The following is a 54,848-nucleotide window of genomic DNA, read 5'->3' as shown; positions in this document are numbered from 1 at the left end:
CGTCACCCTCTCGGGCGGAGTCTCCGGCGAGATCAGCTAGCTGACGCCGGAGCACCAGGACATGGTCGACACGCGATGCCGGTGATCAGGGACCGCTACCCAGTACTGTTCCGGGTCCTGCCCCGCGTGATCTCAGGGTTCATGGTCGCCGCCGGCATCGGCGGCCTGGCCTACCTCGGGCCCCCCGTGACCTTCCCCGTGCTCCAGCTCGTCCCGTTCGTCGCGGCGTTCGTCGTGTGCCAGGGCCTGCTGGTCCAGCACGACGCCCGCGGCATGCGGATCGCGTTCAACCTCACCGACATCCCGCTGGTCATCGCCCTGTTCTACCTGCCGCCCTTCTGGGTGGTCGCGACCAAGTGCTTCGCCTCCGTGCTGTTCTACGGCTGGCGGTACGTCCGCGAGGACATCGGGCTCCTCAAGCCGCTGTTCAACATCGGCCTCATCACCGCGGGCACCACGGTCACCGTGCTGTACGTGCGGTACCTCGGGGTCGGCGCGGTCTCCGACCCGCGCACCTGGCTGGTGCTGGTCTCGGCGATCGTCATCACCGGCATCGTCACCACGGTCTTCATCTCGATCATGCTGTACGCGCTGTCGGGTTGGGACAGCGTCGTCAAGGCCTGGATCGGGTTCGCGCTCACCCTCGTCGGGCCCGTGCTCGGCGCGTGCGTGGGCGTCATGTTCCTGGTGCTCCTGCACGCCACCATGTGGTCGGGCGTCCTCATCGGGTTCGTGGTCCTCGCGTTCGTGTACCTCGCGCGCTCGTACATGGCGCTGCGCCGCCAGCGCCACGTCCTGCGCGAGCTCAACGACTTCACGCAGCTGGTGGTCGACTCGGTGCGATCCAACCGGCTCATCGACGCGATGCTCGGGCGGCTGCGCGACATCCTCTCGGCCGAGTCGGCGACCGTGTGGGTCCCCGCCTCCGGGCGCTACCCGCCCATCCGGCTCACCTCCGCGCTCGACGACGCCGGGCTCACCGACCTCGACCCGATCCCCGACGACCTCCAGCGCGAGGTCATGGACTCCGGCAAGGGCCTGCTGCTCAGCCCCAAGAACGGCACGCGCGCGCAGCGCGAGGTCCTGGAGGCCGCCGGGCTGCGCGGCGCCATGCTCGTGCCGCTGCGCTCGGGCGACGAGGTCTACGGCTGCCTCTCGGTGGCCGACCGCATCGGCGGCGAGCTCTCGCACTTCGTGCCCGCCGACCTCCAGCTGATGGAGACCATCGCCGCGAACGTCGGCATCGCCGTCCAGAACGAGCGCCTGCTCGACCAGCTGCGCTACGACGCCTACCACGACCCGCTCACCCGGCTCCCCAGCCGCCGCCGGTCGCTCGCCGCGCTCCAGGAGGCGCTGTCGATCACCGTGCCCGGCGAGGTCGTGGCCGTCCTCATGTTCGATGTGGACGGACTCCACGAGATCAACGACGCGCTCGGCCACGAGGCCGGCGACACGGCGCTCGTCGAGTTCGCGCACCGCCTCAAGGCGCACGCGCCCGCCGGGTCGTTCCTCGGCCGCATCGACTCCGACGAGTTCATCCTCCAGACCCGCCTGGCCTCGACCGAGGACGCCGTCGAGTGCGCCCGCCGCCTGCGCGGCGAGATCCAGGGGCCCTTCGAGGTGGGCGGGGTCGCCGTGAGCCTCTCGGCCGCCGTGGGCGTGGTCACGCACCCCGACTTCGCCGCGGACGCCGACGAGCTGCTCAAACGCGCCGACGGCGCCACCCGGCAGGCCAAGGGCGCCGCCGACGGCGTCCGGCTCTACCACGCCGGGCTCGAGTCCGAGAGCCTGCGCCGCATCGGCCTCGCCGCCGACCTGCGCCGGGCCCTCGACCGCCGCGAGCTCGAAGTGCACTTCCAGCCGAAGGTCAAGCTCGACCGCGCCCTCGACAGCCCCGGCGCGATCGTGGGCGCCGAGGCCCTGGTGCGCTGGCCGCACCCCGAGTTCGGGCTCGTCGCCCCCGAGGAGTTCATCCCCATCGCCGGGTCCACCGGGCAGCTGGGGCAGCTCACCGAGACCGTGCTCGACGAGGCGCTGCGCCGCGCCGCCGAGTGGGCCGGCGAGGACGGGCCGCTGCCGATGGCGGTGAACCTGTCGCCGCGCACGCTCACCGACGCGACCTTCCCCGACAAGGTCGCGGCCCTGCTGGAGCGGCACGGGGTCCCCGCCGACCGGCTCACGTTCGAGATCACCGAGGACGACGTCGTCGCGGGGGAGCCGCGGCTCGCGCCCGCGCTCGACCGGCTCCACGAGATGGGCGTGCGGCTGTCGGTGGACGACTTCGGCACCGGGTACTCCTCGCTGGCGTACCTGCGGCGGCTGCCGGTCCAGGAGATCAAGATCGACCTCAGGTTCGTGCAGGGCATGGCCACCGACGCCGACGACCGGGCGATCGTGGAGGCCGTGCTGGGCCTGGCCCGGCACTTCGCGATCGGCGTCGTCGCCGAGGGCATCGAGGCCCACCAGACCGTCGAGCAGCTGCGGGACCTCGAGTGCGAGGTCGGCCAGGGGTACTACTTCTCGCGCCCGCTGCCGCCCGACCGCTTCGCGACCTGGCTCGACAGCCAGGGCGGGGGCCGGGACCGGACGCGCCTGCGGGTGGTCTGAGGAGGGCGCTGTGGCCCGCGCCGCAGGGCGGGGCCCGGTTCGGCGGACCGGCCGCCGTCATGTACTCTTGTCAAGGCCGCGAGGGAAGCCTCGCGAACGCCCCCTTAGCTCAGTCGGCAGAGCGTCTCCATGGTAAGGAGAAGGTCTACGGTTCGATTCCGTAAGGGGGCTCGGAGACACCTCGGAGCGCGAGCGAACAGGTGTCGGACTGCTCACCCAGAGCCAATCTGGCGGCAGTGGGCACACGGCGGTGTAGCTCAGTGGTAGAGCAAACGACTCATAATCGTTGTGTCGGCAGTTCGATCCTGCCCATCGCTACTTTTGGCAAACGGCGACCACTGCGTTACGCTGGTCGCCGTTTTGTTTTGCAGGGAGAACCCGCCCACCGGCGGGTTCCATCAGAGGAAGGCACTCATCGTGGCCAAGGCTACCGACGTCCGCCCCAAGATCACCATGGCGTGCGTGGAGTGCAAGGAGCGCAACTACATCACGAAGAAGAACCGGCGGAACAACCCCGACCGGCTCGAGCTCAAGAAGTACTGCCCGCGCTGCAAGACCTCGCAGGTCCACAAAGAGACCCGCTAGTCTTACCGCCCGGCGCCATGCTCAACACTTCGTATGTGGGCCGGTCCTTGCCGACCACCGAGCCGGTGTCGATCACCGCTGACGCGGTGACGCGTTTCGCGCAGGCCCTGGGCCTGGACGACCACGGGACGGTTCCCCCTACATTCCTCATATCGCTCACGCTGCCCGCGGCGGAGCGGCTCATCGACGACCCCGAGTTCGGGCTCGACTGGAGCCGCGTCCTGCACCGCGAGCAGCGCTTCGCGTACCACCGGGAGCTCCGGGCGGGCGCGGCGGTGTCGTGCGCCGTGGTGATCGAGTCGATCAAGACCGTCGCCGGGAACGACCTCCTGTCGCTGCGCACCGAGGTGACCGACGCCGAAGGGCTCGCAGCCGAGGTGTGGACCACCCTGTTCGTCGCGGCGGCGACCGGGGAAGGAGACCCCGCATGAGCCTCGACGCCCTCGCGGTCGGCGAGACCGTGTTCACGACGGCCTACCCCGTCACCCGGGCGGACCTCGTCGCCTACGCCGACGCCTCCGGGGACCAGAACCCGATCCACCAGGACGAGGCCGCCGCGAAGGCCGCCGGGCTGCCCGACGTCATCGCCCATGGCATGTACACGATGGGCCTGGTCTCCCGCGCCGTGCTCGAATGGGCCGCCGGGGCCGGGGTCGACGCGCGCCTCACCGACTTCTCCGCGCGGTTCGCCAAGCCCGTGGTCGTGCCCGCCGGCGGCACCACCGTCGAGGTCGAGGCGAAGGTGCGCCGGCTCGACGGGCGCTCGGTCGAACTGGCGATGACCGTCACCAGCGAAGGCGAGAAGGTGCTCGCCCCCTCGCGCGCGACCCTCACCGCGAACTAGGACGCATGCGCAACGGCGCGGGCCTCGGCCCGCGCCGTTCCGTCGTCCACAGGCCTGTGGATAACCCTTCGTAGTCGAAGAAGCCCTTGCCGCTCTTGCGGCCGATCTCGCCCGCCGCCACGAGGCGGCGGAGCATCGCGGGCGGGAAGAACTTCGGGTCCGCGGTGTCCTCGTAGATGTTCTCGGTCGCGTGCGTGATCACGTCGATGCCGGTGAGGTCGGCGGTCGCGAGCGGCCCCATCGGGTGCCCGAAGCCGAGGCGGCACGCCGTGTCGAGGTCCTCGGCGGAGATCACGCCGTCCTCCACGAGCCGGGCGGCCTCGTTGACGAACGCGCAGATGAGGCGCGTCGTCGCGAAACCCGCGACGTCCCGGTTGACGACCACGCAGGTCTTCCCGGCGGCCTCGGCGAACGCGCGGGCCTTCGCGAGCGCCTCGTCGCCGGTGTGGAGGCCGCGGACGAGCTCGCAGAGCCGCATCATCGGGACCGGCGAGAAGAAGTGGGTGCCGACCACGCGCTCGGGGTGCGTGGCGGCCGCGGCGATCTCCGTGATCGGGATCGCGGAGGTGTTCGTGGCGAGCACCGTCTCGGGGGCGCAGACCGCCGAGAGCGTCCGGAAGACCTCCTGCTTGACCGGGAGGCGCTCGAAGACCGCCTCGACGGCGATCTCGGCCCCGGCGGCGGCCTCGAGGCCGGTGGCGGTGGTGATCCGCCCCAGCGCGGCCTCCGCGTCCTCGGCGCTCGTCTTCTCCTTGGCGACGAAGCGGTCGAGGGAGGAGCGGATCGCCGCCAGCGCCCGCTCCAGGGCCCCCTCGTCCGTGTCGATCAGCGTGACGTCCGAACCGCCGAGGCTTGTGACCTGTGCGATTCCGGAGCCCATGAGTCCCGAACCGATTACCGCGACTTGTGTCATGGGGGGAGGCTATACGGTCCGGGCTCGGGGGGTCAATCGCATCGGGATCTGCGAGGGACGCGGCGCCCCCGCACCGGTGCGGCCGTCGCTGGCGCGCGCCGCCCCGCGTCCTCGACCGCGCGGGGCGGAGCGGCTAGGGTCGTGGGCATGGCGGTCAATCTCACCAGGATCTACACGAAGACCGGCGACGACGGCACGACCGGCCTCGCCGACTTCACCCGCGTCCCCAAGACCCACCTCCGGCTCGCCGCGTACGGCGACGTGGACGAGGCCAACGCGTGCATCGGCGCGGCCCTCGCGCTGCACGCCGGGGAGATCGGCGAACCGATGCAGGAGGTCCTCCTCGCGGTCCAGAACGACCTGTTCGACGTCGGTGCGGACCTCTCGACGCCGGTCTCGCCGGACCCGAAGTACCCGCCGCTTCGCATCGACGAGTCCTATGTGACCCGCCTGGAGGGGTGGATCGACGAGGCGAACGCGGACCTGGAGCCGCTGCGCTCGTTCATCCTGCGCGGCGGCACGCCCGGCGCGGCGCTGCTCCACCAGGCGTGCACGGTGGCGCGGCGGGCCGAGCGCTCGGTGTGGGCGCTCCTGGAGGCCGAGCCGGACACGACGCACGCGGTGCCGGTCACCTACCTCAACCGACTCTCCGACCTGCTGTTCGTGCTCGCGCGGCGGGCGAACCCGGGCGGGGACGTGCTGTGGCGGCCGAGGGGCTCGGCCGAGTAGCCAGGGAGCCTTTCGGCGCGTTGTGAAATCGTTACGCCTTTACGGCGGCGTTCTCGCTTGACGGGAGCGGTGGCACGGGTGAGGATATGAACGGTAACATGCGTTCACGTAAATATTGAAAACCCTCACAATCCCCACCTTTCTGAAAGGCGAACCCCCCGTGCTCAAGAAAGTTCTCGCCGGCATCGGCGCCGGCGCACTCCTCTTCGGACTCACGGCCTGCGGCGGCGGTGACGGCGAAGGGGGCGCAGACGAAGGCCTCGTCGTCGGCTTCGCCCAGGTCGGCGCCGAGTCCGCTTGGCGCACCGCCAACTCCACCTCCGTGCAGGACGCCGCGGCGGCGGACGACCGCATCGCCGAGCTGAAGTTCGTCGACGCGCAGCAGGAACAGGAGCGGCAGATCTCCGCGATCCGCGACTTCATCACCCAGCAGGTCGACGTCATCGTCCTGGCACCGGTGGTCGAGACCGGCTGGACCGACGTGCTCCAGGAGGCCGAGGACGCCGGCATCCCCGTCATCCTGGCCGACCGCGGGATCGAGGCCGCCGACGAGGACCTGTACACGACCCGGCTGGGCTCGGACTTCGTCGCGGAGGGCCGCAGCGCCGGCGAGTGGGCCGTCCAGACCTTCGCCGACGACGCCGACGGCACGAAGATCCTCGAGCTCCAGGGCACCACCGGCTCGGCCCCGGCCAACGACCGCAACGCCGGCTTCTTCGAGGTCCTCGACGCCGAGGGCCTGAACTACGAGCTGGTCGACTCGCAGTCGGGCAACTTCACCGCCGAAGAGGGCAAGGCGGTCATGGAGACCTTCATCACCACCCACGCCCTCGACGGCATCGACCTGCTGTACGCCCACAACGACGAGATGGGCCTCGGCGCGATCCAGGCGATCGAGGAGGCCGGCTTCAAGCCCGGCGAGGACATCCAGATCATCATCGTCGACGGCTCCAAGGCCGGGTTCCAGGCCGGCGTCGACGGCAAGCTCAACTACATCGTCGAGTGCAACCCCGTCTTCGGCGAGCAGCTGATGGACGTCGTGGTGCAGGTCGCGAACGGCGACGACGTCGAGAAGTTCACGCCCGTCGAGGAGGGCGTCTTCGACGCCACCCAGTTCGAGGCCGAGCTGCCGAACCGGCAGTTCTAGTTCCGTGAAGTGAGCGTCCGGGCGGGCCCAGGCCCGCCCGGACGCCTTCCGACCCCCTGAGCCGCCGCACCGCCCCCGGTGCACCGCAACGAAAGTCGAATCCCATGTCCGACGACCCGATCGTCCAGATGACCGGGATCAGGAAGGACTTCACCGGTGTCCGCGCCCTCGACGGCGTGGACTTCACCCTCAGGCCAGGAGAGATCCACGCCGTCATGGGGGAGAACGGGGCCGGCAAGTCCACACTGATCAAGGTCCTCACGGGCGTCCACGCCCCCGACGCCGGCCGGATCCGCCTCGACGGGAGACCGGTCGGGTTCCACGGCCCCGCCGCGGCCCAGGCCGCCGGCATCTCCACCGTCTACCAGGAGGTCAACCTCACCGACAACCTGTCGGTGGCCGAGAACCTCTTCGCCGGGCGCGAACCGCGCCGCGGCCCGTTCATCGACTTCCGCGCCATGCGCCGCAAGGCGAAGGCGCTCCTGGACGACATCGGGCTCGACCTCAACGTCGCCGCGCCCCTGTCGTCCTACTCGATCGCCATGCAGCAGCTCGTCGCCATCGCCCGCGCGATCGACGTCGAGGCGAAGGTCCTCATCCTCGACGAGCCGACCTCCTCGCTCGACCGCGACGAGGTCGAGGTGCTCCTCGGCGTCATGCGCCGCCTCGCGGCGCAGGGCACCGCGATGGTGTTCATCTCCCACTTCCTCGACCAGGTCTACGAGATCTGCGACCGGATGACGGTGCTGCGCAACGGCCGCCTCGTCGGCGAGTGGGCCACCGCGGACCTGCCGGAGAACGAGCTCATCGGGCACATGCTCGGCCGCGAGGCCGCCGAGCTGGAGCAGATCGAGCGCACCGTCGCCGGCCACCGCGTCGCCGACGAGGCGCCGCTCGCCTCGGCCGCGGGCCTGGGCCGCAAGGGCTCCATCGCCCCCTACGACCTGGACGTCCACCGCGGCGAGGTCGTCGGCCTGGCCGGGCTGCTCGGGTCCGGGCGCACCGAGACCGTCCGGCTCATCGCCGGAGCCGACCGCGCCGACTCCGGCGAGCTGCGCCTCGACGGCGCGAAGGCGAGCGGGCACAACCCGCGCACCGCCGCCGCGCGCGGCATCGCGTTCTGCCCCGAGAACCGCAAGACCGAAGGGCTCGTAGGGGACCTGACGGTGGGCGAGAACATGATCCTCGCGATGCAGGCCGCCCGCGGCTGGGCCCGGTCGGTGCCCGCGGCCCGCCGCGACCGGCTCGTCGCCGAGTTCATCGAGAAGCTCGACATCCGCCCGGCCGACCCGGACATGCCCGTCAAGAACCTCTCCGGCGGCAACCAGCAGAAGGTGCTCCTGGCCCGGTGGATGCTCGTCGAGCCGCGGCTGCTCATCCTCGACGAGCCCACCAGGGGCATCGACGTGGGCGCCAAGGCCGACATCCAGCGGCTCGTCGCCGAGCTCTCGGGCGAGGGCATGGCGGTCCTGTTCGTCTCCGCCGAGCTCGACGAGGTCACCCGCCTCTCGGACCGGATCGCGGTCCTGCGCGACCGCGAGCTCATCGCCGTGCTCGAGTCCGAGTCCGAGCGGACCGTCGAGCACATCGTCGACACCATCGTGGCCGGAGGCCGACATGAGTGAGGCCCCTGCGACGGGCGGGAAGCGGCCGAACCCGTACGCGAAGCGGCTCATGTGGCCGGTGCTGGTCCTGGCCGCCCTCATCGCCGTCAACATCGCCGTCACCGGGTTCGACTTCATCGTCCCGGAGGTCAACGACGGCCGCCTCGGCGGCGCGTTCGTCAACATCCTGCGCCGCTCGGCGCCGCTGCTGCTCATCGCCCTCGGGATGACGCTCGTCATCGCCACCAAGGGCATCGACCTGTCCGTCGGCGCCGTCTACGCCATCGGCGCGGCCATCGCCTGCCAGATGATCATCGGCGCCGAGGACCAGACCGCGACGGGGCTCGTCCTCGGCGCCGTGGCCCTCGCCCTGGCCGTCACCGCCGCCATCGGCGCCTGGAACGGGGTCATGGTGGCGCACTTCGGCGTCCAGCCGATCGTCGCCACGCTCATCCTCATGATCGCCGGGCGCGGCATCGCGCAGCTCGTCACCGGCGGCCAGATCCCCAAGGTCCAGGACGCGAGCCCGTTCACCGAGCTCGGGCGCGGCGAGCTCCTCACCGTCCCGGTCCCGATCTGGATCGCCGCCCTCGTCCTCGCCGCCCTGGCCCTGCTCACCCGCCGGACCGCCCTGGGGATGCTCCTCGAGTCGGTCGGCGGCAACCCCGAGGCGAGCCGCCTCGCGGGCATCCGCGCCAAGGGCATCACCGTCCTGGTGTACCTGGTGTGCGCGCTCTGCGCCGGTCTCGCCGGGCTCATCGGCGCGGCCAACCTCGGCAGCGCCGACGCCAACAACGGCGGCCTGTGGATCGAGCTGGACGCCATCCTCGCCGTCGTCATCGGCGGCACCGCGCTGCTCGGCGGCCGGTTCTTCCTGCTGGGCACCACCATCGGCGTGGTCATCATCGGGACGCTGGAGGACACCATCATCAACGTCGGGCTCTCCAGCCAGTGGCAGTTCACCGCGAAGGCCATCGTGGTCTTCATCGTCGCGCTGCTCCAGAGCCCCGGCTTCCGGGCCTGGGTCCTGAAGCCGTTCAAGCGCAGGCCGGCGCCCGCGCCCGCCGAGGAGGCCATGTCGAAATGAGCACGCACCAGCTGACCGAGCGCCCCTCGCGCTCGATGCTCTTCGACGGGCTCGCCCGCTACATCCCCATCGGCGCCACCGTCGCGCTCCTGCTCGCGCTGTACGGCGGCGGCGTCGCCAACTACCCGAAGTTCGACAGCCCGCAGGTCATCGCGAAGCTGTTCATCGACAACGCCCCGCTGCTGGTCATCGCCGTCGGCATGACCTTCGTGATCCTCTCGGGCGGCATCGACCTCTCGGTGGGCTCGGTGATGGCCTTCGCGACGATGGCCTGCGCCTGGCTCACCGTCGACGCCGGGATCTCGGCGCCGCTGGCGGTCGCCCTGGTGCTCGCCTTCGGCACGGCCTGGGGCCTGCTCATCGGCGCGGTGATCCACTACTTCGACGTGCAGCCGTTCATCGCGACCCTGGTGGGGCTGTTCCTGTTCCGGGGGCTGACGCTCCAGATCTCCGACACCGACGTCTCCATGCGGGACGTCGAGTTCTTCCAGTGGGGCATGGTCCACGCCGTGGACGTCGGCGAGATCCGCGACGGCGGCTTCTGGCTGCCGAACCTGTCGTTCGTGGCGTTCGCGGTCGTCATCGTCGCGTTCACGGTGCTGCACTACACGCGCTTCGGGCGCGGCGTCTACGCCGTGGGCGGCTCGGAGTCCTCCGCGCTGCTCATGGGGCTGCCGGTGGCGCGCACCAAGATCGGCGTCTACGCCGTGAGCGGGTTCTGCGCGGCCCTCGCGGGCGTGCTGGCCGCGTTCGCGACCAAGAGCGCCAACCCGCTCGCCAACGTCGGCGCCGAGCTCGACGCGATCGCGGCGGTCGTCATCGGCGGGACGCTGCTGACCGGCGGGGCCGGGTTCGTCCTCGGCACGGTCGCGGGCGTCATGGTCTGGGGGATGCTCAACACGCTCATCGCCTTCCAGGGGAACCTGTCCTCGTGGTGGGCGCGGATCGCCATGGGCGTGCTCCTGCTCGCGTTCATCCTGCTCCAGCGGGTCCTCGCCCGCTCGGGCGAGAAGCGGCGCACCTAGTCCTCGCTCTTCGCACTGGAAGGGCCGCCCGCGGCGCTGCGGGCGGCCCTTCGCGTTATACGGGTTGGCGGAGTCCTCCGACAAGATGTAGCATGAGTGCTATCAATCAAGGGATCACTACAACGGAGACGATCATGGGACACCCCCCTGGCGGGCCCGCCATCGCCGTATCCGACCTGCGGATGCGCTACGGCGACAAGGACGTGCTCAAGGGCCTCGACCTGGAGATCGAAGCGGGCGGCGTGACCGCCCTGCTCGGACCCAACGGCGCCGGGAAGACCACCACCATCGAGATCCTCGAGGGCTTCCGGGGCCGCTCCGGCGGCGAGGTGAGCGTGCTCGGCACCGACCCGGCCCACGGCAAGGAGGCGTGGCGCGCCCGGCTCGGCGTCGTGCTCCAGGAGTGGCGCGACAACGGCAAGTGGAAGGTCCGCGACATCGTCACCCACTTCGCCGAGTACTACCGGCCCTACGCCGAGCCGTACGGACCGGACGAGCTGCTGGAGCTCGTGGGCCTCGCCGAGCAGTCGGGCCAGCGGGTCCGGACCCTCTCGGGCGGGCAGCGCCGCCGCCTCGACGTCGCCCTCGGCATCATCGGCAAGCCCGAGCTGCTGTTCCTCGACGAGCCGACCACCGGCTTCGACCCGCACGCCCGCCGCGAGTTCCACGAGCTGATCCACCGGCTCACCGACCTCGACGGCACCACGATCCTGCTCACCACCCACGACCTCGACGAGGCCGAGAAGCTCGCCGAGCGCATCCTCATCCTCGCCGGCGGGCGCATCATCGCCGACGGCTCGCCCGACCAGCTCGCCCGCGCCGCCTCCACCACCGCCGAGGTCAAGTGGATCCAGGACGGGGCGCTCCAGGTCCACGCCACCGATGACGCCACCGACTTCGTCCGCAAGCTCCTGGCCACCGACGACGGCGCCGTCTCGGACCTGGAGGTCCACCGCGCCAGCCTCGAGGACGCCTACCTGGGACTGGTGGCCCGCTTCGAGTCCGGCGACGCCGAGACCGCGGTCGACACCTTCAAGGAGGCCACCCGATGAACACCACCGCGCACGAGTACCGCACCGGCTGGAAGCGCGCGCTCATCGAGACGCGCATCTCGCTGACCTCCCCGGGCGACCTCATGGGCTTCATCCTGCCCACCGGCATCGCCGTCGTCGTCCTCCTGTTCATGCAGAACGCCGACTTCGAGGGCGCGCCCGTCTCGCTCGGGTCCATGAACATGCCCAGTCTCATCGGCATGAACATCGTGTTCGGCGGCATCACCGGCATGGTCGGCATCCTCGCCATGGACCGCACCAACGGGACCCTCCTGCGCGCCAAGTCGATGCCCGGCGGCATGACCGGATACCTCGTCGGGCACCTCGTCTCCACCGCCATGTTCATCGCCGTCACCGTGATCGTGCTCCTGGCGGTCGGCCTGCCCCTGTTCGACGGCCTCGAGTTCGGCACCCCCGACCGGTGGCTGATGTTCCTGGCGGTCCTGGCCATGGGCATCGTCGCGGCCCTGCCGATGGGGGCCGTCCTCGGCGCGCTCCTGGACAACCCGCGCAACATGGGCCTGGTCATCTTCCCCATCATGGGCCTGATCGCCGTCTCGGGGATCTTCTACCCGATCACCGCGCTGCCGACCTGGCTCCAGTGGATCGGCCAGGCCTTCCCGATGTACTGGATGGGCCTGGGGATGCGGCACGCGCTGCTGCCCGACGCGATGGCGGCGGTGGAGATCGGCGGCGAGTGGCGGACCCTTACGATGTTCGCCGTGCTCGCGCTGTGGGCCGTCGTGTCGATGGCGCTGGCGCCCAGGCTCCTGCGGCGGATGTCGCGGCGCGAATCGGGTTCGGCCGTGGCGGCTCGCCGCGCCGACATGCAGAGGGATTGGTGACGACGCCGTGGCCGGGGACGAGGTCTACAACAGGATCGCGATGCTGCGCGCCGAGCGGGGCGTCTCGCGCCGCCAGCTCGCGGAGGCCCTCGGCGTGCACTACCAGACCGTCGGCTACCTCGAGCGGGGCGAGTACTCGCCGAGCCTGTACCTGGCGCTGAAGCTCGCCGAGTACTTCGAGGTGCCCGTGGAAGTCGTCTTCTCCACCAAGCCCTTCCCGAGGCTCGGCGCCTGACGGAAGGGCCCGCGCCCCGCGCTCCGGCAACACCACGGCTGCGGCCGCCCGGAGCGCGGGGCCTCTTTGCTCAATGCCATACCGCCATACGTATGGTACGGTCAGGACATGGGGAAATCGACCTACCATCTTCCCGACGACCTCAAAACCGCGATCAAGCGGAGCGCGGCCGAGCACGGGGTATCGGAGTCGGAGTTCGTTCGGCAGGCGCTGTGGGCGAGTGTCGCCCCGAGCGCGCCGAACTGGGACCTGCTGCCGACGATCCACAGCCCAGAACTGGCGGCGTTGGGCGACGAAGAGGATTTCCTGACGGCGAACGGCTTCGACAGGTGATCATCTGCGACACGAACTGCCTGCTCAGTCTCATCAACGCCGAAGACGCCCATCATCGGACGGTTCGTGACCTGGTCTCCTCGCTGTCCACGCCGCTCGTTGTCAGTCCGCTGGTGCTGGCCGAGTTCGATTACCTGGTCCGCAAGGTGGTCAGCGCCGATACCGCACGGGGAACCCTCGCGAACCTTTTGCGCGGCAGACTTATCGAGGTACCGGCGTTGTCGGCCACCGATCTGCTGACCGCGGTCAAGGTCGACGCCAAGTACAGCGGTCTCGATCTCGGCCTCACTGACGCAAGCCTTGTGGTACTGGCCTACCGGTACAAGACGCTCGACCTGCTCACTCGCGACGAGCGCGATTTCCGTCCCATCACTCCGTTGCAGGGCGGTGCCTTCCGCCTACTGCCGAAGGACGGATAGCGGGCGACCGGGCCGGTCGTTGGTAAAGGCCCGCGGGAGTCGCCTCCCGCGGGCCCGGTCTGCTCGTCTCAGCCGAGGCGCGTCGACTCCTGGATCGCCGCGACGGCCGCCGGGAGGTCCTGCGAGCGCAGGGCCGACGCCTCGGGCAGCTCGCCGATGTCGACGCCGCACAGGCCCGCGACGAGCACGCCGCTGACGGCCCAGGACAGCTCCTCGGGGTCGGCCTCGCCGTGCCGGTCGTCGACGTTCCAGGTGACCGTGGTCTGCCGCTCGCCGTCGAGCGAGTGGAACGAGTACGTCTGGTGGCCCAGGCCGCCGCCGGTGTGCCCGATGAAGACCTCGTCCGGGTCGTCGGGGCAGCCCATGGCGAGCCCGGTGAGCCCCAGGCCGTAGCCGTACCCGAAGCCGGTGTCGACGTACTGGCGCATCTCGGCCAGCTGCGACTCGTCCAGGAGGGTGCCGTCGGTCAGCGCGCGGTAGAAGTCGTTGACGTCGTCCATGGGGGCGACGACGCCGCCGGCGGCCCAGAGCTGGTCGTTCGAGAGCCTCGTGGTGTCGAAGTACGGATCGTCCGCGTCGCCGGTGGTCAGGTACGGCGCCGGGTTCGCGCCGCGGATGCCGAAGCTGCCCTCCCGCGGCAGGTACGTGTCGTCCAGGTCCGCCGGGTCGAAGACGCGGTCCTCCAGGACCTCGTCGAGGTCGTCGCCGGTGAGCTCCTCGACGAGCAGCCCGAGCGCGATGTAGCCGGTGTTGGAGTAGGACCAGGCGGTGCCCGGTTCGAACAGCAGCGGGCCCTCGGTGCCCGCGGCGACCAGCTCCTCCGGCTCGTAGTCGGTCCGGTAGCCCGCGTAGAAGTCGCTCAGGTCGTTCTCGATGAGCGAGGGGTAGAGGTGGGCGAAGTAGTCGCTCAGACCCCCGGTGTGCTGCATGACCTGGCGGATCGTCGGCTCGTCCTCGTAGGGGAGGAGCCCGGGGAGGTAGTCGCCGAGGGTCCGGTCGAGGTCGACCTCGCCTTCGGACTGGAGCTGGAGGAGCACGGCGGCGACCATCGACTTGGTGAGGCTGGCGATGCGGACGCGGTCGTCCTCGTCGACCCGCCCGCCGCCGCCGTCGATCCTGCGGGTGCCGTCGGCCTCGGCCCAGGTGTCGCCGCCGAGGCGGACCTCGGCCACCACGGAGTGGTCGGCGACGTCGTAGAGCGCCTCGAGCCTCCGGTCGAGCAGCTGCTCGTCGAGTCCGGCGGAGGCCGGTTGCGCCTGTGCTGCGGTCGGGATCGCGATGAGCGAGAGCGCGAGGGCTCCCGCGACGGTGAGGTGTCTGCCCATGCCCCAACGCTAGGGGGCGAAGCGGGGCGAGGTCACCGCAAATCGAACGAAATGCGTATGCGCCGGAAGGAGGACCGGAGACGGCGGCGCCTCCTCCGAACGTCGGAGGAGGCGCGGCTCGTGGTCATCGGGAACGCTTGCGGCTCAACCGCGTTCACTGTAGAACGCGGCCCCCGGCGGGGCCGCCTCGAGCCAGGAGAGGAACCCGGTGACGGCCGAGGTGGTCATCGCCAGCTCGACTTCGCCCGCGGTGTTCTTGCACCGCAGGATCGCCACTTCGGGGGGGAAGATCTGGGCCTCGGGACCGGCCGGGGTGCGCCGCTCCGAGACCTGGAGGTCGTCGCGCGAGAGCGCGTAGCGCGGCCCGAACGCCAGTGAGAACATGCGGTACCAGCGGAGCGTGCCGCTCTCGTAGACCGCGAAGCCGGGGGCCCAGCCGCGCCCCTCCATGTGCCGCGAGAGCCTGGCGGCCATGGCCACCGAGCCCGAGCGGGACAGGATCGAGCGCCGGACGTAGGTCAGCACCAGGAACACCGCGACGGACGCCGCCAGTGCGGCGACGACGAGCAGTGCCTTCAGCATGGCCTACGCCGAAGCGGGGGCGACCGCCTCGGCGGTCTCGGCGAGGATGGTCACGCCGTCGGTGGTGACCGACAGGAACCCGCCCTCGATCCGCCACGCCAGCTCGCCGCCGTCGACCGGCTGCACCCGCACGGTGCTGTCGACGCGCAGCTCGCCCAGGAGCGGCTGGTGCCCGGGCAGCACGCCCAGTTCGCCCTCCGTGGTGCGGGCGTACACGGCCTTGGCCTCGCCGGTCCACACCTTCGCGTCGACTGCCACTACTTCGACGTTCAATCGCCCTGCCACAACGCTCCTTCAGCAGACTCCGGGATGGTTACCGGAAGTCTAGACGGCACCGGGCGCGAACGTCGAATCGCCCACGGCGCGGGACTGCGAGATCACCCGCACCGGTGGTATGCGAAAAGGCCCCCGGCATCGCCGGGGGCCTCGAGTCGGACGCGTCGGTCACACGCGGGCACGGCGCGCGAGGCGCTCCGGGTCCATGATGATGACGCTCTTGCCGTCCAGGCGCAGCCATCCGCGCCCGGCGAAGTCGGCCAGGGCCTTGTTCACGGTCTCGCGGGAGGCGCCGACCAGCTGGGCGAGCTCCTCCTGCGTGAGGTCGTGGGTGACGCGCAGGACGCCGCCGTCGCGGGTGCCGAAGCGGCTCGCCATGTGCAGCAGGGCCTTCGCGACCCGGCCGGGCACGTCGGTGAAGATGAGGTCTGCCATCGAGTCGTTGGTGCGGCGCAGCCGGCGGGCTATCACCCGCAGGAGCTGCTCGGCGATCTCGGGCCGGTTCGCCAGCCACGGCCGCAGGGCGGTCTTGGACAGGCGGGCCATGCGGGTGTCGGTGAGAGCGGTGGCGGTGGCGGTGCGGGGGCCGGGGTCGAACAGCGCGAGTTCGCCGACCATGTCGGAGGGGCCCATCACCGCGATCAGGTTCTGGCGGCCGTCGGCGGAGCGTCGCCCGAGCTTCACCTTCCCGGACATGACGATGTACAGACTGTCGCCCGGCTCGTTCTCGGTGAAGACGGTCTGGCCCTTGTTGACGTCGACGTACTCCATCTCTTTGATGAGGGACTCGACAGCTTCGGGGTCGACGCCCTTGAACAGGGCGGCCCTGGCCAATACATCTTCCATGTCCGTTCGCACCTTTCTTCAACGCACCGCTAGTGCAAGTACTGAGTCTATGCCTCTTGTCCGCATTGCGGGAGCGAGACCCCCGTAAATCCACATGCGCACCATGTCCGGTATGAGCACTGCCTCATGAGCACCGCTGAGGCCGAAATCGACGTTCGTATCCGCAAGAATGCGCCCCGTCCGTTCCGCGCGTCACCCCGAGAGACTCGCCACGCCGTCCCAGCAGGAGTTTCTTTCCGATGAACGGAATGCGAAGACGGCGACCGGTACAGCCTACCCGCAATGTGACGCCACGCCCAGCACCAGGCAATGGGCGGTTTCCACCGAGAACGCGGCCTCAGGTGCAGGCGCCGGTGTCGACCGCTCCCGAAGCGGTCCGGCCCGCCTCCAGGACCGGCGCGGACTCGTCCATCGTCAGCGCGTACCCGGTCTCCGGGTCGTCGACCGCCGCCGCGAAGATGACGCCGATCACCGCGCCCTCCGGGTCGAGCAGCGGGCCGCCGGAGTTCCCGCCGATGATCGTGGCGTACAGCTGGTACACCTCGCGGGTGACGCTGCCGTCGTCGTAGATGTCGGGGCCGGTGACGATCCGCGCCTCGCGGACGCGCGCGGCCGTCGCCGTGTACGGGCCGCCGCCGGGGTAGCCCAGGACGATCGCGTCCTCGCCGGAGCCGGCGGTGTCCCCCTCCAGCGGCAGCGCGGGGGCGTCCAGGCCCGGGACGTGCAGGACCGCCAGGTCCTTCTCGGGCTCGAACACGATGACCTCGGCGTCCAGGAGCTCCCCGCCGGACTCGACCTGGACGTTGTCGGTCCCGGCGACCACGTGCGCGTTGGTGGCGACGAGCTCGTCGTCGTAGACGAAGCTGGAGCCCTCGATCTGCCGGTCGCAGGAGGGCGCCGAGCCGTGGACCTTGAGGACGGACGCCTCGGCCTCGCGCACCAGGCCCGAGGCGGCGAGCTCGGGGTCGGGCGGCTCGACCGACCGGGCGTCGGTCGGGTCGAGCCCGAAGAACACGTTCGGCATCCCCGAGGTGTTCAGCGACTCCTGGAGCGACTCGTAGACGCCCTTGACCGTCTCGGGCATGTACTCGTCGATGCCGGAGACCAGGCTCGAGTGGCGGACCGCGCCCGCCACCGCGGGCATGGACGAGTTCGCGAGCGGCGCGGCGGCCACCCAGGTCACCAGCAGGACCGCGGCGACCGAGACGATCGGGCCCGCGAACTGGTCGAGACGCCTGGAGCCGTTGGACTTGAGCCGCTTGCGGAGCCGGTAGCCCAGGGAGGTCGCGAGGGCCATGCCGCCCACGGCGAGCGCGAACACCACGATGAGCGCGACGACGAGCTTCGCGAGGGCCTCCCGGTAGAAGTCGGCCGCGAACGGCGCGACCTGGATGCCGATGAGGGCGCCGCCGAGGAAGCCGATGAACGCGGTCGCGGAGGCGAGGAACCCCTCCCGGTAGCCGTTGATCGCGAACAGGAGCGCCAGGAGCACGATGACCACGTCGACCAGGAGTCCCGCGCCGTGCGCGCTCATCGCCCACCTCTTCTTCGTCGCAGAGGGGTTACAGCCCTTCGAGTGTCATGGTCCGGTCGGCGTCCCAGGGCCGGGACCAGCCGCCCAGGTCCAGTAGCCACGACAGTACCCCGGCGGTGAACCCCCAAATCAGGGGTACGCCCGCGACCTCGAAGCACGGGCCGCTGCGCCCCGACGGGTAGCGGACCGTGCCGCGCGAGTCCGGGTCGGCCAGGAGCGGCAGCGGGACCTGGTGCGCGGCGGCCACTTCGGACTCCGCCTGGGGCGCGACCGTGTGGGGCCGGGACCAGAACGCGAGGACCGGCGTCACCGCGAAGCCCGACACGGGGATCCACAGGGGCGGGAGGGTCGCGCCGACCGCCACGGTGCCGGGGTCGACGGCGAGCTCCTCGGCGGCCTCGCGCAGCGCCGTCGCGACCGCGTCGGCGTCGCCGGGGTCGGCCGCGCCGCCGGGGAAGGCGACCTCGCCGGGGTGGTGGCGCAGGGTCGCGGCCCGCTGCTGGAGGAGGACCGAGGGGCCCGGCTCCTCGAGCGCGGCGTCCTCTTTCAACAGGACGAGCACCGAGGCGCTGCGGGCGCTCTCGCGGTCGTGGGGGAGGAGGTGGTCGGCGATGACGCGCTCGGCCGCGGGGCCCTCGGCGGACTCGGCGGCCCGCAGCAGCGGCGCCCACCAGCCGGGGCGCCCGGGGGCCTTCGCGGTCATGCCAGCTCCAGGCCGAACGCGGCCTCGGCGGTCTCGGTGAGGCCCTCGGCGGTGACGCCGGGTTCGACCAGCAGCTCGGCCACGGCGCCGTCGGCGTCGACGAACGCGATGCCCGGCAGGCCCGGGACGCCGAGCCCGATGCGGACCGCCTCGTCCGGGTCGGAGACGGAGGGGTAGGTCATGCCGAACTCCTCGGCGAACCAGCGGGCCGCCTCGCGCGTGTCGGCGGTGTCGACGCCGAGGACGCCGACCTGGTCGCCGTGGGCCTCGTAGAAGGCCTGGACCTCGGGGGCCTCGTCCCGGCACGGCACGCACCAGCTGGCCCACAGGACCACCACGAGGGGCCGGCCGTCCGCGCCGACCGCGGTCGCGGCCCCGTCGCCGAGGCAGTCGAGTTCGAGTTCGCCGACGCCGTCGATCGGCGCGTCGCCGGGCCCGCACGCGACCGACCAGGTCGGCCCGTCCGCGCCGCCGGCGGCCTCGGGCGCGTCGTCGCCGCACGCGGACAGGGACAGAAGGAGCAGTGCCGCGGCGGCGGCCGGGGCGCGCCTCATGCGCCCACCGCGTCCTCGCCGCCTCCGGCGTCGGCCGCCAGTGCGACGAGCTCGTCGACCCGGTTCCCGCGCAGGAGCTTCGCGGCCTCGGCCGGGTCGGTGGGGCCCTCGCCGAACGAGGGGCACTGCGCGGCGAGGGTGCACGCCCCGCACGCGGGCTTGCGGGCGATGCAGACGCGGCGCCCGTGGAAGATGATCCGGTGGGAGAACATGGTCCACTCGCGGTGCTCGATGAGCTTCTGGAGCTGGAACTCGAGTTTCACCGGGTCCTTGCCCTCCACCAGGCCGAGGCGGTTGGTGAGGCGGATCATGTGCGTGTCGACGGTGATGCCGGGGACGCCGAAGGCGTTGCCGAGGATGACGTTGGCGGTCTTGCGGCCGATGCCCGGGAGCTTCACGAGCGCGTCCAGGTCCTGCGGGAGCCTGCCGCCGTGGTGCTCGGCGAGCGCCTTGCCGAGGCCGATGATGGACCGGGCCTTGTTGCGGTAGAAGCCGGTGGGCCTGATGATCGTCTCGACGTCCTCGGGGTCCGCCGCGGCGTAGTCGTCCGCGTCGCGGTACTTCGCGAACAGCGCGGGGGTCGTCAGGTTCACCCGCACGTCCGTGCACTGCGCCGAGAGGATCGTGGCGACGGCCAGTTCGAGCGGGTTGCCGTAGTCGAGCTCGCAGTGCGCGTCGGGGTGGGCCGCGGCGAGGAGGCGGTCGATGACGCGAGCCCGGCGCTTCTTGGCCAGCTCGCTCTCAGTGCCCTTGCGGGCGTCGGCGGCGGTCACCCCGCCATGGTACGCGGGCGGCTAGGCGGTGCTTCCGAACTCCCGGTGTGGCGGTATCCGAGTCCATTGGTTCGCTCGCAAGGCGGAAGGGCCTTGGAATACCGGTGTTGTATTCGACGGCCCTGACAACGCAGCGAGCGGGCCAATGGGCCGGATAACGACCGGCGGGGGTTCGGAAGCACCGCCTGGGGCGCCCCCTCGGTTCCCCGCGGGCGCACGCCGCCCCGCAGGAGCAGCGCCGACAGCCCGAGCAGGCCGCCTCCGGCGGCGGTCGCGGCCAGGCTCCAGGCCTGCGGGACCTCGCGGTCGTCCGCCGCGGGGGGCAGTCCTTCCGCGTCGGCGGCGACGGCCGCGGCCGCGTCGACCACGCCCGCGCCGAGTCCGCCCCCGCCGGGCCGCGCGGTCGCGGTCAGGGCCCGCCGCACCTGCTCGGCGGTCCAGTCCGGGTGCGCCGAGCGGACCAGGGCCGCCGCGCCCGAGACGACCGCTGCGGCGAACGAGGTGCCGGTGACGGTCCGGTGCCCGCCGCCGGACCGCGCGGCGAGCAGCTCCGCGCCGGGCGCGGCCAGGTCGGTCTCGCCGCCGGTGACGGCGGTGCGCCAGCGCTCGCCGGACCGGTCGGTGCCGGTGACGGCGAGGACGTCGGGCAGGCGCGCGGGGAACCACACCGCCTCGTCCGGGCCGTCCTGGTGCTGGTTGCCGGTGCAGGCGACCACGAGCACGTCGTGCCGCTCGGCGTAGGCGAGGGCCTCCGCGAACGGCGCGGAGTCGTAGTGGCCGCCGAGGGAGAGGTTCACGATGTCGGCGCCGTTGTCGACGGCCCACTCGACGGCGGCGCCGACCATCGCCGAGTCGTGGTAGCGGTTCTCGTCGTCGAGGACCCGCACCGGCAGGATCGACGCCTCGGGCGCGACGCCGGGCTCGGGCGAGTCGGCGCGGCCCGCGATGATCCCCGCGACGGCCGTGCCGTGGCCGACCGGGTCGGCCTGGCCGAACGCGCGCTCGTAGACCGGGCCGGGCTCGGCGCCGAGGGCCAGGAGCCGGGGCTCGGCCCCGGGGTCGACGTCGACGTAGCTGCGGCCGGGCAGGACCGCGCCCGCGAGGTCGGGGTGGTCGGCGTCCACACCCGAGTCGACGACGGCGACGACGACGCCCGCGCCCGCGGCTTCGGACCAGGCCGCGGGGGCGCCGACGGCCGACAGGTGCCAGGCGGCGGGGGCGGCGGCGCGGCCCGCCGACGCGGGGGCCAAGAGCGCCAGCAGCATCGCGCAGACGCAGGCCAGAAGGCGGCGAACGGAACGGTCCCACATGAGAACGGGATCGTCACACAGCGACAGGCCCACAGCGTGGGAATGACACGCGTTCGCCTTTATGAATTCGTTATTCTCGGCCTACTGACGGAAACTTGACAACGCCCTCGCGTTACGGTGACCATCGCGAGGGGACGCCGCGTTCGCTCGACACCGCCCCATCCAAGACCGGTAGGGGGGAAGGGCTGAGTGGGATCGATGTGGGAACCGAGTAACGAGATCGAGCGCCACCTCCGAGAGGCGCTCCGAGCCGAGGACCAGGACGGATACTTCCGGATCCTGGCGCAGATCGAACTCGTCCTCCCATTGTCGTACGAGGAGGCCGGCGGCGGCGCGGACACCTGGGCCACTTGGACCACCGACGACCGCACCCATATTCTCGCGTTCACTTCAGAGACCGCTCTCCGGGTATGCCTGCGCGACAACGCCGGCGCCTCCCGCCGCGTCTCCTTCGCGGCCCTGGCCGAGGCCTGGCCCGACGAGGAGTGGTGGCTCGCGGTCAACCCTGGGCTGCCCATCGAGGGCTACCTCCCGGCGTGGTTCGTCTCCCAGGTCGCCCAGGGCATGACCACCGTCCCGGTCGACCCGGCGGCCCCGGCCGAGCCCGCCTACGACGCGCCGCCCCAGCCCGAGCAGTACCGGCGCGCCGAGCGCAGCGACCCGTTCGCCGCGGGCCAGTCGGACCCGTTCGCCAACCCCATGGCCCCCGCTCCCGCGCCGCGCGAGAACAGCTTCATGCCCCCGGCCCCGCCGGTGCCCGAGGTGCCGCCCGCGCCGCGGCGCTCCTCCGACCTCAACGGCTCCGCCGGCCAGGGCGCCTCCACCGTCGGGGGCACCACCTCGGCGGGCCTGCCGCTGCGCCAGCCGCCGCGCGAGGAGGCCCCCGAGCACGAGGCCTTCAACGGCCACTCGTTCGCCTCGCAGCCGCCCGTCCCGCCCGAGCAGCACTACTCCCCGTCGCAGGGCCACCAGCCGCCGCAGGGGCACACGCCCCAGCCGCAGGGCTTCGGGTCGCAGCCGCAAGGCCTCGGCTCGCAGCCGCAGGGCTTCGGGTCCCAGCCGCAGGGCCTCGGCTCGCAGCCGCAGGGCTTCGGGTCCCAGCCGCAGGGCCTCGGCTCGCAGCCGCAGCAGCACGCGTTCCCGCCCGAGCCGCACTGGCCCTCCGAGCAGGACCAGTGGCCCGACGCCCCGGACTGGCTGCGCGACCAGCAGCCCGACCCGATGACGCTGCCGACCCGCGCCCCGGCCGAGCCCGCGGCGGCCCCGCAGCCCTACGCCGCCGAGGACGCCTTCGGCGGCGGCGACGCGTTCGGGAACGGGGGCGCCTTCGGCGAGGAGCCGCCGCGCTCGGCCGAGTCGTTCGCGTCCATGTCCAGCGCTTTCGGCCGCCGCGCGCCCGAGCCGGCGCCCGCCCCGAGCCCCGCCGCCGCCCGGATCACCGAGTTGTCCGGCGAGGACGCCGAGCCGCTCCTGGCCGAGGCCGCCTCCTCCGGCGACACCGCCGCGTTCCTCCAGACCCTCCTGTGCGCCAGCGTGATCCTGCCCGTCGGCGACCCGGCCGCCGCGCACATCCGCGTCGGCGACCCGGCCTTCCGGTGGGCCAGCGACATCGTCGACGGCATCATCGGCATCACCGTCTACACCACGGTCGAGCGGATGGCCGAGCGCGCGGGCGAGGACACCCCGCACACCACCGTCCCGTTCGGCTGGCTCATCCAGCACTGGCCGAGCCGGGACTACGCGCTCTACGTCAACCCCGGCACCGAGGTCGGCGCCAACATGTCCGGCCCCGAGGTCGAACCGCTGCTGAAGTGGGCCGAGGCGAAGGACCTGCTGGCGTTCGCCGCCGAGATGGAGCGCCGCCAGGCCGCCGCCGCGCGGCTCTCGCCCGCCCGCCGGGTCCAGCCGATCCTGTGGCAGAAGACCATCCCGCACCACCAGGTGCCGTTCTACCTCGACCGCGGCTACGACCGCGTCGGCGGCTTCGTGCACCCGGCCGAGGCGGTCGACCACCTGCGCACGCCCGCGCAGCTGTACCTCGCGCTGGGGCTCATCCGCTCCAGCGAGGACTTCAGTCCCACCGACGACTCGGTGCACGTCCTGCGCTGGACCGGGTACCGCACGGACCTGTACCCGGCGGCCGTGGGCGGCAACGACTTCGCGTCCGCCGAGGCCCGCGGCGGGACCGTGGTCGAGCCCGGTCCGTTCCGCGGCGACGGCTTCGCCCCCTCCGAGTCCCCCGAGGACCGGATCCCCGAGCACAAGGTCGACTCGGTGCGGCTGCCGCACGGCGCCAAGATCCTCCGGATCGACTCGCGCGGCGAGGTCGCCGAGGTGGCCCTCTACGACGCCGACACCCGCGAGTGGTCCCCGGTCGACGGGGCCTTCGGCGGACCGGCGGCCATCGAGGCGCCCTCGACCCCGGCCCTGCCCGCCTCGCCGACCCCGCCCGCCGCCGCGCCCGGGGCCGACGCCCCGCCTCCGGCCGGGCCGATGGGCGAGGCCTACGGCTACGGCAACAGCGCCCTGGGCGAGGCCTGGGGCGACGCGCAGGGCCACTACGACCTGGTGCGCCCCGCCCCCGAGGACCGGGCGGCGTCCGTCCTGGACCACCGCGAATGGAAGGACGCCTAGCGATGAGGGACGGCTACATCGCCCGCTGGAAGGGCGCCGAGTACGACTCGAGCCCCGACGGGGCCCACGTGCGCCTGTACTCGCCGACCGGCGGCGACGGCTTCGTCGAGGTCGCCGACGGGCGGTTCCGCCGCGGCGTGCCGATCGGCGAGCTCGAGGACTTCTTCTACGTGCGCACCGTCTGCGTCTGGAGGGGCGAGCCGTTCTTCGTGCTCGGCGCCTCCGGCGACTGGCTGCGCCTGGAGTACCGCGGCGGGCGCAGCGACGTGGCCCGCTCGCTCGGGCTCGAGCCGTACGACAACGGCGTGTACCAGATCTGGGCCCCGGTCGAGGAGGTCGGCGAGATCGCCGAGCAGTACCTCTAGACACTGCTTCGAGCCCCGGCCTCTGCGAGGCCGGGGCTTCGCCGTTCCGGGGGCGGCTGCGGCGCAGCAGGCATAGGTATTCACTGACGTAAATCCGTCTGGAGACCGCTTCCACATCCGCGCGGTTTTGCTGTATGCTTCGGGAAACGTATTGAAAGCGCTTGCCTATCTCGTGGGCGAACGCGCGCGGAGCCGTGCGCCGACCGACACCGGCGAACGCCCACCCGCACACCCACCGGCCTCATAATCGTCTGGAGCAGATCCCTATGGGAGAGAGAATCACCGTCGGCATCGCCCTCAACGGGGTGACCGGGCGCATGGGCTACCGCCAGCACCTCGTGCGCTCGCTCCTGGCCATCCGCGAGCAGGGCGGCGTCGAGCGCGCCGACGGCGGCGTCATCTGGCCCGAGCTCACCCTCGTCGGCCGCAGCGCCGACAAGCTCGCCGCCGTCGCCGAGCGCCACGGCCTCGACAAGTGGACCACCAGCCTCGACGAGGCCCTCGACGACGACGCGATCGGCGTCTACTTCGACGCCCTCACCACCCAGCACCGCCTGGGCGCCGTGGGCGCCGCCATCAAGGCCGGCAAGCACGTGTACACCGAGAAGCCCATCGCCACGAGCCTCGACGACGCCCTCGGCCTGGCCCGGGCCGCCCGCGACGCCGGCGTCAAGAACGGCGCGGTCGCCGACAAGCTGTACCTGCCCGGCCTGCGCAAGCTCAAGCGCCTCGTGGACTCCCGCTTCTTCGGCCGGGTCCTGTCCGTGCGCGGCGAGTTCGGCTACTGGGTCTTCGAGGGCGACTGGCAGGAGGCCCAGCGCCCCTCGTGGAACTACCGCGCCGAGGACGGCGGCGGCATGGTCCTGGACATGTTCCCCCACTGGTCCTACCTCCTCGAGGGCACGTTCGGCTCCCCGATCAAGTCGGTGACCTCCCACGTCACCACCCACATCCCCGAGCGCTTCGACGAGCAGGGCCGGGCGTACGCGGCGACCGCCGACGACGCCGCCTACGCGATCTTCGAGCTCGAGGACGGCACCGTCGTCCAGATGAACTCCTCCTGGGCCACCCGCGTCGACCGCGAGGAGCTCGTCGAGTTCCACGTCGACGGCACCGAGGGCTCCGCGATCGCCGGGCTCCGCAAGGCCCGCGCCCAGCACCGCGCCCACACCCCCAAGCCCGTGTGGAACCCCGACATCGACCAGCCGATCCCCTTCCGGCAGCAGTGGCACGAGGTGCCCGACAACGAGGTCTTCGACAACGGCTTCAAACTCCAGTGGGAGGAGTTCCTCCGCCACGTCGTGGACGACGCCCCGTGGCACCATGACTTCCTGGCCGCCGCCCGCGGCGTCCAGCTGGCCGAGGCCGGGTACCGCTCGGCCCGCGAGGGCCGCCGCATCGAACTCGAGGAGCTGGTCCTGTGACCCGCACGTTCACCTCACGCGTCATCTACTCCGCGGCGCACGTCGTCGCCGACCCGCTGGCCGACAACGGCCCCGGGCGCCCGGCCGCGGTCGACTGGGACGCGACGCTCCGCTTCCGCAGGCACCTGTGGGACCTCGGGCTCGGCGTCGCCGACGCCATGGACACCGCCCAGCGCGGCATGGGCCTGGACTGGGAGGCGACCAAGCAGCTCATCCGCCGCTCGGCCGAGGCCGCGGGCCCGGACGACCTCCTCGCGTGCGGCGTCGGCACCGACCAGCTCGGCGCCCGCCCCGCCGCGATCGAGGAGATCCGCGCGACCTACCTCGAGCAGCTCGCGGTCGTGGAGGACGCGGGGGCGGGCACGATCCTCATGTGCTCGCGCGCCCTGGCCGCCAGCGCCAAGGGCGCCGACGACTACAAGGCCCTCTACGCCGAGCTCCTCGGCGAGGTCAGCGGCAAGGCGATCCTGCACTGGCTCGGCCCGATGTTCGACCCGGCGCTCGAGGGCTACTGGGGCTCGACCGACCTCGAGGCCGCGGCCGACACGTTCGTCGAGATCGTCACCGAGAACGCCGCGAAGGTCGACGGCATCAAGATGAGCCTGCTCGACGCCGAGGCCGAGATCGCCCTGCGCCGCCGGCTCCCCGAAGGGGTCCGCTGCTACACCGGCGACGACTTCAACTACCCGCGCCTCATCGCCGGGGACGAGTTCGGGCACTCCGACGCGCTGCTGGGGATCTTCGACCCGCTCGCGCCGCTCGCGGCGAAGGCCGCGCAGCGCCTCGACGAGAGCGACGTCGCCGGGTTCCACGCCGTTCTGGATCCCACGATCCCGCTGGCGCGCAAGGTGTTCGAAGCACCCACGTTCAACTACAAGACCGGCGTGGTCTTCCTGGCGTGGCTCGCGGGCCACCAGGACCACTTCAAGATGGTCGGCGGCCTGGAGTCGGCCCGCTCGATCGAGCACTTCGGCGAGATCGTCGACCTCGCGCTCGAGGCGGGGCTGTTCTCGGACGAGCACCTCGCGATCGACCGGTTCAACGCCCTGCTCAAGGTCGCCGGCCAGCCGCCCAGGAGCCTCGCGTGAACGCCCTGGAACGCTTCTCCTTCAACCACGCCACGGCCAAGTTCTGGGACCAGCGCGAGGCCGTCGAGGCCTGCGCGCGCACCGGCTCCGGCATCGGCCTGTGGCGCGAACCGGTCCAGGAGATGGGCCTCGACGCCAGTGCGAAGCTCGTCAAGGACGCCGGGGTCGAGGTCACGAGCCTGTGCCGGGGCGGGTTCTTCACCGACCCGGCGGCCCCTGCGATCGACGACAACAAGCGGGCCGTCGACGAGGCGGCCGCGCTCGGCGCCCCGACGCTGGTGCTCGTCTCGGGCGGCGTCCCCGCCGGCGGCACCATCGACGCGGCCCGCGGCGCCGTCGCGGACGCCCTGGAGCAGCTGGCGCCGTACGCGCTCGAACGCGGCGTGACGCTCGCCATCGAGCCGCTGCACCCGATGTTCGCCAGCGACCGGTGCGTCGTCGCGACCCTGAACGAGGCGCTCGACCTGGCCGCGCCGTTCGCGCCCGAGGCCGTCGGCGTCGTGGTCGACACCTACCACATCTGGTGGGACCCCGAGGTGTGGAACGGCATCGCCCGCGCCGGGCGCGAGGGCCGCATCGCCTCGTTCCAGTTCGCCGACTGGGTCACCCCGCTGCCCGCGGGCGTGCTCACCGGCCGGGGCCAGCTCGGCGACGGCTGCGTCGACTTCAAGCGGTACCTCGCCGAGGTCGACGCGACCGGCTTCGACGGCCCGATCGAGGTCGAGCTGTTCAACGACGCCCTCTGGGCCCGCCCGGGCGCCGAGGTCTTCGCCGAGACCCGGGACGCCTTCGCGCGCGTCCTCTCCTGAGCACCGTCTGTTCTGAGCGCCGTCCCTTCTGAACACAGCCGAGAGGCCGCCCCTTTCCGGGGGCGGCCTCTCGGCGTTCCGCCGACGTGCGCGAGACCGCTGCTCAGGCGGTGCTCCGCGCCGGTTCAGTCGCGGTCCTTGAAGTGGGCCCTGCCGTTGAGGGGCCGGTCGCGGTCCTCCTCGGTGGCCTGGCGGTGCCCGGTGTACGCGGCGAAGACCACCAGGTTCTCGGCGTAGTCCCCGCTCGCGCGGTCGAACTCGCCGCCGCAGGTGATGAGGCGCAGCGCCGGGACCGCCTCGACGCCGAAGACGTCCTCGTACGGCAGGCGCTCCTTCGCGTAGGACTCGACCGCGGTGACCTCGTAGGCGACCACGAGGCCGTCCTCGCGGGCCACCTCGATCGCGTCCCCCTCCTCGAGCCGGTCGACGTCGTAGAAGACCGCGGGGCCGCTCCGCTCGGTGTCGACGTGGCCCAGGAGCACGGTGGGGCCGAACTCGCCGGGCGTCGGGCCCGGCTCGAACCAGCCGGCCTCGTGCGGGCGCCACAGCGCGGGGACCTCGAAGTCCCCGCGGTAGTCGAGGTCGAGGGCCGTGAGCGGGGCGTGGACGCCGATCGACGGGATGTCGACCCGGGTCGGCTCGGACCGGTCGAGCCAGTCGCCGCCCGCGGGGTCGGCGACCGCGAACGGGTCGTCCGAGAAGGCGCCGAAGTCGGGCATCCGCCACGACGGCAGCGGGGCCGCGCCGCCGGCCATGAGCCCGAGGCCCCCGGCCAGCAGGATCGAGAGCACCGTGAAGGCCACCGGCCCGAACGCGGACTCGGGCCGGTGGACGCGCGCACGGGCGTCCTTTCGGGCGCTGCTGTGGGCGGCGTCCGCTCCGCCGCCCTTCCTCGCATCGCCCCGTTCCACCGGGCCCCGCTCCATCGGCGGCTACGCGGCGGGGATCCGGCTGCGGCGCCTGAGGAGCCACAGCCCCGCGGCCGCGATGAGCACGGCCGCCGCGCCCGTCCACATGACCGCCGTCACCGCGGCCGAGGCGGTCGAGCCGCCGCCGGTGGCCGCGCCCGCGCCGGAGGTCACGGTGAACCTCGCCGACGCGGTGTCGGAGCCGCACGTCACAGCCACCGTGTACGTGCCGGGGTCGAGCGCCTCGGTCACCGTGAACTGCCCTTGCGCGCCGTTGTCGCCCGCCGGGAGCTCGAAGCCCACCTCAGTGCCCTCCACCGTGCCGGTCGCGTCCGCGCCGCAGTCCGAGGCGAGCACGTCCACGCGGGTGCCCGCGGCGCCCGCGGTCGGCGAGAGCGTGACGGTGACGGCCGCGTTCGCCGGGGCGGGGGCGAGGAGCAGGGCCGCGGCGGCCGCGACCGCGGCGAGCATCCCTCGTAGGCGCGTTCGCATGGGCACGGTTCCTCTCCGGTCGCCGCCGGGCCGAGCCGGGGGCGTGACGTGTCACATGCTCACCGTAACGGTTCGTTCGAACGCGGCACGCGGTTTCCCGGGAAAACCGGACCCTTCGCCCGGATCCGCCGCCGAACGCGCCCCCGGGGGTCTGGAAAACCGCGGCGCGTTCTGCCACGATGAGGGCATGAGGCTTCCCGGGAGCGGTCTGGTCAGCGGTCTCGCCGCGACCGCGCGCACCGCCGCGCGCCGCGCCGTCACCAGCCAGTACCCCGAGCGCGAACCCGAGCTGCCCGAGCGCACCCGCGGCGTCATCGCCCTCCACGAGGGCAACTGCACCTCGTGCATGCTGTGCGCGCGCGAATGCCCCGACTGGTGCATCTACATCGACTCCCACAAGGAGACCGTCGAGGCCGAGGGGGCGGCCCGGCCCCGCCAGGTCAACGTCCTCGACCGGTTCGACATCGACTTCTCGCTGTGCATGTACTGCGGGATCTGCGTCGACGTGTGCCCCTTCGACGCCCTCTTCTGGGCCCCCGACTTCGCCTACGCCGAAGGCGACATCCGCGACCTGCTCCACGACAAGGAGCACCTGGGGAAGTGGCTCGGCCACGTCCCGCCCGCGACCCTCCCGGAGGCCGAGTGACCCTCGCCGACGCGCTGCTGGCGGCGTTCGGGCTCCTCGCGCTCGGCGCCGCCCTCGCCGTGGTCACGACCAGGCGGATCGTGCGGGCCGGGCTGTGGCTCGCCGTCGCGTTCGCCGGGATCGCCGGGGCCGCGCTGGTGCTCACCGCCGAGTTCCTCGCGTGGGTGCTCGTGCTCGTCTACGTCGGTGCCATCGTGGTGCTGCTGCTGTTCGCGACCATGCTCACGAAGGCCCCCACCGACGCCTCGGACGACCTCGACCGCGCGCGCTGGCCGGGGGCCGTCGCGGCCGCCGGGGCCGGGCTCGCCCTCGCCGCGGTCGCCGCCGCCGCGTTCGGCTGGACCCGCGTCGACCCGGCGGGCCGGGACGGCGGCGCCGCCGCGATGGGGGAGGAGGTCTTCGCGCGGTGGGTGCTCCCGTTCGAGGTGCTGTCCCTGCTCCTGCTGGCCGCGCTCGTCGGCGCGGTCGTCGTCTCGACCCGCGCGAAGTGAGCAACGGTCTTGTAACGAAGGCTTACTAGCCGCGCGGTAAGCTGGCGGCCATGACCTCACCGATCTTCGCCCTGGCCGACGAGTACATCACCTCGTACGCCCGCCTGCATCCCATGTTCGCCGGCTCCGCCGGCATCAACGGCGACTTCGGCGTCGCCACCGACTTCGGGCCCGAGGCCGTCGCCGAGCGGGCCGCGCTCGTCGCCGGCACCCTCGCGAAGCTGGACGCCCTCGAGTCGACCGGCCCGGCCGACGACCTGGCCCGCCTGCACATGGCCGAGCGCCTCGCGGTCGAAAAGGACCTGCACGAGGCCGGCGAGTGGCGCCGGGCCCTGCGCGTCCCCTACGGGCTCCTCCAGAACATGGTCAGCTACGTCGAGCTCGCGCCGCGCAGGACCGAGAACGACTGGCGCCTCAACGCCGCGCGGATGCGGGCCATCCCCGAGATGCTCGCGACCTGGCGCCGCACCATGAACGCCGGGATCGAGACCGGCGAGACGGTCGCCCTCCTCCAGGTCGCCGAGGGCGTCAAGCAGGCCCGGCGCAGCGCCGAGGCCCGCGTGTTCGACAAGCACGTGACCGCCTACGGCGACGGGCCGCAGGCCGGCGACCTGCGCGACGCCGCCGACGCCGCGTACGCCGCGTTCGAGGCGGCCGCCCGGTACCTCGAGGAGACCTACGCCCCGCACGCGCAGGCCCGCGACGGCGTCGGCGAGGAGCGCTACCTCCTCCACGCCCGGGCCACGCTCGGCGCGGTCCTGGACCCGCACGAGGCCTACGCGTGGGCGTGGGACGAGCTCCACCGCATCGAGGACGAGATGGCCGCCGAGGCCGAGAAGGTCCTCCCCGGCGCCGGGCTCGCCGAGGCCATCGCGCACCTCGACGCGACCCAGGCCCTGGACACCGCCGAGGACTACCTCGCGTGGCTCACCGAGAAGCACGAGGGCGCCCTCCAGGCCCTGGGCGGCGTCCACTTCGACATCGACCCGCGCCTGATGGACCTCGACGTGCAGCTCGTGCGCGGCTCCTCGGCCGGGTCGGCCTACTACACCGGCCCCAGCGAGGACCTGTCCCGCCCGGGCCGCACCTGGTGGCCCGTCGCCGACCGCGAGCGCTTCGCCACCTGGGGCGAGCTGACCACCGTGTTCCACGAGGGCGTCCCCGGCCACCACCTCCAGATCGGCCAGGCGAAGGTCGCCGGGGAGGGCCTGTCGCGCTTCGCGAAGATCCACGGCTCGGTCTCGGGCCACGCCGAGGGCTGGGCCCTGTACGCCGAGCGCCTCTGCGACGAACTCGGCTGGTTCACCGAGCCGGGCACCCGCCTGGGCATGCTCAAGGGCTCGGCGCTGCGCGCCGCCCGCGTCGTCATCGACATCGGCTGGCACCTGGACCTGCCGCTCCCGGCCGCCGAGGCGAAGCTCCACGGCGACCGCTGGAACTTCGACGTCGCCCTCGACGTGCTCCAGAACCGGGGCCGCATCGCCGCGCACCGGGCCTACCCGGAGATCGTCCGCTACGCGGGCTGGCCGGGCCAGGCCATCTGCTACAAGCTCGGCGAGCGCGCCTGGACCGGGGCCCGCGCCGAGGCGCAGCGCGCCGCCGGGGACGGCTTCGACCTGAAGGACTGGCACACCCGGGCCCTGAACCTCGGCCCGATCGGCCTCGACAACCTCGCCGCGGTCCTGCGGGACCGCTAGGCCGGCGACAGGCGGGCGGCGGGCGCCCATCGGGCGCCCGCCGCGTTCGCGTCCGTCAGGACCAGCGCCCGATCATGTCCGACGTGGACGCCTCGATCTCCTCGTCGAGCTGGCGCAGGTGCTCGTGCTCCAGCTCCGCCAGGCTCGCGGTGAGCCGCCCGGCACGGTCGGCGCCGGGCAGGCGCAGCAGCCAGTTGCGGGCGATGACCGCCTGGCGGTACTGCGTGATCAGGCGCTCCAGGGCCGACGCCGCCGCGACGACCTCCTCGGCGGCCCGCCCCAGCGCGGGCGCGGCGGCCTCGGCGAGGAAGCGGGCCTCCCGGGCGGCCACGCGGGTCTCGTCCCGCGCCACGGCCGGGTCGGCGGCGTAGCTGACCCGCGCGTACGTGTCGAGCAGATGGTTCTTGGCCTGCGAGAGCACCCCCATGAGGGAGGACGCGGGCTTCTCGCCGCCGTGCGCGAAGCGCGCGTGCTCGGCGAACATCCGCACCTGCCCGAGCAGGACCGCGACCCACGCCTGCGAGTGGACCCGCTCGATCCGCCGGTAGGAGTCGCGCACGTCCGCTTCCAGGGCCGCGTACCACTTGGGGTACTCGGGGACGGTGAGGCCGAGCTGGTCGAACCGGTCGGCGAAGTGGACGCGGAGGCGCTCGAGGTCCTCGGTGCGCTTGAGGGCCGACAGGAGCTGGTCGAGCTCGGGGCCGCCGCGGGGCGTCTGCGCGAACAGGTGGTCGTAGCCGCGGATCGCCGTGCGGAGGCGGTGGATGGCGATGCGGATCGCCCCGGCGGAGCCGGGCGCGTGCCGCTCGGTGGCGGCGATGGCGCGGTTGAGCGCGTCCACCTGCCCGCTGATGTAGGACTGGACCACGACGCCGGCCGGCGTCGACGCCGTCATCGCCTCGGGCGCCGACCGCTCTGGGGCCGCTGCTGTGGACATGGCTCCTCCCCCCGGAAGACCTGCTGTCTCGAGTATTCCAGCGGGTCCCCGGAGGGAGGAGTCGAAAGCGGTGATTTTTTGACGAACGTTCAGGTTCTGGACGTCCGGCGGTCATCCGCGCCTGGCGGTCATCCCGGGATGCAGTCCATCTCCGGCATGCTCGTCAGGTTGCCGGTGACGTTGAACCCGAAGGTCACCGAGCCGTTCGAACTGATCGTGCCGTTCCAGGCGGCGGGACCCGCCATCTCCATGTCGCCCATCGACGAGATCGTGGTGCCCCACGAGTTCGTGATGGCGATGCCGGAGTCCGGCGGCCACAGCCAGTGGATCATCCAGTCGCTGATCGGGTCGGCGCCGGCCTCGACGGTGATGTTCACCGTCGCGCCGCCGTTCCACGAGGTCACCGCGGCGGTCGCCGTGCAGTCGCCCGTGGGCTCCTCGCCGGGGCCGCCGGTGGTCGGGTCGTCGTCGTCAGGCGTGGTCGGGTCGGGGTCGGGGTTGTTGACGCCGCCGTCGTTGCCGGGCAGGTTCGCGCCCGGACGGAGGCCGCTGACCTCGCCGTTGCCGCCGTCGAACTCGACGTCGGAGCACGCGTAGAAGTTCTCGTTCGAGTCGGAGCGGACCCAGTGGGTGAAGACCACGTGGTAGCCCGACTTCTGCGGGAGCGTCAGGTTCGCGTAGTAGTAGTGGTCGTCGGAGCCGGGGCCGCCGTTGGAGGGCGGGTTCGAGATGGTCTTGAACAGCTCGAGGTCGTCCCAGGCGATCGGCTGGGACGGGTCCCACCCGTCCTTGGTGATGTAGAGGTCGAACTTGCCGGGGTGGTGCGCCCAGTTGTTGTAGCGCCACTCGACGTTGGCCCCCGCGGTCACGTGGGTGCGCGGCCAGTCGCCCGGCTCGTTGAACGCCGAGAAGTCGTACGGGCCGCGGCCGCCGCCGTCGCAGATCTGGCCGTCGGGGATGTACCCGACGGTCTGGCCCGCGCCGTTGGAGTCGAGGTTGCCGAACCAGTTGTAGAACGCGTTCGGGCCGCTCTGGGCGAGCGCGTCCTGACAGGCCTCGTTGTAGGGGTCGAGCGCGCCGTTCCCGCTGAGCGCGTCGAAGTAGCAGAAGTACTGGCGGGACCCCGGGAAGACCGTGGCGCCGTGCGCTTCCGCGTCGTTCTTGGTGAACAGCGTCGTGATGGTCATCGCCGCTACTGCGGCCAGGACCAGCGACATCACGGCGGCGATGCGGCGGCGTCTGCCGCCTAGCGCCGCCGTTGCGGTGGTGGACATGGAGTTACTCCTCTGCCGGTCATGGAGCGCTCCCAACCTGGCCCTGCCGAGCCGAAGCGATCTTGTGGAATGCTGCTGACGGGTATTCTGATATTCGAGTCTATCTATATCATGGGCCGAAGTGCAAACGCCCTTGCATCCGCAGGCTCCGGACGGGTCCTCCTGGGCCTCTCCGTGGATAGACTGGCTTCCATGGACATCGGAGACACCGCCCCGGCATTCACCCTCGACGACGAGACCGGTGCGCCGCGGAGCCTCGACCGGCTCCTCGAAGCCGGACCGGTCGTGCTGTTCTTCTACCCGCTCGCCATGTCGGCGGGGTGCACCGCCGAGGCCTGCCACTTCCGCGACCTCGTCGCCGAGTTCCAGGCCCTCGGGGCGACCCCGGTCGGCATCTCGCACGACAGCGTCGAGCGCCAGGCGGCCTTCGCCGCCAAGCACAGCCTCGGGTACCCGCTCCTGTCCGACCCGGACGGCGCCGTCGCCGAGGCGTTCGGGGTGCGGCGCAAGCTCACCATCGTGCAGACCAAGCGCAAGACCTTCGTGATCGGCGAGGGCCGCGAGGTGATCGGCGCGATCAAGAGCGAGCTGAACATGAACGCGCACGCCGACAAGGCGCTGGCGGTCCTGAAGGAGCGGCAGGCGGCATGAAGAGAGGCGGCCCGAAGGCCGCCTCCGATCAACTCCAAGCCCTCTACGGGGCTTCAGATCCTGCTCGCGAGCTCCCTGAACGCCTTCCCCCGATGCGAGACGGCGTTCTTCTCCGCGGGACTCAACTCGGCGCTCGTCCGGTCGAAGCCGTCGGGCGTGAAGAGCGGGTCGTAGCCGAAGCCGTTCGCGCCCTTCGGCTCGCGGCCGACGCGGCCGGGCATCTCGCCGTGGACCACGAGCTCGCGCCCGTCGGGCCACACGATCGCGGCCGCGCACACGAACTTCCCGCCGCGCAGCTCGTCGGCGACGTCCGCGAGCTGGTCCAGCAGCAGGGCGTTGTTCGCCGCGTCGTCCTTCGCGGCCCCGGCCCAGCGGGCCGAGAGGACGCCGGGCATCCCGTTGAGCGCGTCCACCGCGAGCCCCGAGTCGTCGGCGATGGTCGCCAGGCCCGTGTGCTCGACGCCGTCGCGGGCCTTCAGCAGGGCGTTGCCCGCGAAGGTCAGCTCGGTCTCGGGGGTCTCCGGATACGCCTCGACGGCGTCGAGGCCCACGAGCTCGACGTGCGGGGCCGCCTCGGCGAGGATCTGGCGCAGCTCGTCGACCTTGCCCGCGTTGCGGGTCGCCAGGAGCACCCTCACGAGGTCAGGAGGGTACGGGCCTGGAGGCCGGCGAGTTCCTTGCAGCCCTTGAGGGCCAGGTCCAGCAGCGTGTCCAGCTCGGAGCGGTTGAACACCGCCTCCTCGCCGGTGCCCTGGACCTCGACGAAGTCGCCTTCGCCGGTGCAGACCACGTTCATGTCGACCGAGGCGGCGACGTCCTCTTCATACGGCAGGTCCAGCACGGGGACGCCGTCCACGACGCCGACGCTGATCGCGGCGACCGAGGTGGTGAGGATCTTGTCGGGCTTGCGGGCGAGCTTCTGCTCCTTGAGCCAGTCCACCGCGTCGTGCAGGGCCACGTAGGCGCCGGTGATCGCGGCGGTGCGAGTCCCCCCATCGGCTTGGAGCACGTCGCAGTCGAGCGTGATGGTGTTCTCGCCCAGGGCCTTGAAATCGATGCAGGCGCGCAGCGAGCGCCCGATCAGGCGGGAGATCTCGTGGGTGCGGCCGCCGATCTTGCCGCGGATCGACTCGCGGTCGGAGCGCGAGTGCGTGGAGCGCGGGAGCATGGCGTACTCGGCGGTGACCCAGCCCTCGCCGGAGCCGCGGCGCCAGCGGGGGACGCCGGGCGTGACCGAGGCGGTGCACAGCACGCGGGTGCGGCCGAACTCGACGAGGACCGAGCCCTCGGGGTGGTCGGTCCAGGAGCGGGTGAACTTCACGGGGCGCAGCTCGTCGGCTGCGCGCTTGTCAGGTCGAGTCATCCGCACCAGCCTACGGGAACGCCCGGGAGTGTGACACACTAGTTGCTGCTCAAAGAGCGCACCGGCACGCTGCACGACCTGGCCCCATCCCCGGTCCGGGCAGCATCGAACACGAGTGGCAACGGACCCGGGGCCCGGCACCACCCACGAAACACCCGAGTGGCAACGGGCCTGCGGCCCGACGCCCCTCAAACAACACCCGAGTGGCGACAGTGCTCCTGGTTCCGCCACTCACGCAACACCCGAGTGGCGACAGCACTTCTGGTTCCGCCACTCACGCTACGCGCGAGTGGCGGAACTGGCAGACGCGCAGGATTTAGGTTCCTGTGTCCTAGGACGTGTGGGTTCGAGTCCCACCTCGCGCACCGCACCGACTCCCCGTCCGTCGACCGCGACGATGCTCGATCCCCATCGCCTTCCGCGGCAAGGCATCTGAGAAATACGCAATGCGGACGTCCTCGGTTGTCCCATCGGTCGAAAAGGGAACGGAAACCACGAGTGACCGCACTACCGGTCTTAATCTGGTGTAACGGCCTATAACTGAGGACAAGTGACAAGCACTACCGAAAGGTGCTCTCATGTCCTCGTTCAAACGCTCCGCGGTCGTGGCCGTCTCGGCCGCCGCCGCGGTGCTCCTCCCCGCCACCGCCTCCGCCCAGACCGCCGAGATCCCCGCTGAGGGATGGAAGTACTCGGCCGCATGGGATGTCGTGCAGGACGACTACACCGCTGAAGCGCAGGCCGCGACCGAGGCGACGCTCGGCGCGAGCTTCCAGGACTGGACCTTCACGACCACGCTCGAGGGGACCCGGCTCCAGAACTACTACCTCGACGACGAGAACGAGACGCCGGTCCAGCGCAAGTTCCGGGCCGACTTCGCCGTCCCGGAGACCGAGGAGGCCCTGCTGGCCGAGCTGTACCTGCCCGGCGGGATCACCGAAGGCGTCCAGGACCTCAGCGCAGGCGGGCCGGTCGACCTGCACTACCTGCTGCACTGCGTCGCGACCGACACCGAGTGCGCGTCAGAGGAGCTCGCGGACGGGACGCTCCTCGCCTGGACCACCGACGGCACTTATGTCGAGGCCGCGGCGTTCTTCCCCGACGGGTCCGTCGGCTCGGTCTGGTGGGGCGAGGACTACTTCAACGGCACCCCCGACGGCGCCATCGAAGTGACCACCGAGGAGGTCGCGAAGCTCGCGACCCTCCTCGACACCGACCCGGTGTGGGCCGCGCTCGAGGCGGAGGCCTGAGCGGTGATCGGCCACCCGATGTGTTGAGACACCGCATCGGAACGGCCCCCGCCGACAGGCGGGGGCCGTTCGCCGTCAAAGACCGTGGGGCACGCTCGAGCGCGGGGTTCTGCCGCTCATCCGCATCCGCCTCGCTCTCCGAGAGGAACCGGTCAGGGGCGCGTGAAGCGGAACCACTGCGGGGACGTCCGGTTCATCGGCCATCCCAGCCCCGCCGTGGGCGCGGGCGCCGACGAACTCGGCTCCCAGTCGGGGAGCGCCTCGCGCACCTCCGCCTCCGAGACCCCGCCGATCACCGACCGCAGCCGGGTCGGCCCGAACTCCAGCATGAGCAGGGAGGCTCCCGGGTTCGCGAGCGCCGTGACGCCCTTCCCGTACGCCGCCCGCTGTTCGGCGTTCAACCCCTGGAAGCAGCCGACGTCGAGGAAGAAGTCGAAGGCGCCGAGACCCGCCGACTCCAGACCGGTCACGTCGCCGACGACGAAGGACGCGCCCGCGATCGACCGCGCCTCGGCCGCCGCGATCGCCTTGGGGACGAGGTCGAGACCGACCACGTCCCATCCCCGCCGCGCCAGTTCGGCGCTGAACACCCCGCGGCCGCATCCCAGGTCGAGGGCCCGCCCGAGCGGCCGCCCTCTGCCGTCCTCCTCGCGGTCGAGCATCGCGCCGATGTCGTCGGCCGCGGCCTCCGCGTACTGCTCCCAGGGCGTGATCCCCAGCCGGTAATAGGCGGTGTACTGCATGGAAGGCTCCTCTCCGGTTCCGCCGCAACGGTAACCTGTCCGTCCGGCGCGGCCCGGCCGTCAAGGCGAGCGGCGCCCGAACGGCCGGCCGCGCGACACCGCCGAACGGGCCCAGTGCCCCGGCTCCTTCCTAGCTCCCGCCGCCGGGCGACCGTTGCATGCGGCTCATCGCTTGGGGCTCGCCCACCCGGACCGCTTGGGGCGCAGGCGGCTTCTGACGGCCAGGGCGGCGCAGGCGATCACCGCGAGGCCGCCCGCCACGGTGGTCCAGCCGAGGGGCTCGCCCAGCAGCAGGGTCGCCCACGCGATCGTCATGACCGGCTGCGTCAGCTGCGTCTGGCTCACCTGCGCCATCGGGCCGAGCGCCAGTCCCCGGTACCACGCGAAGAAGCCCAGGTACATGCTCACCGCGGCGAGGTACGCGAACGCCGCCCATTCGGCGAGGCCGGCGCGCGGCGGACCGGCGCTCCACGAGACCGCGGTGAGCGCCGCGGTGAGCGGCGAGGCGAGGACCAGCGCCCACGAGATCGTCTGCCAGGCCCCCAGTTCGCGGGCGAGGAGCCCGCCCTCGGTGTAGCCGACCGCCCCGGCCGCCACCGCGCCGAAGAAGAGCAGGTCGGGCCACCCCAGGCCGGTGAGGCCCGAGCCGTTCGCGGCGGCGAAGGCCGCGGCCGCCGCCGCGCCGAGCACCGCGGCCGTCCAGAACGCCGCGGGCGGGCGCTCGCGGGTGCGGAGCACCGTCATCGCGGCGGTCGCGGCCGGGAGGATCGCGATGATGACCGCGCCGTGGCTCGCGGAGCTCGCGGTGAGCGCGTACGAGGTGAGGAACGGGAAGCCGATCACGACGCCGACCGCCACGAGCGCCAGGCGGCCCCACTGCGCGGCCGTGGGGAGGCGCTGCCCGGTGAACGCGAGGGCCGCCGCGGCCAGGGCCGCGGCGATGACGGCGCGCCCGGCGCCGATGAACAGCGGCGACATGCCGCCGACGGCGATGCGGGTGAACGGGACGGTGAACGAGAACGCCAGCACCCCCAGCAGACCCCACCACAGGCCCGCCCGCGATAGCACCGGCGTCGCGAGGGCGGTAGCGCTACTATGTTCTCTCATGTACAACGATAGCAGTGAGCGGATCGTCGCCGCCCTGCGCGAACGTGTCGACGCCGCGCCGCCCGGGTCGCGGCTGCCGTCGACGCGGGCGCTCGTCGCCGAGTTCGCGGCGAGCCCCGTCACGGTCCAGCGGGCCCTAAGGGTCCTCAACGCGCAAGGGCTGGTGGAGAGCAGGCCCGGGGTGGGCACGTTCGTGCGCGCCGCGCGCACCGCCCGCCCCAACGACTACGGCTGGCAGACCGCGGCCCTCGGCTCGCCCCGGGCCCGCATCCCCGCCACCCCCACCGCGCTGAAGACCGCAGGGCCCGACACGATAGCGCTGCACTCGGGCTACCCGGCCCGCGAACTGCTCCCCGAACGCCTCGTCAAGGCCGCGTTCGCGCGGGCCGCCCGCAGCGAGGCCGCGATCAGCCGTTCGCCCGCCACGGGCCTGCCGGAACTGCGGTCCTGGTTCGCGGCCGAACTCGGCGAGACGACCCCCGCCGGGATCGCGCCGCCCTCGCCGAACGACGTGGTCATCGTGCCCGGCAGCCAGAGCGGGCTCAGCTCGGCGTTCCGGGTCCTGGTCGGGCCCGGGCGGCCGCTGCTCATCGAGTCGCCCACCTACTGGGGCGCGATCACCGCCGCCGCAAGGGAAGGCGTCGAGGCGGTCCCGATCCCCTCGGGCCCGGACGGGCCCGACCCGGCGGTGCTGGCCGCCGCGTTCGAGCGGACCGGCGCGCGGGCCTTCTACGCGCAGCCGAACTTCGCCAACCCGACCGGCGCGCTGTGGTCCCCCGAGCTCGTGGAGCGGGTGCTCGACGTGGTGCGCGCGCACGGGGCGTTCCTCATCGAGGACGACTGGGCCCGCGAGTTCGGCATCGACGCCGACGCGTCCCCGGTCGCCGCCCGCGACGAGGGCGGGCACGTGGTCTACCTGCGCTCGCTCACCAAGAGCGTGTCCCCGGCGGTGCGGGTCGCGGCCGTGATCGCGCGCGGGCCCGCGCGGGAGCGGATCGTCGCGGACGCCAGGGCCGAGGCGATGTACGTGAGCGGGCTGCTCCAGGCGGTCGCGCTCGACGTCGTCGGGCAGCCGGGGTGGCGCACGCACCTGAAGAGCCTGCGGCACCAGCTGGCGTCGCGGCGGGACCTGCTCGCGCGGAGCCTGGGGGAGCACGCGCCGAAGGCGCACCTGACGGCGATGCCGCGGGGCGGCCTGAACCTGTGGGCGCGGCTGCCGGACGGCGTCGACCTGGCGGCGCTGGTGAGGAGGTGCGAGGACGCCGGGGTGCTGGTCGTCTCGGGCGACGAGTGGTTCCCGGCCGAACCCACCGGCCCGCACCTGCGGTTGAACTACTCGGGCCCGGACACGGACGCGTTCCCCGAGGCGGCCAAGGTCATCGGCCGGGCACTGCGGGCGTGAGCGGGCGATCGGGAAGGCACTCCGCGGCTACTTGGCCCGGGCACGTCGGCTGCGGTTGCCGCGGGCGGTCCGGAACGCCGTGGGCGGCCTCGACCGGGCCCGACCGGGCCGCTGCTGATCCTGTCGGCGGGCCGAAGGGGCGGGCGCCCGCGCTGGGCGGTCCGGTGCCGATCGTTGCGGCCCTGTGGGCTCCGGTTCACGTCCGGTTCGCCTCCCGGCCGTCTTCGCCCGCGACATTCGGGGCATGAACCCCGCCTCTGACGTCGAACGGGTCGCCGCCCTGGCGGCGGCGGTGCAGCACTCCGGGCTGCTGCCGCAGGAGGAGCAGGCCGCGCTGCTGGACCGCTACCGGCGGCTGCGCGAGCACGTGCTGCGCACCGGCACCGCCGAGGACGCCGCCCGGCTCCTCGCCGTCGACGAGGCCACAGGCCCCCGCCCGAAGCGGTCCCTCACCCGCGCCTGACCGGCCGCCGCGGAAGTGCCGCCGCGCGGTCCCGCTCCCTCGACCGGCGATTCTGACGTTCCTCTGAGGTTCCTCCCAGCACCCCTCCGGGCCCGCCCGATAGGCAGGCAGGGCACTCGCATGAAGGAGCCCTGGTGAGCACAGCCGAGACCAACGACCGCGTCCTCGTCGTCGACGAGGAGGACATCTGCGCGCTCCTGTCCGCCACGCTGCGCCTCACCGGCTTCGACGTCCGCGTCGCCCGCAGCGCCGCCGAGGCCCTCGCCGCCGCCGACGAATTCGAACCCGACCTGGTCGTCCTCGACGCGGTGCTCCCCGGTATGGACGGCTTCGCGGTCGCCGAGCGCCTCCGCGCCGAACGCGACCTCCCGGTCCTGCTCCTCACCGCCCGCGACCGCGCCACCGGCGACGACCACGTGACCGAGCCCTTCGACCTCGAAGCGGTCGTCCTGCGCGTCCAGGCCGTCCTGCGCCGCACGAAAGTCCTCGCACCCTCCGCGGGCAGCGTCCTGCGCTACGCCGACCTCGAACTCGACGAGACCGTCCGCGAAGTGCGCCGCGCCGGGCGCCCGATCGAGCTCTCGCCCACCGAGTTCAAGCTCCTGCGCTACCTCATGGTCAACGCGGGCAAGGTCGTCAGCAAGTCCCAGATCCTCGACCGCGTCTGGGACTGCGACGTCGGCGGCAACGGCCGCCTCGTCGAGTCCTACGTCTACTACCTGCGCAAGAAGATCGACGCGACCGGCCCGCGGCTCATCCAGACCGTGCGCGGCTTCGGCTACGCCCTCAGGGAGCCGAGGGCGAGGTGACGCCCGTCAGTCGAGGCCGAGCTGCTTCTTCAGGCGCCCGACGTGGCCGGTGGCCTTCACGTTGTACTGCGCGAGCTCGACGGCGCCCTCCTCGTCGATGACGAAGGTGGAGCGGATGACGCCCTGGACCGTGCGGCCGTAGTTCTTCTTCTCGCCCCAGGCGCCGTACTCCTCGAGCACCTTGTGCTCGGGGTCGGACAGGAGCGGGAAGGTCAGGCCGTCGCGCTCGACGAACTTCGCGAGCTCCGCCGGCTCGTCCGGGGAGATCCCGAGCACCGCGTAGCCGGCGGCCTGGAGGCTCGCCAGGCTGTCGCGGAAGTCGCAGGCCTCCTTGGTGCAGCCGGGGGTCATCGCGCGCGGGTAGGCGTACAGGATCACCTTGCGGCCTTGGAGGCTCGACAGGGTGACCGTGTCGCCGGTGTCGGTGGAGAGCGTGAAGTCAGGCGCCGTCTCACCAGGCTCAAGTCGTACGTTCACAGAGCTGAACCTTACCGGCTGTCCCTGACAATCGCCTGTGAGCACGCCCCGTGTTCCCTGTTCGACACTCCGCGGTCCCCTCCGCCGCGCGCACGCGACTTGACGGCGGCGAGCGGGCTCTTGCAAAATGATGGCAATAGCCCGAAGCGGGTTGTTGACACCACGCGCGGGCGCCCCGCCTCCGGCAGGACGGCCGCCGACCCCCGGACCTGCGGTCCCGTCCCCGGCCGCCCGTCCCCGACGCCCTGACCTCCACCACCAGTCGGAAGGCGGCACTGCCCGTGTCAGACCTCGCACTGCACATCCCCACCGACGTCATCGACGGACCCACGTCCCTCGCCGCCGTCCTCGTCGCCGCGCTCGTCGTCGGCCTCTGCGTCGTCAGGGCCCGGCGGCACCTCGACGAGCGCCTCGTCCCGCTCGCCGGGCTCGCCACCGCGTTCATCTTCGCCGCCCAGATGCTCAACTTCCCGATCGCAGCCGGCGTCTCGGGCCACCTCCTCGGCGGCGCCCTCGCCGCCGCGCTCCTCGGGCCCTGGCTCGGCGCCCTGTGCGTCACCGTCGTCATCGTCATCCAGGCGCTCCTGTTCGCCGACGGCGCCGTCACCGCCCTCGGCCTCAACGTCGCCAACATGGCCCTCATCGCCACCTTCACCGCCTACGCGGTGCTGACGCTGGCGCTCAAGGTCCTCCCGCGCACCCGCGGGGGCCTCGCCGCCGCCGTCTTCGCCGCCGCGGTCGTCAGCGTCGTCGCCGCCTCCGCCGGGTTCGTGCTCCAGTTCTGGATCGGCGGCGAGGAGGTCGGCCAGTCCTTCGGCGCCATGGCCGCCGCCATCCTCGGCACCCACGTCCTCGTCGGCCTCGGCGAGGCCGCCATCACCGCCGGCGCCGTCACGGCCGTCGCGCTCGCCCGCCCCGACCTCGTCCACGCCCTCCGCGGCACCCGGCTCGCCCAGGCCCCGCGCGACCTGAAGGAGACCGCATGAAGACCGGGAAGTTCCTCATCGCCGGGACCGTTGTGACCCTGGTCCTGGCCGGGTTCGTGTCCCTGTTCGCCTCCGCCTCGCCCGACGGGCTCGAATCGGTGCTCCTCACCGGCTGCGACACCGACGACGGCGAGATCACCGGCGGCGCCTGCGTCCTCCAGGCCGCGGGCGACCACGAGATCGGCGGGGCCTTCGCCGACTACGGCATCAGCTTCCTCGACGGCGCGTTCCAAGGGAGCGAGGTCCTCGGCGCCTCCCTCGCGGGCGTCCTCGGCGTCCTGCTCACCCTCGCGGTCGCGACCGGCCTGTTCCGGCTGCTCGCCCGCGGCAAGCGGGCCGACTCGGCCGAAGAGGGCGCGTGAACCCGGTCGACGGGCTCCACCGGCCGGGGGACTCGCCGGTCCACCGGCTCCGGCCGCAGGTGAAGATCGTCGCGCTCGCCGCCTTCACCTGCGCCATCGCCGCCACTCCGCGAGAGGCGGTGTGGGCCTTCGGGTGCTACGCGCTGCTCCTCGCGGGGCTGTTCGCGCTCGCGCGGGTCCCGGCGGCCTGGGTGCTCTCGCGCAGCCTCGTCGAGTCGCCGTTCCTGGTGCTGGCGCTCGCGTTCCCGTTCATGGTCGCCGGGCCGGAAGTCCACTTCGGATTCATCACGGTCTCCGAGCCGGGCCTGTGGGCCGGCTGGAACCTCTTCGCCAAGGCCACCCTCGGCGTGTGGGCCGCGCTGCTGCTCGCCGCGACCACGCCCGTCGCCGGCGTCCTCGCCGGGCTCTCAAGGCTGCGCTGCCCCGAGATCCTGCTCCAGATCACCGCGTTCGCCATCCGCTACGCGTACCTCACCGTCGCCGAGGTGACCCAGATGCGCCTGGCCCGCCTCGCCCGCTGCGACGACCCGCGCTTCCTGTGGCAGGCCGGGGCGCTCGCCCGCAGCCTCGGCGTCGTCTTCATCCGCTCCTTCGAACGCGGCGAACGCGTCTGGCAGGCCATGGCCGCCCGCGGCTACACCGGGCGGCTCCCGCTCGAAGTCGGGCCCGCGCCCGCGAGCGCGCTCCAGTGGGCCGCCGCGCTCAGCGCCCCGCTCGCGGCCGGCGTGATCGCCGCATGGACGGCGGCGGCCGCGTGAGCGCCCTCGACATCACGGGCCTGCGGCACGTCTACCCGGACGGCCACCGGGCCCTCGACGGCGTCGACCTCCACGTGGACGAAGGCGAACGGGTCGCGATCCTCGGCCCCAACGGCGCCGGGAAGACCACGCTCATGCTGCACCTCGCCGGACTGCTCACCGCGACCGAGGGCACCGTGGCCGTCGGCGGCCTGCCCGTCGGGAAGCGGCACCTCGCCGAGATCCGCCGCCGGGTCGGGATCGTGTTCCAGAGCCCCGACGACCAACTGTTCATGCCCACCGTCGCCGACGACGTGGGGTTCGGGCCCGCGAACCTCGGCCTGCGCGGCGAGGAGCTCGCGAAGCGGGTTGCGGCCGCGCTCGACGACGTGGGCCTCGCCGACCTCGCCGACCGGCCGCCGCACCACCTCTCGGTCGGGCAGCAGCGGCGGGCGGCGCTCGCGGGCGTCCTGGCGATGCGGCCCGGCATCGTGGTGTGCGACGAGCCGAGCGCGAACCTCGACCCGGCCAGCCGCCGCGACCTCGCGCGCATCCTGCACGCGACCGCGCCGACCCTGATGCTGGTCACGCACGACCTGCCGTACGCGCTCCAACTGTGCGAGCGGGCGGTCGTCCTCGACAGCGGCAAGGTGGCGGCGGACGCCCCGACGGCGGAGATCCTCGCGGACGCCGCCCTCCTGGAACGGCACCGCCTGGAACTGCCGTTCGGCTTCTCCCTGGAGACCGCCCTGGCGGCCCTGCGAACCTGAACCGCCCGATCCCGCCGGGCGCGGTCGGCTCCCGGCGCAGCGCCATGACCGGACTCACGCACGAGCGGCGACCGCCGCCCTCCGCGATCGCCGCACCCGCCGGGCACCCTGGTGCCAGAGGCGCTCCGGTGCGGCCCTCACGACCCGGCCCGTGCCCGGGGACCGGTGCTCGGACCGCTCGCCGCGGCAGTGTCGCACCCGCCGGGCACGCTCGATCCGGGGGCGACGCCGCCCGGCCCCCAGCGGCTCTCCCCCTGCCCGAGAACCGGTCCCGCAACGCCGAGGGGCGCAGGCGCCTTCGCGCCCGCGCCCCTGGAGACCCCCGCCGGTCAGGCGGCGTCGATCGCCGCCTGGACCTCCTTGGCGAAGTCCTGGTTCTCGACCACCTCGCCGTCGACCTTCGCGGTCGGCGTCCCCTGGATGCCGCCCTCGCCGGTCGCCCACTCGGTGCCCTCCTTGACCCAGCCCCGGTACGTCTCGGCCTCCACGCAGGACTGCCACTCCGAGCCCAGGCCCGCCTCCTCGGTGCCGATCCTGATCAGCTCCTCGTCGGTCAGCCCCGTCGAGTTCTCCGCCGGCTGGTTCTCGTACAGCGCGAGCGTGTAGTCGAGGAACTCCTGCGGACCGGCGTCCGCCGCGCACACCGCCGCCGCCGCCGAACGGCTCGAGTACTCCGTGCCCGCCGAGAGGCGGTCCAGGATCGCGACCGGATGGTAGTTCACGGTGACCGAGCCCTCGTCGATCCAGCCCTGGAGGTCGCCCGCGTACGTCGACTCGAACTGGTTGCAGGCGGGGCACATGAAGTCGATGAACAGGTCCACCTCGACCGGCCCGTCGCCGATCTGCACCCCGAACTCGTCCGTCACGTTCGCCGTCGGCGTCGCCACCTCGTACTCGGGCTCGCGGTTCATCCAGATGCCGAACACCAGGAGCCCCCCGATCAGCACCACGGCGGCGCCGATCGCCACCCCGAACACGATCTTGCGGCGCCTGGCCTCCGCCTCCTGCTGCCGGCGCAGCGCCTCGGCGGCCTTCCTGCGCTCGGTCTTCCGCTCGGAACTGCCCATCAGCTCGCCCAGCCTTTCTCCGGTCCAACTCTCGATTCACGAAGCGGATTCGAGTACGCTCAGCGGCGATGCAACGCCGCCGAACCACCAGCAGCCCCGCCACCGGCCGGCCCGCGGGCCCGCGCCTCGCCGTCCGCCTCGCCTGGTCGTCGCTCGCGGCAGCACTCGTCGGCGTGCTCTGGGCCTCCGCGGCATCGGCTCACGCGACCGCGACCAACACCGACCCCGCCTCCGGGGCCGTCCTGGACGCCCCTCCCGGCGAAGTCGTCGTGGAGTTCAACGAGCCAGTCACCCCCGTGGACGCGGCCACCGGCGTCGTGGCTCCCGATGGTGACCGAGCCGACACCGGCATCACCCAGAACGAGGACGCCACCGCCGTCACCATCGCGGTCGAGTCCGATCTCGACGGCACCTACCTCGTCGGCTACCGCGTCGTCTCCCACGACGGCCACCCCGTCTCCGGCACCTTCACCTACTCGGTCGGCGCCCCCTCCGAAGCCCCCAGCGCCGAAGCGCTCGTGGCCGGGACCGACCCGTTCGTGCAGGCCCTCCTCTACGGCAACCGCTGGATCGGCTACGCCGGGCTCGCCCTCGCCCTCGGCGCGGGCCTCCTGCTCGGCGCCGGCGCCCGCCCCCGCGACGCCGCGGCCCGGCTGGTCGCCGTCGGCCTCTCGCTGGTCGCCATGACCGCCGTCCTCGGCCTGCCCCTCCAGGCCGCCTACGAGACCGGGACGAGCGTCTCCGGGCTCGACGCGGTCGCCCTCCAGACCGTCATGGAGTCGAACGTCGGCCTCGCCGCACTCCTGCGGCTGCTCCTGGTGCTGCTCGCGCTGCCGCTCATGCGCGTCACCGTCACCGGCGCGGACGAGCCGCAGCGGCGGATGCTCGCCGGGCTCGCCGCGGTCGGCCTCGGGCTCGCGGCCACCTGGCCGCTCGCCGGGCATCCGATGGCGACCGAACCGGTGGCCGTCGCCTTCATCGCCGACCTCGTCCACCTCGCGAGCTCCCTGGCCTGGGGCGGCGGCGTGCTCGCGCTCCTGATCCTGGCGCTGCGCAAGGACATCGAGATCCCCGACCGCACCGCCGAGTTCTGGACCGCGCTGGTGCCGTGGCTCGTCGCGAACGTGCTCGTGGCCGGGCTCGCCTCGGCGCTGCTCCACATCGACTCGATCGCGGCGCTCACCGACACCGCGTACGGGCGCCTGGTGATGCTCAAGGCCGGGCTGTTCGTCGTGATCGTGGGCATCGGGCTGTTCACGCGCCGCGCGCTCCTGCGCGGGGCCGAGGGGCGGCGCCGGCTCCGCGTCGCGGCGGGCGTCGAGGTCGCGTTCCTGGCCGTCGTGATGGCGGCCGTCGCGGTGCTCGTGCAGGCCGTGCCCGCCAAGACCGCGCTGCTGGAGACCGACACGACCGAGTCGGCGTCGACCGAGACGGCCACGCTCGTGACCACCGACGCCTACGCCGCGCAGCTCGTGCTCGAGCCCGGGCGGCCCGGCCCCAACAGCGTCCGGATCCTCGCCGACGGCCTCGACGGCGAGCCGTTCCCGGCCGTGGAGTGGACGGCCGAGTACGGGCTCGAAGGCGAGGCGCCCGAGGAGCTGCGCCTCATCGAGCTGCGCACCGGCATCCTCGCGGGGGAGGTGAGCCTCCCGGCCGCGGGCCGGTGGGTCTTCACGTTCACGCTCACCGACGCGGAGGGGACCACGGCGACCGCCGAAGCGGTCGTGGACGTCAGCTGACCGCGGTCCTCATATCTCCTGCGTGATCCCGGACCGGGTTCACCAGGTGCCGAAGGCGTTCTCGGTGTTCTGCCACAGGCGCTGGCACCAGGCCTCCAGGTCGCGTTCGAGGTACTCGGCGAGGAACCGGGCCGTGTAGTTCGTCAGCGCCGGGTGGTTGCGGTGGCCGCGCACCGGGACCGGGGCCATGAAGGGCGCGTCGGTCTCGACCAGGACCAGCTCGGGCGGGGCGACGCTCGCGGCGTCGCGCAGGTGCTGCGCGTTCTTGAACGTCACGTTCCCTGCGAAGCTCATGAAGAAGCCGCGCCGCGCGCACTCCTTGGCGAACGCGAAGTCGCCCGAGAAGCAGTGCAGGACCACGCGGTCGGGCGCGCCGTCGGCGTCCAGGATCGACAGGACGTCCTCGTGGGCGTCCCGGTCGTGGATGACCAGGGCCTTGCCGCGCTGCTTCGCGATCTCCACGTGGGCGCGGAAGGACCGCTGCTGGGCGGCGCGGCCGGACTCGTCGGTGCGGAAGTAGTCGAGGCCGGTCTCGCCGAGGGCCGCCACGCGCGGCAGCGCCGCGACGGCGTCGACCGCGGCGAGGGCGGCGTCGAGGTCGGGCAGGCGGGGCGCCTCGTTCGGGTGGAGGGCGGCGGCGGCCAGGACGCGGGGGTCGGCGGCGGCGAGCTCGGCGGCCCAGCGGGAGGAGTCGACGTCGGTGCCGACCTGCACGACCCGGGCGACCCCGGCGGCCTCGGCCTCGTCCAGGCGCGCCCGGACCTCGGGGGCGCCGGGCGCGGGCGCCGGGAGCTCCTCGTCGGCGCCGAAGGTGTCGACGAGGTCGAGGTGGGTGTGGCTGTCGGCGACGGGGAACGGGAGCGGCTCGGGCGCCGGCGCGGGTTCGGATCGGTACACGCGTCAACGATGCCACGCGCCGCGTTCACACGTCCGGGTGACATCGTCCCCGGCGGGCCCGTTTTCTGTCGGACCCGCGGGGAAGCATTGCCGCCACGGTCCCCGGGGAGGGTGGGGGTTGGGGATGGCACTACGGCCTTCAGGTACGGCGTTCCCGCCCTGAAACCGCGCCCCGGCGCGGGGCACCGTGCCCGGCCCGCTGTGCCGCGCCGTTCCCGTGCCGCCCCTGCACCGGCGCGGCACCGCGCCGCCCGGCCGCCCCGGCGCCGCCCCGCGTCCGTAACACCTTCTTCACGCACCCGACATCCGCCCCTGACAGCCGGCCCCTACGTTGGCGGGCAACCGTGCACCGACAGTGGACGCACCGACACTCCCCGCCGCCACAGCAGCCCCACCGCGCATGACGAATCGAGCCGCACATGACCCGCGACCTCGCGTCCCGCCGCAACCGCGCCGCAGCGCTCCAGCAACGCCGCCCCGCCGTCCCGGCCGACCACACCGAGACCCCCATCCTCGCCACCGTCGAATGGCAGGGCGAGAAGTACCCCGGCGCCCCCTACGCCGACGGCGCCGCCTGGGAGCTCTTCTCCGCCCTCCCGCGCCCCGACTTCCTCCCCAACACCCGCCCCGGCACCGAGTTCCCCCACCGCCGCTTCGTGCACGCCAGCGAGGTCCTGCGCGACGGCGTCCCCGCCGTCGCCGACGACCAGGCCCTCACCGTGCCCCTCGCGCCCGGACTCGACCTCGAGTACGTCCGCCGCCTCACCCAGACCCCGCACCTCGACCCGGCCGCCCGCGCCCTCCTCGACCGCGTCCGCCGCTCCGCGCCGCTCGCCCCCGGCGACCTCCTCGAACGGCCCGTCACCGCCGCGCAGGCCGCGCGCCTCATGGAGACCGCCGCCGTCCCCGGCGGCTTCTGCTACCGCCGCTGGGACACCGCCCACCTGCGCACCCCCGCCGCCCGCTCCGTGCTCGGCGGCGAGACCGAACCGGGCGACCGGTGGGCGTTCGCGCTGCGCTGGCCCGTCGCCGACCCCGCCGACTACGAGGCGCCCGTCGCCCCCGACTACGAGGGCCTCACCGCCATGCCCTCCTCCGACCGGCGCGGCATGCCCGTCCTCGGCACCGGCTTCGCGATCTCCGCCGCGCACCTCCTGCCCGAGCACGTCACCGCCGACCTCACCGACCTGCCGCTCCCCGAGGGCGCCCGCATCGTCGCGTACGCGACCAGCGGCGCCGAGTACGAGCTGCTCGACTACGCCGACCGGCAGTGGACGCCGCTGCGCCCCGACCGCCCCGTCGACCTCCCCGGCGTCGAGCTCGGCCGCGCCCACCAGGTGCGCCGGGTCCTGCGCGAGGCGACCCGCGTCGTCTGGAACGGCATCGCGGGCTCCCTCGTCGACGCCGACGAGGAGTGGGCCCGCTTCCGCATCGCCCGCCCCGGCCCCGACGTCCTCTCCCGCACCGGCGCCGAGGCCGTCCGCCGCGGCGTCTACGAGAAGTGGGTCGCCCGCGCCGAGGTCGCCCCCGCGGTCTGAACACGGCGAAGCGGCCCCGGCGATCCGCCGGGGCCGCTTCGGCGATGCTCCTACGAGTGCAGCCGCTCGATCTCCTCGTCCACGATGGACGGCTCGAGCTTCGTGAACACCGGCACCGGCTTCGCCAGCGGCGTCCCCGGCGCCAGCGGCACGGACTCCCACTTCGGGACGTCCGCGTAGTCGCCGGTCAGGATCGGGTAGGTCCCGTTCGTCGCGCCGCCCTCGTCCAGGTCTGCGACCTCCTCGATGTGCGGCATCGGCGCGAACACGCCCTCGCCGCCGAGCAGCTCGTGCACCCGCTGCGAGGAGTGCGGCAGGAACGGGCTCATGATCGTCTTCAGGTCCGAGACCGCCTGGAGGACCGTGAACAGCACCGTGCCCTGGCGCTTGGGGTCCTCCTTCATCTTCCACGGCGCGGTGTCGGCGAGGTACTTGTTGGCCGCCGCGACCGCCTTCATGGCCTCGCCGATGCCCGCCCGGACCTTGTTGGCGCCGATCAAGTCGCCGACGGCGTCGAACGCCGCCTTCGTGGCCGCCAGGAGCTCCCGGTCGACCTCCTCCAGCTCGCCCGGCTCGGGCACGGCCCCGAAGTTCTTCGCGGCCATGGCGATCGACCGGTTCACCAGGTTGCCCCAGCCGGCCACCAGCTCGTCGTTGTTGCGGCGCAGGAACTCCGCCCACGTGAAGTCCGAGTCCTGGTTCTCCGGGCCCGCCGCGCAGATGTAGTAGCGCAGCGCGTCGGGGGAGTACCGCTCCAGGAAGTCCCGCACGTAGATCACCACGCGCCGCGAGGACGAGAACTGCTTCCCCTCCATGGTGAGGAACTCCGAGGACACGACCTCGGTCGGCAGGTTCAGCCTCCCGAGCGCGCCCGGCTCGCCGCCGCCGGCGCCCTCGCCGTTGGCGCCCAGGAGCATCGCGGGCCAGATCTCGGAGTGGAAGACGATGTTGTCCTTGCCCATGAAGTAGTACGAGACCGCCTCGGGGTCCTGCCACCAGCGCTGCCACGCGTCCGGGTCGCCCGAGCGCCGCGCCCACTCGATGGTCGCGCTCAGGTAGCCGATGACCGCGTCGAACCACACGTACAGGCGCTTGTCCGGGCGCTCGACCCAGCCTTCGAGGGGGATCGGCACGCCCCAGTCCAGGTCGCGCGAGATCGGGCGCGGCTGGAGGTCGTCGAGGAGGTTCTTGGTGAACCGCACGACGTTCGTGCGCCAGCCGGTGCGCGTGTCGAGCCACGCGTTCAGGGCGTCGGCGAACGCCGGGAGGTCGAGGAAGAAGTGGTCCTCCTCCACGAACTTGGGGGTCTCGCCGTTGATCCGCGACTTCGGGTCGACCAGGTCGGTCGGGTCGAGCTGGCGGCCGCAGTTGTCGCACTGGTCGCCGCGCGCCGAGTCGAACCCGCAGTGCGGGCAGGTGCCCTCGATGTAGCGGTCGGGGAGGGTGCGGCCCGTCGACGGGCTGATCGCCCCGAGCGTCTTCTTCTGGAGGATGTAGCCGTTGCCGTAGAGCGTGGTGAACAGCTCCTGCACGGTCTTGTAGTGGTTCCCGGTGGTCGTGCGCGTGAACAGGTCGTACGACAGGCCCAGCGCGTCCAGGTCCTCCACGATGATCCGGTTGTACTTCGCGGCCGCCTCGGCGGCCTTGAGGCCCTCCGAGTCGGCCTGCACCAGGATCGGCGTGCCGTGCTCGTCGGTGCCGGAGACCATGAGGACGTCGTGACCGCGCATGCGCATGTACCGGGCGAAGACGTCGGCGGGGACCCCGAATCCCGCCACATGGCCGATGTGGCGCGGGCCGTTGGCGTAAGGCCAGGCCAGCGCGGTCAGTACGTGTGTCATGCGCCCCATGGTATCGGTCCAACCTCCGGGACCGGCATCGTCCGACCGCCGGTGCGGCGGCCGCCGCGCCCGTACTCGACACGGCGATCCGGGCGCGATTGCGCCCGGCTTCGCCGATTCGGTGATGCAATAACCGGTATGTCTGGAACACGCCGCGCAGCCGCTCCTCAGCCACAGCCGGCACCACGCGGGCCCGAGGCCGCCGGCGGCGCCGCGGTGCCGCAGGTCCCGGCCGCCTACGGCGCCGACAGCGCCGCGGCCGGGGAGCCGGACGGGACCGCGCCGCCCGAGTCCGCGCCGGTCGAGGCGGCCACGCAGCAGGCGGTGCCCGACCTGCACACCGACCAGGCGTCCTACGCGGGACGCGACCCGCACCCGGGCGCGCACCCGGGCCTCGGCCCGCACGCCGACCCGGCCGCGCACCCGGGCGCCGGGCACGGCCCGCTCGCCCCGCACCCGCGGCCCGCCCCGCAGCGAGGGCCGCTCGGCTCCCAGACCGAGGGCATGGCCGCGATCCGGGCCGTGTGGGAGCGCGCGGCCGAGTCCGAGCGCCGCCGCCCCGCGCGCCCCGGCCGCCCCCACCCCCGCCGCGAGCCCAAGCGCCTCGGACCGGCCCTCCTCGGCGTCCTCGTCTGCGCGTGCCTGCTCATGTTCTTCGCGTGGGCCGCCGCACCCGCCCTGTGGATCTCCGTGGGCCACAGCCAATCCGGCACGGCGACCGTGACCTCCTGCCAGACCGGGTTCGCGCCCTCGTGCACCGGCGTCTTCAGCACCGGCGACTGGTCCAAGGAGCTCGCCCTCACCGGCGAGGTCACCGCCGACGACCTCGGCGCCGCACTGCCCGCCCGCGCCACCGGCCCCGACGCCCACAACGCGTACGTCGGCGGCACCGGCGGCCTCGTCCTGCGCTGGGCCCCCGCGCTCGTCCTGTTCATGGCCGCCGCGTTCGCGCTCGTCGCCGTCTCCGGCGCCACCCGGCTCTACGAAGGACGCTCCGCCGCAATCGGCCTGTCCTGGGCCGCCGCCGGCGCCGTGCTCGCCGTCGCCCTCGCCTTCGCCTGGTGAACGCGGCCGCCGAGCGGCCGGGCGGGGACCGGACGCTCCGCCGACGCGGAGGCCGGGACACGCCGCGCCGCCCGGCCCACGCCGCACGGCCGTTCCCGCCGTTACCAGGCGGTGACCGCCGGCGGCGGGCGACGCGCCCGTATCCGGACCGTCTGTAACCGCCCCCACCTGGGTCGGCCTGCCTCCCCGCCCCCGAACCGCGGCGTCGTAGAGTGGACGCGCCCCCGGAACTCCGCCTGACTCGGCGCTACGACGCGCCCAACTGAATTGACCGTTCATTCCCCATGTTTCGGGGCTCCCCGGGAGACAGCGTGAGTGCATCTTCGAAGCCGGTGGCGCAGACCTGGTTCGGACCCATCACCGCCGTGCAGCGGCGCGCCATGTTGGCGCTCGTGCCGGTCGCGGTGGCGTTCGGCCTCGTGGTCGGCGTGGCCTTCCTGCCGTTCGTGTCGAGCGTCGGCGGCCTGGCCAAAGTCGGCTCCGAGACCGTCCTCGAGCTCCCCGACGAGCTCGTCCTCCCCCCGGCGCCGGAGTCCTCGACCCTGTACGCCTCGGACGGCGAGACGGTCATCGCGACCTTCGGCGACCAGTACCGGGTCCAGCTCGAGTACGACCAGATCCCCGCGTCGGTGATCGACGCGCTCGTCGCCACCGAGGACTCGAACTTCTTCGAGCACAACGGCGTCGACCCCGAAGGCGTCATGCGCGCCCTGGTCACCAACATCGCCGAGGGCGACACCTCCGAGGGCGCCTCGACCATCACCATGCAGTACGTGCGCCAGGTCCTCTCCTACACCGCGACCACGCCCGACGAGGTCGCGGCCGCCAGCGAGGTCACCATCGACCGCAAGGTCAAGGAGATGGGGTACGCGCTGGCGCTCGAAGAGGAGATGTCGAAGCAGGAGATCCTCACCAACTACCTCAACACCGTCTACTTCGGCAACGGCGCGTACGGGATCGGCGCGGCCGCCCAGGTCTACTTCGGGAAGGTCCCCGCCGACCTCACCGTCCCCGAGTCGGCGCTGCTCGTCGGCCTGATCCAGTCGCCGTCGAACTACGACCCCATCAACGGCTCCTCCGAGGCCGCGAAGGTCCGCCGCGACCACGTCATCAACCGCATGGTCGCCATCGACGTCCTCACCGCCGCCGAAGGCGACGAGGCCAAGGCGACCGACCTCGGCCTCAACCCGCAGGACGCCAACAACACCTCCGGCGGCGCGATCGACTCCGAGTACGGCTTCTTCGTCGACTACTTCGAGCAGTGGTGGGAGCAGCAGGAGGACTTCGGCGAGACCGAGGAGGAGCGCACCGCGCGCCTCTTCCGCGGCGGCTACGAGATCGTCTCCACCCTCGACGCGGACCTCCAGGACGCCTCCCAGGAGGCCGTCGAGGACCAGCTCGAGACCGGCTCGGAGTACGCGCTCGGCTCCGTCGTCATCGAGCCGGGCACGGGCGCGATCCAGGTCATGGCCGTCAACCGCAACTACT

Annotated in this window: 57 protein-coding genes, 3 tRNA genes and 1 pseudogene (2 of these 61 cut by a window edge); 39 read left to right on the top strand and 22 right to left on the bottom strand. The window is 72.5% G+C overall.

The genetic code is table 11. The annotated features are described in order from the left end of the window. The 7 genes from LO763_RS18420 to LO763_RS18390 all read left to right on the top strand — a co-directional run. Nucleotides 1-40, top strand: partial view of a hypothetical protein gene (locus LO763_RS18420; RefSeq protein ID WP_230787005.1) — the 3' portion only. Its footprint begins 191 nt before the window's first position; the window shows 40 of its 231 coding nt (coding positions 192-231); its start codon lies beyond the left edge, outside the window; it ends in the stop codon at nt 38-40. A 35-nt stretch (nt 41-75) separates the two neighbouring features. Next, the gene (locus tag LO763_RS18415; RefSeq protein WP_230787003.1) at nt 76-2,607 is read left to right on the top strand and encodes a putative bifunctional diguanylate cyclase/phosphodiesterase; all 2,532 of its coding nucleotides are present in this window, start codon (nt 76-78) and stop codon (nt 2,605-2,607) included. A gap of 98 nt (nt 2,608-2,705) precedes the next feature. Next, nucleotides 2,706-2,778, top strand: a tRNA-Thr gene (locus tag LO763_RS18410). 75 nt (nt 2,779-2,853) lie between these two features. Next, nucleotides 2,854-2,925, top strand: a tRNA-Met gene (locus LO763_RS18405). A gap of 96 nt (nt 2,926-3,021) precedes the next feature. After that, nucleotides 3,022-3,192 (top strand): 50S ribosomal protein L33, encoded by a 171-nt coding sequence (gene rpmG / locus LO763_RS18400; RefSeq protein ID WP_091052442.1) that lies wholly within the window; start codon nt 3,022-3,024, stop codon nt 3,190-3,192. A gap of 17 nt (nt 3,193-3,209) precedes the next feature. Then, entirely contained in the window at nt 3,210-3,623 is a 414-nt protein-coding gene (locus tag LO763_RS18395; protein ID WP_230787001.1) for an FAS1-like dehydratase domain-containing protein, read from the top strand. After that, nucleotides 3,620-4,036, top strand: a complete 417-nt coding sequence (locus LO763_RS18390; RefSeq protein ID WP_255672741.1) for a MaoC/PaaZ C-terminal domain-containing protein — start codon at nt 3,620-3,622, stop codon at nt 4,034-4,036. Before LO763_RS18395 ends, LO763_RS18390 begins: the two co-directional genes overlap by 4 nt. On the opposite strand, the gene LO763_RS18385 is transcribed toward LO763_RS18390, so the two are convergent. Next, nucleotides 4,023-4,949, bottom strand: a complete 927-nt coding sequence (locus LO763_RS18385) for a 3-hydroxyacyl-CoA dehydrogenase family protein (RefSeq protein ID WP_230786999.1) — start codon at nt 4,947-4,949, stop codon at nt 4,023-4,025. The two genes, LO763_RS18390 and LO763_RS18385, sit on opposite strands and share 14 nt — an antisense overlap. 147 nt (nt 4,950-5,096) lie before the next feature. Between LO763_RS18385 and LO763_RS18380 the strand changes: the two genes are divergently transcribed. From LO763_RS18380 to LO763_RS18335, 10 genes are all read left to right on the top strand, one after another. After that, nucleotides 5,097-5,678 (top strand): cob(I)yrinic acid a,c-diamide adenosyltransferase, encoded by a 582-nt coding sequence (locus tag LO763_RS18380; protein ID WP_230786998.1) that lies wholly within the window; start codon nt 5,097-5,099, stop codon nt 5,676-5,678. Nucleotides 5,679-5,838: 160 nt separating this feature from the next. Further along, entirely contained in the window at nt 5,839-6,825 is a 987-nt protein-coding gene (locus LO763_RS18375; RefSeq protein ID WP_230786996.1) for an ABC transporter substrate-binding protein, read from the top strand. Nucleotides 6,826-6,929: 104 nt separating this feature from the next. After that, nucleotides 6,930-8,450: a sugar ABC transporter ATP-binding protein gene (locus LO763_RS18370; RefSeq protein WP_230786995.1), complete on the top strand. Its 1,521-nt coding sequence runs from the start codon at nt 6,930-6,932 to the stop codon at nt 8,448-8,450. Beyond that, nucleotides 8,443-9,516 carry an ABC transporter permease gene (locus tag LO763_RS18365; RefSeq protein ID WP_230786994.1) on the top strand — a complete coding sequence of 358 codons (1,074 nt, stop codon included), beginning with the start codon at nt 8,443-8,445 and terminating at the stop codon, nt 9,514-9,516. Before LO763_RS18370 ends, LO763_RS18365 begins: the two co-directional genes overlap by 8 nt. Continuing rightward, nucleotides 9,513-10,541 carry an ABC transporter permease subunit gene (locus LO763_RS18360; RefSeq protein ID WP_230786992.1) on the top strand — a complete coding sequence of 343 codons (1,029 nt, stop codon included), beginning with the start codon at nt 9,513-9,515 and terminating at the stop codon, nt 10,539-10,541. The genes LO763_RS18365 and LO763_RS18360 overlap by 4 nt, the downstream gene beginning before the upstream one ends. Before the next feature lie 134 nt (nt 10,542-10,675). Continuing rightward, complete coding sequence (locus LO763_RS18355; protein ID WP_230786991.1) at nt 10,676-11,593, top strand: ABC transporter ATP-binding protein; 918 nt, start codon at nt 10,676-10,678, stop codon at nt 11,591-11,593. Then, nucleotides 11,590-12,438 carry an ABC transporter permease gene (locus tag LO763_RS18350; RefSeq protein ID WP_230786989.1) on the top strand — a complete coding sequence of 283 codons (849 nt, stop codon included), beginning with the start codon at nt 11,590-11,592 and terminating at the stop codon, nt 12,436-12,438. Before LO763_RS18355 ends, LO763_RS18350 begins: the two co-directional genes overlap by 4 nt. A gap of 40 nt (nt 12,439-12,478) precedes the next feature. Next, complete coding sequence (locus tag LO763_RS18345; RefSeq protein WP_255672768.1) at nt 12,479-12,673, top strand: helix-turn-helix transcriptional regulator; 195 nt, start codon at nt 12,479-12,481, stop codon at nt 12,671-12,673. Nucleotides 12,674-12,781: 108 nt separating this feature from the next. Continuing rightward, nucleotides 12,782-13,006 (top strand): ribbon-helix-helix domain-containing protein, encoded by a 225-nt coding sequence (locus tag LO763_RS18340; RefSeq protein ID WP_230786986.1) that lies wholly within the window; start codon nt 12,782-12,784, stop codon nt 13,004-13,006. After that, a complete protein-coding gene (locus LO763_RS18335; protein ID WP_230786984.1) occupies nt 13,003-13,425 on the top strand; it encodes a PIN domain-containing protein in 423 nt (140 codons plus the stop codon). The genes LO763_RS18340 and LO763_RS18335 overlap by 4 nt, the downstream gene beginning before the upstream one ends. Nucleotides 13,426-13,493: 68 nt before the next feature. Here LO763_RS18335 and LO763_RS18330 read toward each other — a convergent pair whose 3' ends face one another. From LO763_RS18330 to LO763_RS18290, 9 genes are all read right to left on the bottom strand, one after another. After that, nucleotides 13,494-14,750, bottom strand: a complete 1,257-nt coding sequence (locus LO763_RS18330; RefSeq protein WP_230786983.1) for a serine hydrolase domain-containing protein — start codon at nt 14,748-14,750, stop codon at nt 13,494-13,496. A 144-nt stretch (nt 14,751-14,894) separates the two neighbouring features. Then, entirely contained in the window at nt 14,895-15,332 is a 438-nt protein-coding gene (locus LO763_RS18325; RefSeq protein ID WP_230786981.1) for a DUF2550 domain-containing protein, read from the bottom strand. 3 nt (nt 15,333-15,335) lie between these two features. Further along, nucleotides 15,336-15,617, bottom strand: coding sequence for a F0F1 ATP synthase subunit epsilon (locus tag LO763_RS18320; RefSeq protein ID WP_230786980.1), 282 nt, complete (start codon nt 15,615-15,617; stop codon nt 15,336-15,338). Nucleotides 15,618-15,776: 159 nt separating this feature from the next. After that, nucleotides 15,777-16,454, bottom strand: a complete 678-nt coding sequence (locus LO763_RS18315) for a Crp/Fnr family transcriptional regulator (protein ID WP_026924818.1) — start codon at nt 16,452-16,454, stop codon at nt 15,777-15,779. Between the two features lie 337 nt (nt 16,455-16,791). After that, on the bottom strand, nt 16,792-17,988 hold the full coding sequence (locus LO763_RS18310) for a MarP family serine protease (protein WP_230786978.1): 1,197 nt from the start codon (nt 17,986-17,988) through the stop codon (nt 16,792-16,794). Between the two features lie 28 nt (nt 17,989-18,016). Continuing rightward, nucleotides 18,017-18,691 carry an NUDIX hydrolase gene (locus LO763_RS18305; RefSeq protein WP_230786977.1) on the bottom strand — a complete coding sequence of 225 codons (675 nt, stop codon included), beginning with the start codon at nt 18,689-18,691 and terminating at the stop codon, nt 18,017-18,019. After that, nucleotides 18,688-19,245 carry a TlpA family protein disulfide reductase gene (locus LO763_RS18300; RefSeq protein ID WP_230786975.1) on the bottom strand — a complete coding sequence of 186 codons (558 nt, stop codon included), beginning with the start codon at nt 19,243-19,245 and terminating at the stop codon, nt 18,688-18,690. The genes LO763_RS18305 and LO763_RS18300 overlap by 4 nt, the downstream gene beginning before the upstream one ends. Continuing rightward, nucleotides 19,242-20,018 (bottom strand): endonuclease III, encoded by a 777-nt coding sequence (nth, locus tag LO763_RS18295; protein WP_230786974.1) that lies wholly within the window; start codon nt 20,016-20,018, stop codon nt 19,242-19,244. Before nth ends, LO763_RS18300 begins: the two co-directional genes overlap by 4 nt. After that, complete coding sequence (locus LO763_RS18290; RefSeq protein ID WP_230786972.1) at nt 20,015-21,328, bottom strand: S8 family peptidase; 1,314 nt, start codon at nt 21,326-21,328, stop codon at nt 20,015-20,017. Before LO763_RS18290 ends, nth begins: the two co-directional genes overlap by 4 nt. 198 nt (nt 21,329-21,526) lie before the next feature. Between LO763_RS18290 and LO763_RS29435 the strand changes: the two genes are divergently transcribed. The 5 genes from LO763_RS29435 (at nt 21,527) to LO763_RS18260 (ending at nt 27,648) form a co-directional block, all read left to right on the top strand. Beyond that, complete coding sequence (locus tag LO763_RS29435) at nt 21,527-23,962, top strand: SseB family protein (RefSeq protein WP_304608851.1); 2,436 nt, start codon at nt 21,527-21,529, stop codon at nt 23,960-23,962. Between the two features lie 2 nt (nt 23,963-23,964). Next, nucleotides 23,965-24,327, top strand: a complete 363-nt coding sequence (locus LO763_RS18275; RefSeq protein WP_230786970.1) for a UCP033725 family protein — start codon at nt 23,965-23,967, stop codon at nt 24,325-24,327. 266 nt (nt 24,328-24,593) lie between these two features. Beyond that, a complete protein-coding gene (locus LO763_RS18270; protein ID WP_230786968.1) occupies nt 24,594-25,751 on the top strand; it encodes a Gfo/Idh/MocA family protein in 1,158 nt (385 codons plus the stop codon). Beyond that, nucleotides 25,748-26,839 carry a dihydrodipicolinate synthase family protein gene (locus LO763_RS18265; protein ID WP_230786965.1) on the top strand — a complete coding sequence of 364 codons (1,092 nt, stop codon included), beginning with the start codon at nt 25,748-25,750 and terminating at the stop codon, nt 26,837-26,839. Before LO763_RS18270 ends, LO763_RS18265 begins: the two co-directional genes overlap by 4 nt. After that, nucleotides 26,836-27,648 (top strand): sugar phosphate isomerase/epimerase family protein, encoded by an 813-nt coding sequence (locus LO763_RS18260; RefSeq protein ID WP_230786963.1) that lies wholly within the window; start codon nt 26,836-26,838, stop codon nt 27,646-27,648. Before LO763_RS18265 ends, LO763_RS18260 begins: the two co-directional genes overlap by 4 nt. A gap of 125 nt (nt 27,649-27,773) precedes the next feature. On the opposite strand, the gene LO763_RS18255 is transcribed toward LO763_RS18260, so the two are convergent. Beyond that, nucleotides 27,774-28,559: a class F sortase gene (locus LO763_RS18255; RefSeq protein WP_230786960.1), complete on the bottom strand. Its 786-nt coding sequence runs from the start codon at nt 28,557-28,559 to the stop codon at nt 27,774-27,776. Between the two features lie 21 nt (nt 28,560-28,580). Beyond that, nucleotides 28,581-29,048: a hypothetical protein gene (locus tag LO763_RS18250; RefSeq protein ID WP_230786959.1), complete on the bottom strand. Its 468-nt coding sequence runs from the start codon at nt 29,046-29,048 to the stop codon at nt 28,581-28,583. A 187-nt stretch (nt 29,049-29,235) separates the two neighbouring features. Between LO763_RS18250 and LO763_RS18245 the strand changes: the two are divergent. From LO763_RS18245 to LO763_RS18235, 3 genes and pseudogenes are all read left to right on the top strand, one after another. After that, a pseudogene (locus LO763_RS18245) lies at nt 29,236-29,781 on the top strand (4Fe-4S binding protein); the annotation flags it as partial. Beyond that, complete coding sequence (locus tag LO763_RS18240) at nt 29,709-30,185, top strand: NADH-quinone oxidoreductase subunit J family protein (protein WP_255672761.1); 477 nt, start codon at nt 29,709-29,711, stop codon at nt 30,183-30,185. The pseudogene LO763_RS18245 and the gene LO763_RS18240, both read left to right, overlap by 73 nt. 50 nt (nt 30,186-30,235) lie before the next feature. Next, the gene (locus LO763_RS18235; RefSeq protein ID WP_230786953.1) at nt 30,236-31,882 is read left to right on the top strand and encodes a DUF885 domain-containing protein; all 1,647 of its coding nucleotides are present in this window, start codon (nt 30,236-30,238) and stop codon (nt 31,880-31,882) included. Nucleotides 31,883-31,937: 55 nt separating this feature from the next. Here LO763_RS18235 and LO763_RS18230 read toward each other — a convergent pair whose 3' ends face one another. Together LO763_RS18230 and LO763_RS18225 are read right to left on the bottom strand one after the other, a co-directional pair. Further along, the gene (locus LO763_RS18230) at nt 31,938-32,819 is read right to left on the bottom strand and encodes a CHAD domain-containing protein (protein ID WP_230786951.1); all 882 of its coding nucleotides are present in this window, start codon (nt 32,817-32,819) and stop codon (nt 31,938-31,940) included. Between the two features lie 128 nt (nt 32,820-32,947). Then, on the bottom strand, nt 32,948-34,093 hold the full coding sequence (locus tag LO763_RS18225; RefSeq protein ID WP_230786948.1) for a lytic polysaccharide monooxygenase auxiliary activity family 9 protein: 1,146 nt from the start codon (nt 34,091-34,093) through the stop codon (nt 32,948-32,950). Between the two features lie 192 nt (nt 34,094-34,285). On the opposite strand from LO763_RS18225, the gene LO763_RS18220 reads away from it, so the two are divergent. Next, nucleotides 34,286-34,744 carry a peroxiredoxin gene (locus LO763_RS18220; RefSeq protein WP_230786946.1) on the top strand — a complete coding sequence of 153 codons (459 nt, stop codon included), beginning with the start codon at nt 34,286-34,288 and terminating at the stop codon, nt 34,742-34,744. A gap of 53 nt (nt 34,745-34,797) precedes the next feature. Here the strand turns inward: LO763_RS18220 and rdgB are convergent, their stop codons facing one another. Both rdgB and rph read right to left on the bottom strand, forming a co-directional pair. Next, nucleotides 34,798-35,382, bottom strand: a complete 585-nt coding sequence (gene rdgB / locus LO763_RS18215; protein ID WP_230786944.1) for an RdgB/HAM1 family non-canonical purine NTP pyrophosphatase — start codon at nt 35,380-35,382, stop codon at nt 34,798-34,800. Continuing rightward, nucleotides 35,379-36,107 carry a ribonuclease PH gene (gene rph, locus LO763_RS18210; protein WP_230786942.1) on the bottom strand — a complete coding sequence of 243 codons (729 nt, stop codon included), beginning with the start codon at nt 36,105-36,107 and terminating at the stop codon, nt 35,379-35,381. Before rph ends, rdgB begins: the two co-directional genes overlap by 4 nt. Nucleotides 36,108-36,390: 283 nt before the next feature. Here rph and LO763_RS18205 point away from each other — a divergent pair. Together LO763_RS18205 and LO763_RS18200 are read left to right on the top strand one after the other, a co-directional pair. After that, nucleotides 36,391-36,472 (top strand) — tRNA-Leu (locus tag LO763_RS18205). Between the two features lie 213 nt (nt 36,473-36,685). After that, nucleotides 36,686-37,357: a hypothetical protein gene (locus tag LO763_RS18200; RefSeq protein ID WP_230786932.1), complete on the top strand. Its 672-nt coding sequence runs from the start codon at nt 36,686-36,688 to the stop codon at nt 37,355-37,357. A 152-nt stretch (nt 37,358-37,509) separates the two neighbouring features. Here the strand turns inward: LO763_RS18200 and LO763_RS18195 are convergent, their stop codons facing one another. After that, nucleotides 37,510-38,100, bottom strand: coding sequence for a class I SAM-dependent methyltransferase (locus LO763_RS18195; protein ID WP_230786930.1), 591 nt, complete (start codon nt 38,098-38,100; stop codon nt 37,510-37,512). 165 nt (nt 38,101-38,265) lie between these two features. Next, nucleotides 38,266-39,207, bottom strand: coding sequence for a DMT family transporter (locus LO763_RS18190; protein ID WP_230786928.1), 942 nt, complete (start codon nt 39,205-39,207; stop codon nt 38,266-38,268). On the opposite strand from LO763_RS18190, the gene LO763_RS18185 reads away from it, so the two are divergent. The 3 genes from LO763_RS18185 to LO763_RS18175 all read left to right on the top strand — a co-directional run bounded on the left by LO763_RS18185 (nt 39,206) and on the right by LO763_RS18175 (nt 41,881). After that, nucleotides 39,206-40,609, top strand: a complete 1,404-nt coding sequence (locus LO763_RS18185) for an aminotransferase-like domain-containing protein (RefSeq protein ID WP_230786926.1) — start codon at nt 39,206-39,208, stop codon at nt 40,607-40,609. The genes LO763_RS18190 and LO763_RS18185 overlap by 2 nt on opposite strands. A gap of 244 nt (nt 40,610-40,853) precedes the next feature. Beyond that, nucleotides 40,854-41,072, top strand: coding sequence for a hypothetical protein (locus tag LO763_RS18180; RefSeq protein ID WP_230786924.1), 219 nt, complete (start codon nt 40,854-40,856; stop codon nt 41,070-41,072). Nucleotides 41,073-41,203: 131 nt separating this feature from the next. Next, on the top strand, nt 41,204-41,881 hold the full coding sequence (locus tag LO763_RS18175) for a response regulator transcription factor (RefSeq protein WP_230787122.1): 678 nt from the start codon (nt 41,204-41,206) through the stop codon (nt 41,879-41,881). Between the two features lie 6 nt (nt 41,882-41,887). On the opposite strand, the gene bcp is transcribed toward LO763_RS18175, so the two are convergent. Further along, nucleotides 41,888-42,358 (bottom strand): thioredoxin-dependent thiol peroxidase, encoded by a 471-nt coding sequence (gene bcp, locus LO763_RS18170; protein ID WP_230786922.1) that lies wholly within the window; start codon nt 42,356-42,358, stop codon nt 41,888-41,890. Between the two features lie 281 nt (nt 42,359-42,639). Here bcp and LO763_RS18165 point away from each other — a divergent pair, with 281 nt between their 5' ends. The 4 genes from LO763_RS18165 to LO763_RS18150 are packed head-to-tail and all read left to right on the top strand — an operon-like array spanning nt 42,640 to nt 45,213. Continuing rightward, nucleotides 42,640-43,344, top strand: coding sequence for an energy-coupling factor ABC transporter permease (locus LO763_RS18165; protein ID WP_230786920.1), 705 nt, complete (start codon nt 42,640-42,642; stop codon nt 43,342-43,344). Then, a complete protein-coding gene (locus tag LO763_RS18160; protein WP_230786917.1) occupies nt 43,341-43,706 on the top strand; it encodes a PDGLE domain-containing protein in 366 nt (121 codons plus the stop codon). Before LO763_RS18165 ends, LO763_RS18160 begins: the two co-directional genes overlap by 4 nt. Beyond that, nucleotides 43,703-44,464 (top strand): cobalt ECF transporter T component CbiQ, encoded by a 762-nt coding sequence (cbiQ, locus tag LO763_RS18155; protein WP_230786915.1) that lies wholly within the window; start codon nt 43,703-43,705, stop codon nt 44,462-44,464. The genes LO763_RS18160 and cbiQ overlap by 4 nt, the downstream gene beginning before the upstream one ends. Next, nucleotides 44,443-45,213: an energy-coupling factor ABC transporter ATP-binding protein gene (locus LO763_RS18150; RefSeq protein ID WP_439650303.1), complete on the top strand. Its 771-nt coding sequence runs from the start codon at nt 44,443-44,445 to the stop codon at nt 45,211-45,213. Before cbiQ ends, LO763_RS18150 begins: the two co-directional genes overlap by 22 nt. 329 nt (nt 45,214-45,542) lie before the next feature. Here the strand turns inward: LO763_RS18150 and LO763_RS18145 are convergent, their stop codons facing one another. Beyond that, entirely contained in the window at nt 45,543-46,280 is a 738-nt protein-coding gene (locus LO763_RS18145) for a DsbA family protein (protein WP_230786911.1), read from the bottom strand. A gap of 68 nt (nt 46,281-46,348) precedes the next feature. Between LO763_RS18145 and LO763_RS18140 the strand changes: the two genes are divergently transcribed. Further along, nucleotides 46,349-48,019 carry a copper resistance CopC/CopD family protein gene (locus LO763_RS18140; RefSeq protein ID WP_230786909.1) on the top strand — a complete coding sequence of 557 codons (1,671 nt, stop codon included), beginning with the start codon at nt 46,349-46,351 and terminating at the stop codon, nt 48,017-48,019. Nucleotides 48,020-48,058: 39 nt separating this feature from the next. On the opposite strand, the gene LO763_RS18135 is transcribed toward LO763_RS18140, so the two are convergent. Continuing rightward, nucleotides 48,059-48,916, bottom strand: coding sequence for a TatD family hydrolase (locus tag LO763_RS18135; RefSeq protein ID WP_230786907.1), 858 nt, complete (start codon nt 48,914-48,916; stop codon nt 48,059-48,061). A gap of 419 nt (nt 48,917-49,335) precedes the next feature. Between LO763_RS18135 and LO763_RS18130 the strand changes: the two genes are divergently transcribed. After that, on the top strand, nt 49,336-50,454 hold the full coding sequence (locus LO763_RS18130) for a hypothetical protein (protein WP_230786905.1): 1,119 nt from the start codon (nt 49,336-49,338) through the stop codon (nt 50,452-50,454). A 50-nt stretch (nt 50,455-50,504) separates the two neighbouring features. Here LO763_RS18130 and metG read toward each other — a convergent pair whose 3' ends face one another. Beyond that, nucleotides 50,505-52,295, bottom strand: coding sequence for a methionine--tRNA ligase (metG, locus tag LO763_RS18125; protein ID WP_230786903.1), 1,791 nt, complete (start codon nt 52,293-52,295; stop codon nt 50,505-50,507). Between the two features lie 216 nt (nt 52,296-52,511). On the opposite strand from metG, the gene LO763_RS18120 reads away from it, so the two are divergent. Both LO763_RS18120 and LO763_RS18115 read left to right on the top strand, forming a co-directional pair. After that, nucleotides 52,512-53,360, top strand: a complete 849-nt coding sequence (locus tag LO763_RS18120; RefSeq protein ID WP_230786901.1) for a hypothetical protein — start codon at nt 52,512-52,514, stop codon at nt 53,358-53,360. 311 nt (nt 53,361-53,671) lie between these two features. Further along, nucleotides 53,672-54,848, top strand: partial view of a transglycosylase domain-containing protein gene (locus LO763_RS18115; protein ID WP_230786898.1) — the 5' portion only. 968 nt of this gene lie beyond the right edge of the window; only the first 1,177 of its 2,145 coding nucleotides appear in the window; it begins with the start codon at nt 53,672-53,674; its stop codon lies off the right edge, out of view.

Origin of the sequence: Glycomyces amatae, from assembly GCF_020991375.1 — a bacterium.
GTDB classification, from domain to species: domain Bacteria; phylum Actinomycetota; class Actinomycetes; order Mycobacteriales; family Micromonosporaceae; genus Glycomyces; species Glycomyces amatae.
Note: the sequence above shows the minus strand (reverse complement) of the source record. Positions and strands in the feature narration are given on the sequence as shown.

Bases quoted from the DNA above. Each gene is read 5' to 3' on its own strand.
- LO763_RS18415 (WP_230787003.1), top strand. From the start codon at position 76: ATGCCGGTGATCAGGGACCGCTACCCAGTACTGTTCCGGGTCCTGCCC.
- LO763_RS18395 (WP_230787001.1), top strand. From the start codon at position 3,210: ATGCTCAACACTTCGTATGTGGGCCGGTCCTTGCCGACCACCGAGCCG.
- LO763_RS18390 (WP_255672741.1), top strand. From the start codon at position 3,620: ATGAGCCTCGACGCCCTCGCGGTCGGCGAGACCGTGTTCACGACGGCC.
- LO763_RS18385 (WP_230786999.1), bottom strand. From the start codon at position 4,949: ATGACACAAGTCGCGGTAATCGGTTCGGGACTCATGGGCTCCGGAATC.
- LO763_RS18380 (WP_230786998.1), top strand. From the start codon at position 5,097: ATGGCGGTCAATCTCACCAGGATCTACACGAAGACCGGCGACGACGGC.
- LO763_RS18370 (WP_230786995.1), top strand. From the start codon at position 6,930: ATGTCCGACGACCCGATCGTCCAGATGACCGGGATCAGGAAGGACTTC.
- LO763_RS18365 (WP_230786994.1), top strand. From the start codon at position 8,443: ATGAGTGAGGCCCCTGCGACGGGCGGGAAGCGGCCGAACCCGTACGCG.
- LO763_RS18360 (WP_230786992.1), top strand. From the start codon at position 9,513: ATGAGCACGCACCAGCTGACCGAGCGCCCCTCGCGCTCGATGCTCTTC.
- LO763_RS18355 (WP_230786991.1), top strand. From the start codon at position 10,676: ATGGGACACCCCCCTGGCGGGCCCGCCATCGCCGTATCCGACCTGCGG.
- LO763_RS18350 (WP_230786989.1), top strand. From the start codon at position 11,590: ATGAACACCACCGCGCACGAGTACCGCACCGGCTGGAAGCGCGCGCTC.
- LO763_RS18345 (WP_255672768.1), top strand. From the start codon at position 12,479: ATGCTGCGCGCCGAGCGGGGCGTCTCGCGCCGCCAGCTCGCGGAGGCC.
- LO763_RS18340 (WP_230786986.1), top strand. From the start codon at position 12,782: ATGGGGAAATCGACCTACCATCTTCCCGACGACCTCAAAACCGCGATC.
- LO763_RS18330 (WP_230786983.1), bottom strand. From the start codon at position 14,750: ATGGGCAGACACCTCACCGTCGCGGGAGCCCTCGCGCTCTCGCTCATC.
- LO763_RS18325 (WP_230786981.1), bottom strand. From the start codon at position 15,332: ATGCTGAAGGCACTGCTCGTCGTCGCCGCACTGGCGGCGTCCGTCGCG.
- LO763_RS18315 (WP_026924818.1), bottom strand. From the start codon at position 16,454: ATGGAAGATGTATTGGCCAGGGCCGCCCTGTTCAAGGGCGTCGACCCC.
- LO763_RS18310 (WP_230786978.1), bottom strand. From the start codon at position 17,988: ATGAGCGCGCACGGCGCGGGACTCCTGGTCGACGTGGTCATCGTGCTC.
- LO763_RS18305 (WP_230786977.1), bottom strand. From the start codon at position 18,691: ATGACCGCGAAGGCCCCCGGGCGCCCCGGCTGGTGGGCGCCGCTGCTG.
- LO763_RS18300 (WP_230786975.1), bottom strand. From the start codon at position 19,245: ATGAGGCGCGCCCCGGCCGCCGCCGCGGCACTGCTCCTTCTGTCCCTG.
- LO763_RS18290 (WP_230786972.1), bottom strand. From the start codon at position 21,328: ATGTGGGACCGTTCCGTTCGCCGCCTTCTGGCCTGCGTCTGCGCGATG.
- LO763_RS29435 (WP_304608851.1), top strand. From the start codon at position 21,527: ATGTGGGAACCGAGTAACGAGATCGAGCGCCACCTCCGAGAGGCGCTC.
- LO763_RS18275 (WP_230786970.1), top strand. From the start codon at position 23,965: ATGAGGGACGGCTACATCGCCCGCTGGAAGGGCGCCGAGTACGACTCG.
- LO763_RS18270 (WP_230786968.1), top strand. From the start codon at position 24,594: ATGGGAGAGAGAATCACCGTCGGCATCGCCCTCAACGGGGTGACCGGG.
- LO763_RS18250 (WP_230786959.1), bottom strand. From the start codon at position 29,048: ATGCGAACGCGCCTACGAGGGATGCTCGCCGCGGTCGCGGCCGCCGCG.
- LO763_RS18235 (WP_230786953.1), top strand. From the start codon at position 30,236: ATGACCTCACCGATCTTCGCCCTGGCCGACGAGTACATCACCTCGTAC.
- LO763_RS18230 (WP_230786951.1), bottom strand. From the start codon at position 32,819: ATGTCCACAGCAGCGGCCCCAGAGCGGTCGGCGCCCGAGGCGATGACG.
- LO763_RS18225 (WP_230786948.1), bottom strand. From the start codon at position 34,093: ATGTCCACCACCGCAACGGCGGCGCTAGGCGGCAGACGCCGCCGCATC.
- LO763_RS18220 (WP_230786946.1), top strand. From the start codon at position 34,286: ATGGACATCGGAGACACCGCCCCGGCATTCACCCTCGACGACGAGACC.
- rph (WP_230786942.1), bottom strand. From the start codon at position 36,107: ATGACTCGACCTGACAAGCGCGCAGCCGACGAGCTGCGCCCCGTGAAG.
- LO763_RS18200 (WP_230786932.1), top strand. From the start codon at position 36,686: ATGTCCTCGTTCAAACGCTCCGCGGTCGTGGCCGTCTCGGCCGCCGCC.
- LO763_RS18195 (WP_230786930.1), bottom strand. From the start codon at position 38,100: ATGCAGTACACCGCCTATTACCGGCTGGGGATCACGCCCTGGGAGCAG.
- LO763_RS18185 (WP_230786926.1), top strand. From the start codon at position 39,206: ATGTACAACGATAGCAGTGAGCGGATCGTCGCCGCCCTGCGCGAACGT.
- LO763_RS18190 (WP_230786928.1), bottom strand. From the start codon at position 39,207: ATGAGAGAACATAGTAGCGCTACCGCCCTCGCGACGCCGGTGCTATCG.
- LO763_RS18180 (WP_230786924.1), top strand. From the start codon at position 40,854: ATGAACCCCGCCTCTGACGTCGAACGGGTCGCCGCCCTGGCGGCGGCG.
- LO763_RS18160 (WP_230786917.1), top strand. From the start codon at position 43,341: ATGAAGACCGGGAAGTTCCTCATCGCCGGGACCGTTGTGACCCTGGTC.
- LO763_RS18150 (WP_439650303.1), top strand. From the start codon at position 44,443: ATGGACGGCGGCGGCCGCGTGAGCGCCCTCGACATCACGGGCCTGCGG.
- LO763_RS18145 (WP_230786911.1), bottom strand. From the start codon at position 46,280: ATGGGCAGTTCCGAGCGGAAGACCGAGCGCAGGAAGGCCGCCGAGGCG.
- LO763_RS18140 (WP_230786909.1), top strand. From the start codon at position 46,349: ATGCAACGCCGCCGAACCACCAGCAGCCCCGCCACCGGCCGGCCCGCG.
- LO763_RS18130 (WP_230786905.1), top strand. From the start codon at position 49,336: ATGACCCGCGACCTCGCGTCCCGCCGCAACCGCGCCGCAGCGCTCCAG.
- metG (WP_230786903.1), bottom strand. From the start codon at position 52,295: ATGACACACGTACTGACCGCGCTGGCCTGGCCTTACGCCAACGGCCCG.